We start from the raw sequence: 57,112 nt of genomic DNA, 5'->3' as shown, positions 1-57,112 counted from the left end.
GTGAAAAGAATGAGTTTATTTATAACGAAGATAAGAAAAGAGACTTGTCTATTTATCATTGGGATAAAAATGGCACTGAGAAGTTGCTTGAGCATATAGAAGTGAAAGTAGTTTATCCTAAATATTTGTTAAGCCATAAAGTAAATTGGCTTGACTCATTAGTGAATAAACTTGAAAGATCACAGCTAAATTTCAATGAATATATTGGTTACCATGGCTGGGTATTTTTTGTTTGGACATCAGATAGAACATATTCAAAAAAATACCCCAATCCAACCGATTTTTTTAATAGAGATACTCAAGAGATTAAAACTAAATTGCCTCATTGTTATAATTCAAAAACAGACTTCCAATGTGTTGATATCATTGATGGAAGCTTTTTATGGAGAGGTGTTACTAAACGTATTGTTGTTAAGGGCATGCAATTTACTAAGGCAGCAAAACAGATTTCTGTTTGAATACTAATCTGATTTTCTATTACAAATTTTAACTACCCAAGTGAAAAAGCCAGTCCGTCTCTCTTACATTAAGAGAAAAAAACTGGCTTTTTTGTAATTATGTTAAGAAGTCGAAAACTAAAGCACTGCCCCCATAAACTGTTTCAGTTCATCTGTCTGTGGGTTGGACAAGATGGTTTTTGGATCGCCTTGTTCCCAGACTTTGCCTTGGTGCATGAAGACAACTCGGCTGCCGACGTCGCGAGCGAAGTTCATTTCATGAGTAACTAGAACCAAGGTGATACCTTCTTTAGCCAGTTGTTCGAGTACTTTTAATACTTCGCCGACCAATTCTGGATCAAGGGCAGATGTGATTTCGTCACACAGCAAGACTTTTGGTGACATTGCCAAGGCGCGGGCGATGGCGACACGTTGTTGCTGGCCGCCAGACAGCTTTTCTGGGAAACTGTCGAATTTTTCTGCAAGTCCCACTTTTTCTAGCATGGCGCGAGCCGTCGTTTCGGCCTCGGCTTTGCTTTTCTTCAAGACGATAGTCGGTGCAAGCATGACGTTTTCGCCAACTGTCATGTGCGGGAACAGGTTGAAGTTTTGGAAAATCATACCGACGCTAAGCGCAAGACGACGAACCTGAATGTCTTCTGTGGTGACTTCTTTACCGTCAACGGTAATGCCGCCTTCTTGGTATTGCTCTAAGCCATTGATGCAGCGCAGTAGAGTACTTTTACCAGAACCACTTTTGCCGATGATAGAAACCACTTCGCCAGCTTTGATGTCTAGATCAATGCCTTTCAGCACATGATTATCGCCATAGTATTTATGGACTTGATGTAAGTTAACGAGAGACATTGAATTTTTTCTCCAGATGCTTGCTGTACAAAGACAGTGGATAACAGAGCATGAAATAAATCAGCGCAACTAACGTGAATATTTTGAACGGCTCAAAAGTAGCGTTATTTAACATGGTGCCGACTTTAGTCAGTTCGACAAAACCAATAACTGATGCCAACGCTGTGCCTTTAATGACTTGCACTGAAAAGCCGACAGTCGGGGCGGTTGCCACGCGAATGGCTTGCGGCAAGATAATATGTCGTAGGGTTTGTAAAAAGCTCAAACCCAAACAACGGCTGGCTTCCCATTGGCCTTTCGGCAATGTGTCGATACAGCCACGCCAGATTTCAACCAAGAAGGCGCTGGTAAAAAACGTCAGTGACAAAATCGCTGCGCCCCAAGCGGAGATTTCATAGCCCAGCATGGATAAGCCAAAGAAGCACAAGAACATCTGCATCAGCAATGGCGTGCCTTGAAATAGCTCCACGTATATTTTTACGATGCGTTGCATCACAGGATTACGCGTCAAACGCATGGCGGTTAATGTCAGCGCGACCGTGGTACCGCCGATAAACGCGGCGAGTGACAATAAAATGGTCCATTGTGTCGCAAACATTAGGTTGCGCAGAATGTCGTAGTTAGAAAATTCGATCATTGAGTTTCCCTCATTTTGCTTTTATGGAATGCCTTTTAATTAGACGTTCGATAAGCAAATAGGCGTTTTCCTAAAGCGTTGAAAGCAAATCTCAGCAGAATAGACAAACCAAGGTACATCAAGGCGGTAACGAAGTAGCTTTCAAAAGCACGGAAGTTACGTGATTGCACAAGGTTGGCTGCGTAGGTTAAGTCTTGCACCGAAATCTGAGAAATAACCGCAGAACCCAGCATGACGATAATGCATTGGCTGGTAAGTGCTGGGTATATCTTTTCAAATGCCGGAATAAAGATTACGCGCGTCAGTGTTTGGCGAAAGTTCAATCCCAGCACTTTTGCCGCTTCTATTTGACCTTTTGAAATGCTGGCAAGACCGGCACGAATGATTTCTGTGCTGTATGCGCCAAGGTTAATAGTCAGTGCGATCATGCTGGCTTCCCATGGCGACAACATCATGCCAATCGCAGGTAGACCAAAGAAGATAAAAAAGAGCTGAACAATAAACGGCGTGTTACGGATAAGTTCCACGTACACACTGACAACTCGTTGACCTGCTCGGTTGCCATATTGGCGTACGGTCGCGCAGACCGTACCCAATACCACTCCCAAGATCGTTGTCAGTACAGTGAGTTCAACAGTGGTTTTTAAACCACTGAGGAATACGTCGCTGTATTGCAATAGATCAGAGAAATACAACATAACGAAAGCCTTATGCGCCGAAGCCTTTAGGTAGTGGTGCTTTTAACCATTTCATTGAAATGTCGTTTAGTTCACCAGATGCCAACGCGCCTTTGATCAGCTCGTTTACTTTGGCTTGTAGTGCTGTTTCGCCTTTTGCCATGCCGATGTAGCAAGGGGAGTCTTTCAGCATGAATTTACTTTCTGGTGCACGTTGTGGCTGACGTTTAGCAATTTCAGCGGCAACCAAATTACCGGTAGCGATTAAGTTCACTTGACCAGATAGGTAAGCGGTTAGCGTGGTGTTGTTGTCTTCAAAGCGACGTACGTTGACAGATTTAGGTGCGTTTTTTTCAAGCTCTAAATCTTCTACCGAACCACGAGTAACACCAACGGTTTTGTCTGCTAGCTGGCTGATTTGTGTAACGGCAACATCTTCAGAACCAAAGACGCCTAAGAAGAAAGGTGCGTACGGTGTAGAGAAGTCGATGGCTTTTTCACGTTCTGGGTTTTTACCAAGACTAGAAATGACTAGGTCGACTTTTTTGGTTTGTAGATAAGGAATACGGTTTGCACTAGTCACTGGAACGATTTCGATTTTCACGCCCATTTCTTTAGCGATGTAATTTGCCATGTCCACATCGATGCCTTGAGGTTTCAAATCGGTACCAACGGATCCAAATGGAGGGAAGTCTTGAGGAACGGCAATGCGAATAAGTTTACGGTCTTTTATATCCTGCAACACGTCTGCGCTTGCGCTTAATGCGCTAAAGCCTGCTGCAATGATTAATGTTTTGCCTAGTAGTTTGGTCAATCTTTTCATGGTTGGGGGTCCTATTTCGTTTTGTGAATGCCTGAAACACAATTTGCAACACCCATGCCAACATGAAACAAAAGTTTCTTAACTATTGATTTGTGTAACAAATCACTGCAAATAAGACTTAAACCCCCAGTTACTCAGTACGGCAATGAAAAGACTTTGTGATGAAATAGGGAGCTTTACCCTTGCTTTGTGCGCCAATGTAGGGCGAAGTTGATATTTTGGTGCGCTCTTTTTTGTCTGATTTGATCTGTTTTTCTGATGAAAGCGTACTACGAGGCATCAAAGCGATAATCTAAGTTGGCAGTTCAACGATAATCAATTACCGTAGAGCAAAATATCCCCGAATTGAGGTTAACACGTGGCTACAAAGCAGGATGTGCTATCCCTGATCGAGCAGACTTACCCAACCCTGTCTCCTTCAGCGCGATCCATAGCGAACTATTTACAACAAAATCCCTTGGCGATTGTAAGTCAAACATCAGCTGAGATTGCCGAAAACACTAACACGTCAAAAGCGACGGTGAGTCGTTTCTTTCGTCAGCTTGGTTATGATTCGCAACAAGGTGCCAAACAAGCGCAATTAGCATTACGTGAAAGCGGCGTACCGATCTTCATCCAAGGCTCGTCTTTGGATCAAACCGCGCAAGAGCTAAAAAACCTATCGCTTACCTTTGAAGGTTTGCGACCTGAAATCCTTAACGAGATTAGTGAGCGCCTAGCCAAAGCAAGCCGAGTGACCTTGATAGGTTTTCGTAATGCTTATCCACTGGCGTTGCATTTCCGCCAGCAGCTGCAACAAGTGCGTCATTCTGTGCGCTTATTACCACAACCAGGGCAAACTCTAGGTGAAGATCTACACGACATTCTTGACGATGAAGTGATTGTCTTGCTCGGCTTTAGACGCCGTACCCGCCAGTTCAAAAAAATCGTGGAAGCACTAGAAGGTCGAACCACCGTCTTGATTACCGACCCAACTGGGCAAGTCTATAACCAGCAAGTGTCTCATGTGTTGGTGTGTCATCTTGGCAATGAAAGTCCTTTTGACAGCTACGCCGCACCAATGAGTTTGATCTCCATGCTGTGCAACCGCGTGTTTGGCTTTTTGGGAGATGCAGCTAGTCGTCAGACGCAGGCGATTTCGGCGTTGTATGAAGATTTGGATGAGTTAGAACCTTAACGGTTACGACTACTGTGCTCGACAATGCTTTGTTAAATACACCCACACTGTTTGCGACAGGTCGGCAGAAAAAAGAGATTTATTTTTCGTTTCAGTTGACAGTTTGGTGAAACGATTGTTTCATATGTGCTAATCAAGCGGAGGACATATGAAACATTTCATGGCACAAAATCCTTTTATACACTCTAAAGAGCTTACATTGGATTCAACATCGAGCGAAACGGCTGGGAATGATAGCTCATCAGCTAATCCTACTTTGCCACTGAGTGGTTTACGTTTGGCGGTGAAAGACTTGTTTCATATGGCAGGACTGCCAACTTCCGCAGGCAATCCAACTTGGCTTGCTACTCATCCGATTCCGACAAAAACGTCTTCTAGTGTTGCTACTTTGCTTGATGCCGGGGCAATTTTTTGCGGTAAAACCATTACTGATGAGTTGGCTTACAGTCTCAATGGGCAAAATATTCATTACGGAACACCCTCAAATCCGGTGACACCAAATCGTCTCCCAGGCGGGTCGTCATCGGGTTCGGCGGTGGCTGTGTCATCTGATCTTGCCGATATAGGTTTAGGCACAGATACGGGCGGCTCGATTCGAGTGCCAGCCAGTTACAATGGTTTGTTTGGATTACGTCCGACGCATGGCGTGATTCCGTCCGATAACATGGTTGCCCTTGCACCCTCTTTCGATACGGTTGGTTGGCTCACGAGAGACTTAGCCACACTAGAAAAAACAGCCCGTGTTCTGCTGAAGAGTAAGCTCCCTAAAGAATTTAGTAACGTATTGATTACCAATAATTTAATTGATCAAGTTGCCCACGTAAAAGAGCTAAAAACACAGCTGAAAACGTGGCGTGAACAAAAGCGTTTTCCTAAAGAATCCTCTATCGTTATTGACACCAAAGCGTGGAAAACCAGCGAGACATTTCGAACTTTGCAAGGTGCGGAAATTTGGCATGAACATGGCAAGTGGATTAATGATCTTAAAGGCCTAGCTGGTGTTGACACCTCCTCCGTTTTTGCACCAGATATACAGTCGCGTTTCGAATGGAGCCAAACTATTTCTGAAGCCGATGTTGCTGCGGCAAAACAGCAAAGACAGCGCTTTACGGATTGGCTAGAAAACGAAATCGAAGGATCAGTTCTTATCATTCCGACCACCCCCGGTTTAGCACCTTTATTTGATGTGGCCGACGACGAGCTTGCCGCTTATCGTAATCAATTAATGGATATTACTGCCATTGCAGGATTAGCCGGTCTTCCGCAATTGCATTTACCGGTTTGTACCTTAAATGGCGCACCATGTGGCTTGTCCTTAGTGGGTTCAAAAGGCACAGATTTAGCGCTGATTGAATTCGCAAAACACTTAATGGAGTCGGCGTCATGAGTACTTTGAATCCCAATAATGACTCACACACGAATAACATAAAAAAGAACGACATTGCTTTTACCGCGCCGCATTTCAAAGCTACAGAAACAGGGCGAAAAATTCTTGAGCAAGGTGGTACAGCAATAGAAGCCATGGTTGCTGCTGCCGCGACGATTGCGGTGGTTTATCCACACATGAATGGTTTGGGTGGCGATGGTTTTTGGTTGATTAGTGAGCCGGGTAAAGAACCAATTGGCATTGATGCTTCTGGTAAAGCGGCGCAACTGGCGACACTGGATTTTTATAAAGGCCACGACAGCATTCCAGCACGAGGTGGCAAAGCCGCATTGACGATGGCGGGAGCTGTTGCAGGTTGGCAAGAAGCCTTGGTAGTGAGCCAAGCTTGGCAAGCCGCCTCCAATGCACAAAAATTGCCGTTATCGACCTTGCTTGATGATGCCATTCAATTAGCGAAAAACGGCAGTGACGTGACAAAAACCTACGTCGATGCAAGCAAGAAAACCTTTGCTGACTTAGTTGGTGTTCAGGGTTTTTCTGAGGCATTTTTGAACGCTGGTAGCATTTACGAACAAGGCGATATGTTGGCCTTGCCAGTACTGGCAAGAACGCTAGAACAACTTGCTGAAAAAGGCTTAGACGATTTTTATCATGGTGATATTGCCACACGTTTGGCGAAAGATTTAGCCAGCGCAGGCTCGCCGATTCGCTTAGCGGATTTTCATTCTTATCAGGCAAAACGCGTAGAACCTTTGCAGGTCAAAACCAGCGTCGGCTCTCTTTATAATCTGCCTGCGCCGACACAAGGCATCGCGTCTTTATTGATTTTGGCCTTGTATGACAAGCTTTATACGCAAGGCAAAACGGTCACAGACATGTCGCATTTACTGATTGAATGTACCAAACAAGCCTTTATCGCTCGTAACCAATTTGTGACTGACGAATCTCGTCTAGCAATGGATTTATCGTCTTTATTGGATGAAGAACAGCTAGAAAAAATGTGTCACGAAATCGCCTTAGAGCGAGCGCAACCTTGGCCACATCAAGCCAAACATGGCGACACCATTTGGATGGGCGCTTGTGATAGTGAAGGTCGAATGGTTAGCTATATTCAGAGTTTGTATTGGGAATTTGGCTGCGGCGTAGTCAGTCCTTCCACTGGTATTGTGTGGAACAACCGTGGTTCTTCGTTTTCGTTGGAAAAAGGTTCTCTGCAAGAGCTTGGGCCGAACCTCAAACCTTTTCATACACTGAATCCTGCTTTTGCCGAATTAAACGATGGTCGTCGTATGAGTTACGGCACCATGGGTGGCGAAGGCCAGCCACAGACTCAAGCAGCCTTGTTTAGTCGTTATGTTTATCATCAAATGCCGTTAGATCAAGCCATCAGCGAAGGTCGTTGGTTACTTGGTCGGACTTGGGGTGACGTTAGCCATAATCTGAAAATCGAACGAGACTTTGCCGATATAGTCGCCGATGAGCTGGTTAAGCGCGGTCACGATTTGGTTATCGTCGATTCATGTAATGAATTAATGGGTCACGCTGGCGCGGTTGTGCTTCATCCGGAAGGTCATACCGAAGCTGCAACGGACCCAAGAAGTGATGGCTTGGCCATCGATAGCACTGATATTTAGAAACAGTCAGATTTAGTAACACTTTAGTTAGTAATCATCTCACTTAGGAGAAAACAGAAAAATGTCATTCATAATGGAAAACTATTCCATGATTCTCGCCATGATGGCCACTGGTGTGGTGGGTGGGATTTTAGCCGGTTTGTTAGGTGTCGGCGGCGGTATTGTTATCGTGCCTGTGTTGTATTTCTTGTACCAAGGTATGGGCGTTAGTGCGGATTCTGCCATGTTAGTTGCCACAGCGACCTCATTGGCAACCATTATTCCTACTTCCATTAGCTCGATCCGTTCCCATAATGCCAAGGGCAATGTTGATTTCGACTTGCTAAAACGTTGGGGCTTTTTCATCTTCTTAGGTGTGATGGTCGGTAGTTTCGTTGTTACACGTGTTGATGGCCAATGGTTATCTTTGCTGTTCGGTATTATTGCTACTTTATCAGCATTGAATATGTTGCTTGGCAAAAAAGACGGCGTGTTCAAATCCTTACCGGGCAATGCGGGTCAAAGTGTCATGGCGACGTGTATAGGCTTTTTTAGCTCAATGGTTGGCATCGGCGGCGGCACATTGACCGTCCCGACTCTGACTTTTTGTAACTACCCAGCGCATCGTGCTGTTGGTACGGCCGCAGCGGTTGGCTTGATCATTTCATTGCCAGCGGCATTAACTATGCTGATTTTTGGTCAAAGTCCTGTTGATGCACCTTATGGCACAGTGGGCTTAGTTAACCTAATTGGCGTTATTTGCATCATTCCATTGACGGTTTTGTTTGCACCTGTTGGCGCGGGATTAGCTCATCGTTTAGATGCTTCTAAGTTGAAGAAAGTCTTCGCTGTTGTGTTGATATTCACTGGCATCAAGATGCTTTATCAGGTTTTAGGTTAGGAGATTATTATGCAGCCACTTTCATTACCTCCAAGATTATTAATGGGCCCCGGCCCGATTAACTGCTATCCACGCGTGTTGTCGGCTATGTCGACTCAGTTAGTGGGCCAATACGATCCAACCATGACCAGTTACATGAACGAAGTCATGGAATTGTATCGCCGAGTTTTTAATACCAAAAACCAGCAAACCTTTTTGATTGATGGTACTTCTCGCGCTGGGATTGAAGCGGCTTTGGTGTCTTGCTTAGAACCAGGCGATAAAGTGCTGATTCCTATCTTTGGTCGCTTTGGTCATTTGTTGGCTGAGATTGCTGAGCGCGCCGATGCCGAAGTTCATACTATCGAAGTGCCTTGGGGTGAAGTCTTTGATCCGCAGCAAATTGAAGACGCGATCAAAAAAGTACAGCCAAAACTATTGGCGATTGTACAGGGCGATACTTCGACCACTATGTTCCAACCATTAGAAGAGCTAGGCGAGATTTGTCGTGCTCACGATGTGTTGTTTTACACCGATGCGACGGCATCGATTGGTGGCAACCCGTTGGAAGTGGACGCATGGAAAATCGATGCGGTGTCTGTTGGTTTGCAAAAGTGTTTGGGTGGGCCATCTGGCAGTGCTCCGATCACATTGAGTGATCGCTTTGTGTCTTGTGTACGCAAACGTGCTCATGTAGAAGCGGGCATTCGCGATGCGCATCATCAAGGCTCATCTGGCATGCGTATTCGCTCTAACTATTTTGATTTGCCAATGATCATGGATTATTGGGGTGACGAGCGTTTGAACCATCATACGGAAGCCGCAACCATGTTGTTCGGTTCTCGTGAATGTGCGATTCAGCTACTTAACGAAGGCCAAGATGCGGTAATTCAGCGCCATCAGTTAGCAGGCGATGCCATGCTACAAGGCGTTCTAGCCATGGGCTTAAAGCCATTTGGTAACTTGAAACACAAGATGACCAACGTAGTGGGCGTGCATATTCCTGATAACGTCGATGGCGAAAAAATTCGCCATGATTTATTGACCATCTTTAACATCGAAATAGGCACCAGCTTTGGTCCATTAAAAGGCAAGGTTTGGCGCATCGGCACCATGGGTTATAACGCTCGTCAAGACGCGGTACTGCACACCTTGCAGTCGCTTGAAACTGTGCTTCGACGCGCTGGATTTGCTTTACCAGCAGGTGCTGCCGTCGATGCGGCCATGGCCGTTTATAGTGGGGAAGTCTAATGATTGGTGATGTAAAGATTGATTGCAACAAACTCGCTCAGTTGGTGATGTACCGCTGTGATGAACTTGGCAAAATCAGTCAAAGCGATGATTGCCTAGATCGTCGCTATCTCACCAAAGAACACAAACAAGCCAATGGATTGGTGGGCGGCTGGATGCAAGACGCAGGTATGCAAACGTGGCAGGATGAAGCTGGTAACCTTTGGGGACGCTGGCAAGCCGCAGCCCCAGATGCGCCGCGTTTTATCATGGGTAGCCACTTGGATACTGTACCAAACGGTGGTCAATACGATGGCATGCTGGGCGTTATCACGCCGGTGACCTTGATCGGAGCGATGCAACAAGCGGGAATCCGTTTGCCATTTCATCTTGATGTAGTGGGATTTGGTGACGAAGAAGGCACACGTTTTAGCTCTACATTACTTGGCAGTCGCGCGCTAACAGGTCAATGGCCAACAAGCTGGGCCGATTTAAAAGACAGTGATGGCATTAGCCTAGCACAAGCATTAAAAGACTTTGGTTCGGACTTTGCTAGTATTCCTAATGCCGCCATCGAAACCGACAATCTGCTTGGTTACCTTGAGCTTCATATTGAACAAGGACCAGTATTAGAACAATTGGATTTGCCAGTGGGTGTCGTTAGCGCAATCGCTGGGGCAAAACGCTTTGAATTTAATATTACCGGTATGGCTGGGCACGCTGGTACTGTGCCGATGAATCTACGCCAAGATGCCCTTTGCGCCAGCAGTGAGATGATTCTTGCGGTAGAACGAGTCGCTCAAAATCATGGCATTGTTGCCACTGTTGGACGTATTCAAAATCGTCCCAATGGCGTTAATGTGATTTCTGGTAACACGGGATTTTCTCTCGACATTCGCAGCGAATTCGATGACAAACGCGACATAGCACTCGACGAAATATTGCTAGAATTAGAAGCCATTGCTGCACGTCGTAATGTGCGTATTGAACGCAAAGCGACCCATGCAGCTAACGCCGTGCATTGTGATGACAAATTGCAAAGCGTGCTACGCAACGCCATCGAAGCACAGAATATCCCAGTACATACTCTATTCTCTGGTGCGGGACACGACGCTATGGCGATTGCCGACATTTGCCCTGTGGCCATGTTGTTTATGCGTTGCGACAAAGGTATTAGTCATCACCCAGCGGAAGCGATTGATACACCAGATGTGGCGGTGACCTTGGCCGTGTTGAGTCAGACATTACAGAGTTTGGCCTAACGGTTTACTTTATGCCCTACGCAAATAATACACCGAAGCAAACTCGTAGGTCAGATGAGACGAGGAACGAGGCGTAATCTGACGGTTGAAGATGCATGTGACGATTAAAAATGGCACATTACGCTTCGCTTATGATGCCCTACGTAGATAATACACCGAAGCAAACTCGTAGGTCAGATGAGACGAGGAACGAGGCGTAATCTGACGGTTAAAGATGCATGTGACGATTAAAAATGGCACATTACGCTTCGCTTATGTGGACTACGCAGACAATACACGGAAGCAAACTCGTAGGTCAGATGAGACGAGGAACGAGGCGTAATCTGACGGTTGAAGATGCATGTGATGATTGAAAATGGCACATTACGCTTCGCTTATGATGCCCTACGCAGACAATACACGGAAGCAAACTCGTAGGTCAGATGAGACGAGGAACGAGGCGTAATCTGACGGTTAAAGATGCATGTGACGATTAAAAATGGCACATTACGCTTCGCTTATGTGGACTACGCAGACAATACACGGAAGCAAACTCGTAGGTCAGATGAGACGAGGAACGAGGCGTAATCTGACGGTTGAAGATGCATGTGATGATTGAAAATGGCACATTACGCTTCGCTTATGATGCCCTACGCAGACAATACACGGAAGCAAACTCGTAGGTCAGATGAGACGAGGAACGAGGCGTAATCTGACGGTTGAAGATGCATGTGACGATTAAAAATGGCACATTACGCTTCTCATGATGCCCTACGAAAATAAAATTTAAAGGGATTGGCCCTTGTTTTAGCTAAAGGATAAATGTATGAATTTTACACGCATTTTTAACGATGATCAGGGCAAAAGCCAGTTCGGAGAAGTAAATCTTGATGTCCGCGATGGCGGTCCAATTGGCTTTTTGTCAGAGCGCTTTCCAGTAGGCGATATGATTTTTCGTGAAACGCCAAGCGACTACGACTTCAAATGGCATCCAGCGCCACAGCGCCAGCTTTTGTTCATCATCAAAGGCCGTTGCGAGTTCATGGTATCGTCCGGTGAAACCCGCCAATTTGGCGCGGGCGATGTTGTGTTGTTAGAAGACATAGAAGGCGAAGGCCATTGCAGTAAGGCATTATTCAACGAAGTCAGACACTCGATTTTTGTGACTTTGCCAGATGATGTGGTGTTTGGCTAAATCTAATATCCGTTTCTTAAAGTATGTCCTTGTTTTAAGACTTACACCTAAGCATAGTGAGGCCGTTAAGTTTGCCCTTATGTGACCAGTTTCCTCGCCAGTAATTACCTGCAAAATGTTTAGTAGTGACAATCGCCTACTTACTTGTATCTGAGTAAGAGGTTGATGCAAGCTTCGTTATCCTAATGGTAGAGATTTCAATAGTGGGTTATAAACTGAGGCTAAATTGAGTTCGCGGACAGTATAGTTTTAGGTTTAGCTCGTGACAGATATATGCATCCCCTCTAATGTTTAGATTTATTAATTATGCAATTAGCTCGGCTGAGTAATTTAAAACATTTTTTATGGCTCACTATCTTACCTTTGGTGGGTTGCACTTCTCACGAACACTTTAATCGGCCTTATTCTGATCAGTCTGGGGCTAAGGTTGTTCCATCATGGTGTCATAATAGAGTTGGACCTGAGGAGTTATTGTTATTCTTTTTGGGCGAGACTAAGGTAGAGGTTACTTTGCTCTCTGATAAAGAGAGTCAAACATTACTTGTCCATACTAGCTCTAAAAAGTCTCATTCTGTCATTAGTGATCAATTCTCAATACTTCAGGATGGAAACGAAGCAAAAATTTTAGAGGTTAAGGAATCGGATTCTTCATACTTTCATTCAGTTGTTCCTGACAGTTTTTATTTTAGCGACATCAGCATTAAAGCCTCAGGTGATTATAAAGAAGCCTTCACTCTACAAGGTTTAGAGATTGTCATAAACGGGGTGGCATACCCAATTGAAAACATTACTTTTAAGAAGGACGAGGATGTCTTCCTTAATCCGTGGAATTGCTAATGAAAAAATCACTAATGCTTGCCTTGATGGCTTTGTTATTGGCCGCTTGCGGCACTCGAGTTTCATTTGAAAAAAGTGGAGAAGAGAAAAGCTGCCAAATTATAGGTGAAAAAAGCAACGCGATGACCATCTTGTGTGATGAATCTACTATATCTATAAGTAGTAGTTATACTCGAGTCGAGAGAGTGAAGAGCTTTGTTCCTTTCATGCCTACCAAAAGAGAAACTTGGGTAATTTCATTGATTATTGGTGTGAGATCAACGGATTCTGCCCCACTGGTTATGAATAGCCAGACTATGACGATCGATCAACCAAGTCGTTTACAAACACCTATCTTTCTTGAGTCAGAAAGCTATACCAAGACAACAAAGTCTAAAATTGTGGTTGAACAAGAAGTGCAAAAAGTCTTTGAAATAGAGATTGATAAAGTTGCTCCTTTTGTTCTTAGTGGTTTGGAAATACGTGTAGGTGATCAAAAATATAACTTTAATGGGATTCGTATTTTACCTTCAAGGCAGTTTTAATTTTTTTTAGTGAAGGTTTGTATGACTGTAGTTGCTGTTATTAAAGATATACCCTTTCAAAGTCAGTTTTATCAAATTTCTATGTTGGGCACCCAGCCACACATGTTTCTTGATTTAGTTAGTTTCTTACCACGAGGCTTTACGGAGTATGGAAATTTAGACAATGCTTGCTTGATCCATATGAAAGGACATGTATAAAGCTGAATTTATTAGTAATTCTTAAAAGCCTGAATCGAATGATTCGGGCTTTTTTTATTGCTTTCAATTAGTCTTTTACGTCACGCTTAATGCTTATGAGGATGATAATTGTTACTATAACGATTTTGGCTGTTCGTATCTTTCAGCGCCGCTATTTGTTAACAAAGAACAATTGAAGGAAGCACCTCAACATGCTGGTAAACCAAGTAAGAAAATGGGCATTTTTGCTGACAGTGATTTTGCTGATTTTAGCACCTGTAAATCAGGCGATGGCTTCCGATAGTAAAAACAGTGTCCATAAAAACGATGTATATAAAGAGATTGTTCATGCGATGGGGAGTTCTGAGGTCCCCAAAAAAGTTTTACGTGTGGTGACTTTGTTTCAAGGGGCGACCGATTCTGTGGTGGCATTAGGCGTGACGCCTGTTGGTGTAGTGGATTCTTGGGCGCAGCAGCCAACCTATGAATATTTGCGAGATGCTTTGAAAGGCGTAGCTCATGTGGGGTTGGAAACTCAACCGAACCTTGAGGCGATAGTGGCGTTAAAGCCAGATTTGATTATTGGCACCAAGTCTCGTCACGAAAAAATATACCATCAATTGTCGCAGATCGCGCCCACTGTGATGACTGAAAATGTGTATGACTTTAAAACCATTTTGGATTTAACGGCTGAGGCATTAGGTAAGCAAGTTAAAGGAAAACAGGTTTGGGACGACTTTCAGCAGCGCATTACTACCCTCCACAATGCTATCAAGCAACGCGAAGCAAACTGGCCATTAACCGCAGCGATTCTAAATATTCGTGCTGATCATTTGCGTCTGTATTTGAACCAGAGTTTTCCAGGCGTGGTGTTGAAGGAGATAGGTTTTAAATTCCCTTTGCCAAATGAAAAAGGTTGGGGGGTGAAGTTGAAAACCAAAGAAGCCTTGCCGAGTGTGAATGCGGATGTGTTCTTTGTTATTTTGCATTCCAATGATGCTGCCGTTAGACAAAATTACGACGCTTGGCGCGCTCACCCGTTATGGAAAATGTTAACAGCACCTAAAAACCAGCAAGTGTATGAAGTGGATAATGTGGCTTGGTTGTTGTCTGGTGGGATTCTGGGTGCAGAAAAAATCTTAGATCAGTTGTACCAAATCTATCAATTACCTCAGGCCGATCAATAGAGCATTTATGCGCTTACACAACAGTAGCCCTTTTAAATGGAGCCTTCTTGCTCTGTCTATTTTATGCCTGATGTTGTCCTTGTTGGGGAGCATTGCCTATGGGCAATATGTCATTTCAGCGAAATCGGTTTGGACAGCGTTTTGGGCATTTGATCCTCAATCTATTGATCATGTTATTATCCGTACCACGCGTTTATCACGTGCTCTTGTTGCTTGTTTGGTTGGCTCAGCGTTGGCGGTGGCGGGTGTTTTAATGCAAGCCTTAACACGTAATCCGCTGGCGTCACCGTCTATTTTTGGCGTCAATGCGGGCGCTGTATTTGCCATTGTGTTGTTCTCGACTTTCTTTTCCGTTACATCCCTGAATACGTTTTTATGGCTGGCTTTTTTGGGCGCGAGCGTGGCTGGGGCCTTAGTGTATGGGCTGGGCAGTTTAGGCAAAGACGGATTATCTCCGGTTCGTATCGTGCTGTCTGGTGCGGCGATCTCGGCGCTGTTTATGGCTTTTACTCAAGGCATATTGGTGATTGGCCAAGAGGGGTTGGACAGTGTTTTGTTCTGGGTGGCTGGTTCTGTATCTGGTCGTGATTTGTCTATGGTGATGCCATTAGCACCCGCTTTTATTATTGGCATCGTGTTGGCGATACTGTCGGCACCGCAGATCAATATTTTGTTGTCCGGTGACGACATTGCTAAAGGATTGGGGCAGAACACGGTGCTGATTAAAGTGATGTTGAGCTTGCTGATTATTGGTTTGGCGGGTGGTTCGGTCGCGCTTGGCGGCAGTATCGGTTTTATCGGTTTGATGGTACCCCATATGGTGCGTTCAGTGGTGGGTTATGATCATAAATGGCTAATTCCGTTAAGTGCTTTGTGGGGCGCTATTTTGTTGTTGTGTGCGGATGTGATCAGTCGTTTTGTGATCATGCCAGAAGAGGTACCAATTGGTGTGACAACAGCGATTTTAGGTGCGCCCTTCTTTATTTATTTGGCACGTAAAGGAGGTAAACGTGAGTAAGTTTTTCAGCGTTCGTTACCGTTTATTTTCTTTTTCGACTCCAGTTCGTTCTTTGTGGTCGATGCTTGTTCTCCTCGTTTTTTTTCTCTCGATTATTTTGCTTTCCCTGTGTTTAGGCGAAGAGTTCATAGCTTTGCCGCAAGTGCTTCAGGTACTGCTTGGAAAGGGCGGTCAGGCTGCGCAGTTTGTCGTGGAAACTTTGCGTATGCCTCGCGTACTGATGGCGGCCATGGTGGGGGCTACGTTGGCTTCTTCTGGGTTGGTATTGCAATCAATGATACGTAATCCGCTGGCGTCACCAGATATTATTGGCATTACTGGCGGAGCTTCTGCCGCCGCGGTGTGTTTTTTATCCTTTTTTGCGACGGCAATGGGGGTTATCTGGTTGCCTGTTTTTGCCATCGCGGGTGCTTTGCTGGCGGCTTTGTTAATTTATGCGCTCGCTTGGAATAGTGGCGTAACGCCGATGCGGTTGGTATTGGTCGGCATAGGTATTTCCTCGGCGATGGGTGCGGTGACGACCTTTGTTATTGCGGCGAGCCCACTTTCGACCAGTATTACCGCGTATATCTGGCTAACAGGCAGCGTATATGGCGCGAGTTGGGTTGAGGTGAAAGCCTTGTTGCCGTGGTTGTTGATTTCGTGGCCCTTGGCGTTTTATTTAGCGCGCCGGGTGAATACCCAAGAATTGGGTGATCAACTGGCAACTGGGCTGGGTGTACCTGTGCAGCGCTTGCGTTTAGCTCTGTTATTTTTGAGTGTGATTATGGCAGCGCCAGCTATTGCTTATGCTGGTGCGGTGGGCTTTGTCGGTTTGATCGCACCACACATTGCCAGACGTCTTGTTGCGCGGAGTTTCGCTCTTTTACTACCAACCTCTGCATTGGTCGGTGCTTGCCTAGTGATGCTGGCAGACCTTTGTGGTCGCTTGTTGTTTCAGCCTTTGGATATTCCCGCTGGTGTTTTTGTGTCTGCTATTGGTGCACCATTCTTTATTTATTTACTTTATCGACAGCGTTTCTGAGTCGGTTAGCCATATTGGGATTTTTTAATCATGAGTTTGTCTGAACATTTTTTAGTAGACGATAATTTATTAGCTCAGAGTCCATTAGAAAGTGTGGCGTTGTCTTTAGGTTATGATAAAAAAACCATTATTAAGTCGTTGGATGTGGCTATTAAACCTAACCAAATTACAGTGCTGGTGGGCGGCAATGGTTGTGGTAAATCTACCTTACTGAAGTCGTTTGCCCGATTGTTGAAACCTTCGACTGGCCAGATTCTCCTGAATGGTGCAGATATTCATTCCTTGTCTGGAAAGGACGTGGCTCGCAAGCTGGCTATCCTTCCTCAAGGACCTGTCGCCCCAGAAGGTTTGACGGTTGAGCAGTTGGTTCGTCAAGGTCGTTATCCTCATCAAAATTGGCTACAAAGTTGGACCGAAGACGACGAACGATTAGTTCGTAAAGCCTTGCAAGACACCAATATGACCGAGTTTGCAGATCGTTCCATTGATGCTTTATCTGGCGGCCAGAGACAGCGAGCTTGGATTGCCATGGCGCTGGCACAGAATACCGATATTTTGCTATTGGATGAACCAACAACCTATTTGGATTTAACCCATCAGATAGAGATTCTTGATCTATTGTTTGAGCTAAATGCGACTCAGAATACGACCATCTTGATGGTGTTGCATGATCTGAACCTTGCAGCTCGTTATGCTCATAACATGATCGCTATTAAAGACGGTACGGTTTTTTGCCAAGGCGCCCCAGAGACTATTTTAGACCATGATATGGTGAAAGCCGTGTTTGATATGGAATGCCATATCAGTGCCGATCCCCTGTTTGGTACGCCAATGTGTATTCCTTATGGAAAAGGGCGCAAGGTCGACTCTCAGGCAGCTGAGCATGTTTGAGCGAGATAACAAGCATGATCTTCTTGCTGAAGAGTGGGAGGTATTGGCGGCATTTGGGCTCAAGTTATATCAAGAAGATGAGCCGCTTGCGATTGATTCAAGCAAGTTATTAGATGACGACTTGTGCTTGGAAACGCTGCACAACATCATGCCAGAACTCGGCGCACCGAACCTTAAAGTGACTGCATCATTAGTGATAAAACGTGTGGCATTTCTCACTCTAGCACCTGTTTTATATGCTATGTCGAGTTTTGATAAAGGTCTTGATGCTTCGCTAGAAAACAGCGTCTTTGAATATCCGTTAGAAAATAAAATGTGGTTATCCAAGATGCCGTTAAAAATGACAGAGGTGTCTGTTTGGAAAGGCTCTGACAAAGAAGATCGAAACGCTTGGCGAAATGAGATCTTGAGCAAAGTATTTTTGGGGCATTTAACTTTATTGGTCGAGCAATTTTACCGCTTAACAAAAGTGTCTCGGCGCATTCTTTGGGAAAACGTCGCAGTACGTGTTTTTAGCATCTACGAACAACGTATTTTAGTAAATGTTGTTGAGGAAATGAGATCAAAAGCTCAAGCAGATTATGCGTATCTGCTTGATAAAAGTACGACGGATTTATTCGGTTTAAACGAAAATCCTTTAACGGCTTTTTATCGAGATAAACAGTTAACTGCACTATCGGAAAATCCTATTCGTGTTCGACGTACCTGCTGTTTTTACTATCAAGCCACTGAGCCGCCGGTGTATTGCGGCTCGTGTCCTTTACCTTTTAAAAAACTTAACTCTCCCCTTAAAAAATAAGAGAAAAGTTAGGTACGACAAGAAAATTAAAAGTCTAAACCATAAGCCAATGTCAGGGTGCGACCGCGGCCTTTGAAGTAAAGGTCGTCCGTTTTGACAGAGCTTTGAGAGTAGTAAGTGAAGTAGTCTTCGTTAAATACGTTGGCGACAGCAACACTCATTTTACCAACCGGAAGTTTGTAACCAACGGATGCGTCGACCAGGGTGTAGCCATCAAACTTTAACTCGTCATCATCGAAGCTCCTGTCAAAGGCATGATTAATTTGAAGTAAAGATGATAGTTTTTCATTCCAACGAGCATTCCATGAAGTTACCAAGCGATTAGGTGAAATATCGGAACCGGTCAGCTTAGTGTCTACTTTTCCATCTCCATCAGTATCAGACTTGCCTTGAATGAAAGAATAGCTGGCTTGTAGTCTATGGTCTTTGTTGAGCTGGAATCCTAAAGAAGCTTCAGCACCTTGAATCTCTTTCTTCTCTCGTTTTACAACATAGAGTCCATTAACGGCCTCAATGCGGCTTCCAAGTTCTGAGTTAGATTCGTAATAGCTTAATTCAAAATCGTATGGATGACGGTTTACACGAAAGCCGACTTCATAGTTATCGGTTACGATAGGGGATAGGTCTATCAGCGTATCGACATCTTGACCTGCTTTATTAACACCGCGTAGTACACGTCCTACATCAGGCATACCAAAGCCTTGTGAGTAGTTGGCAAATACACTAACAGCGCGTGTGATCTTAAAAACAGCACCAGCGTTGTAAACCGTATCACTAAAGCTTGGAGTGCCTCCATTAACGGTCACATTGTTATTCGCAGCGACTGTTTGGTAAGTATCTACGTCTAATTTAGCGTGTTCATAACGAGCGCCTGCTTGTAGAACTAAGCGATCAGTTGGTCGGTATTCAAATTGCACGAATGGAGCATAATTTGTGTATTCCGTTTCTGGAACATAAGTGCGGTTGGTCAATATTAACGTTTGGCTGGTTGTGTCTTGCAGTAAATCTAAGCCTGCAGTGACGCTTAAGTTGTTATCTAATAGGTCATCTTTGGTTAGACTGAATTTCGCGCCGATTTTTTCTGATTGATTTTGGCTTTGGTCAAAGGTTATGCCATTGCTAGCGTCTTGGAAGCTACGTGACTCTGATACACCATATCTCCCTTCAAAATCCTGATGGAAGACTTGCGCTTTAAACTCCATACCATCAAGGTCGCTGTCGGTATAAGAAAGGCTGGTGGTCTGAACATCGTTGTACGGGGCCAGACCTCTTGGTGTGCTTTTGATGGAGCTGGTTGGAACACCGTTTGCTCTGTCTCCATTTACTCCGGTAAAGTTCATACGTCCTTTTAATCGGTACTTGTTAACTTCAAGTTCCAGTCTTTTATCATCGGTTAGCCAGTAACCAAGTTTGACAAAAGCATCGTAGCTTTTTGAATCCATTGTTTCGCCACGAGTAGAGTCTGAACCAACATAGTTGCCGTCGGCATCAAGATAGATTCCCTGTACTTCGTTGGTCAAACCCACAAGGTAATCAAAATTATCTTGTGAACCTTCTACTTGGTAGCCAATTTTATAAGCCAGAGAGTCGCTTTTTAATTCATCTGTAGGCGTTGTCAGCTGAACGTCTATATGTTGTTTTAGTTCGTTTGAACGATTTGATTTGGTGATGAAGTTAATGATGCCGCCGGTTGCCCCTAAGCCATGAATTGCGCTTGCACCATGAATCACTTCAATGCGTTCCACCATAGCAAGGTCAATGGTGTGTGCGGCACGGCTACCGTCTCGAAGTGGATTAGACTGTGGAACACCATCTATCATGTATAAAACAGAGCGTCCTCGAAAGGATTGGCTGCTATCATTTAATTTTTGCGTATTCGGTGCATAGGCGGGTAGAAGATTAGAAAGCACTTGCGAGCTGTCAGAGCTGATGGACAGTTGTTCTTCAATTTGTTGTCGAGTGATAACAGTGATGACCTGAGGACTGTCTTCTTTTTTGGTATTAGAGCGACTGGTTTGGATAACTAGCTCATCGAGGCTTACGGACTCGGTGTCTGCAAGGGTGATTTGTGAGGCGCTAAGGGCGAAAGGCAATAGGATAATTGCCGTGTAAGGTTTTTTGGATAACATTAAACGGAGTCCTTTATAAAATAGATTTATGTAATTGATAAAAGTAATGATATCTATTATCAATTAAAAAATCTTATTTTTGGGGGCTTTCTTTTAATGTCTTTTCAATTTAGGAGAGAGATATAAAGAGGGAAACCGCTACTTTTCCCTCTTTAATCAAATGGTTAGATTTTTAAATAGGTTTTAATATTTAACTCTGCGGCGGATGATTTGCAATCCAATGATCTGCAATGTCTTCACGGCGAGCAATCCAGACGTTGTCGTGGGATTGTACGTAGTCTAAGAACTTCTTCAGTGCCATGAATCTGCTTGGCTTGCCAAGGGTTCGGCAATGCATACCAATGGACATCATTTTCGGTGCGGTGGCACCTTCTTCATATAAACAATCAAAGTTGTCTTTTAAGTATTGGAAAAATTCTTCTGCGTGATTGAAGCCATAAGGCGAAGAAAACTTCATATCGTTGCAGTCGAGCGTGTAAGGCACGATTAGATGCGGTTTGCTACCACCATCAGGGGTATCGACTTTTACCCAATAAGGTAGGTCGTCGCCGTAGTTGTCTGAATCGTATTTTAGTTGCGTATGTTCTGCGACCAAGACGCGAGTATTTGGCGAGTCTCGCCCTGTATACCAGCCAACAGGTTTAGCACCAGTGACTTCTTCGATTAAAGCAAGCGCTTGTTGCATGTGCTCGCGTTCTTGCTCGATTGGCATTTCTTGATAATGAATCCATTTTAAACCATGGCAAACAATTTCGTGTTTGCCTTCCACAAAAGCTTTGGCCACTTCTGGATTACGTTGTAATGCAGTCGCAATGGCAAAAACAGTGAGTGGCAAACCGCGTCGCTCAAACTCATTTAAAATACGCCACACACCAGTGCGAGAGCCATATTCGTATAGAGACTCCATGCTCATGTGGCGGTCTTTGAAGGGCTGCGCGCCGAAGATTTCCGATAGAAATGTCTCGGCGTGTTCATCGCCATGAAGAACGCAATTTTCACCGCCTTCTTCGAAGTTTAAAACAAACTGTAAGGCGACACGGGCGTTGTTTGGCCAGTTAACGTTGGGCTGCCCTTGGCGTCCATAACCTGCGTAATCGCGTTCTAAATAATGTTTCATGGTCTGTGTTCCATTGTTTGTAATGTATTTATGGAGTAGTTACAGGCTCCAGTGAGCATAGCGTCCAGTAAAGGCTTTGCTAACACGCTGTCCGTATTGACCTTTTTTAGAGGTTTGTAGTCCTAACTGATGCAATGATTCTGCCAGTTTTACCGCCGCGACGACGCCATCAATGATGGGCACAGGCAGTTCTGCAGACAACTTTTCAACCAAACTCGACATGCCAGCACAGCCCAAGACGATGGCTTCCGCACCATCTTGTTCTATCGCGGCTAGGCATTCTGTTTTAAGTAACAGATAGGCAGCGGGATCAATATTTTCTAAGGCCAAAACGGGAATGTCAGTGGCTCTGACACCGCTACAATGATGCTTATGACCATACTTTTGTAGTAAATGCTCACTCGCTGGTAAAGTTCGAGATAGCGTGGTCACAACCCCAAAACGATGGGCAATCAGGCTGGCCATGTGAAAACCTGCTTCAGCAATGCCAATCACGGGGGCGTCAGCTAATTCACGAGCGGCGTCTAAAGCAGGGTCGCCAAAACAAGCAATGATGTGAGCATCAACGCCTTGTTGTTTGCCTTGTTCGATAAGATCAAGAAGAGCGGCGCTAGCAATGACTTCATCAAAAGCACATTCGATGCTTTTTGGTCCATGCTCAGGCGTACAGGCAATAATTTGAGTTGTTTCTAGCGCGACAGATTGAGCACTCAATGCCATGGCATGGGTCATGTCTGTACTGGTGTTTGGGTTAATGAGCTGAATTCGCATGGTGCTCCTAGTGGCCAAAAAGTCTTTGAAAATCGATATTTTCTTCGGGTTTGCTATCAAGAATGAGCGAAGATTTGATGTGTCTAAGGTGATGACTCATCCAGTGTTGTGCCTTATCTGTGTGTCCTTGATCGAGAAGGTCCAGAAGCTCCGAGTGATCTCCACAGTCGCAACCGACACTGCCGCGAGTACCGTAAGCGGCGAGAATAAGTGAAGAGCGATAGCACAGTTGTTGGACAAAATTCGCTAGTACCTTATTGCCTGCTAGCGTCGCTAACTCATAATGGAAACGAGCGGTTAGCTGAATAGAGTCTGCTAGTTGGTTGCCTTCTTCTGCGTATTTTTCTTCCTTCGCCATGGTGCGAAAACGCTCAGAATGTTCTGCATTCCAATAACCAAGTAAGGCTGGAATGAGTTGCGGCTCAATTAATATGCGGCTGTCTAGAACTTCTAATGCTTCGGCTTCGCTTGGATGGTTTACCTGCGCGCCTTTGTTTTTTTCGATCACTACAAAATGCTCTAAGGCGAGTCGCTGCAATACTTTGCGGATGCCGGTTCTGCTCACACCAAACGCTTCTGATAGCCGGTCTTCTGGTAAACGCGCTCCTGGTGGTAATTGGTGTTCGACAATGGCCTTTAGCATTTGTCGGTAAATATTCTCGTCATTCGACATGAGTGCTTCTCTATAAATTGTATACGATATCTTGTTAAATATAGTTCTTAAGACAATATAGCATGCTAGTTTGTTTCGTACATCTTAAACAAAAAATGAATTGATTGTGCACAATATTGGTGTGGTTTTCGTTTTTTTGACTTGGAATGGTGCAGTAAATATTGGTTTTTTGGGTTCATGTTCCTATTTTTACTTAAGTTCTTTGGGTTCTGTTTTTTGGCACATAAATTGTATTTAACATTGTATACAATTAAAAAGGAACGCAATCATGAAACAAGAATTTGAGCAAAGCCCTAGATTAGCAAATAGCGATCTCTTGCCGGAGAAAGATCAAAAATGGGGTTGGTATAGTATCTTCGCTTTTTGGATGTCAGACGTTCATAGCGTGGGCGGCTACGTGTTTGCTGCCAGTTTGTTTGCCCTAGGTCTAAATGGTATTCAGGTCTTTATTAGTCTGTTGTTGGGCATTTCCATTGTGCTTGTTTTTGCCAATTTGATGGGTAAACCGGGACAAAAAGCGGGTGTGCCTTTTCCTGTGGTAGCGCGTATGTCATTTGGCGTATTCGGTGCCAATATCCCGGCTATTATTCGAGGATTGATCGCGGTGGTTTGGTACGGTATTCAAACCTTTCTCGCGTCCAGTTCCTTTATTATTTTGTTGCTGTATTTCTTTCCTGACATGGCGTCTTTGGCGGATAAGTCGTTTATCGGGCTGTCTTACTTAGGTTGGATCGGCTTTACAGCCATGTGGGTGGTACAAGGTGTCGTGTTCATGTTTGGTATGGACATGATTCGTAAAGTGATCGATTGGTCTGGTCCGGCTATTTATGTGGCCATGTTTGCTTTGTGTATTTATATGGTTGATCGAGCGGGTTGGGAAAATATCAGTTTCAATTTGAGCTCAAATAATCTAACAGGCATGGATGTGTACGTGCAGATGTTCATTGCTATTGCCTTGGTTGCCGGGTATTTTGCTGGGCCAACCTTAAACTTTAGTGATTTCTCTCGTTACTGCGGCAGTTATAAAAAATTAAAACTGGGAAACCTATTGGGCTTGCCACTTAATTTTGTCTTGTTTTCTTTGTTTAGTGTGGTGATTGTGTCGGCTTCTATCCCAGTATTTGGTCAGATGATCACCGACCCAGTGGAAACCGTGAAACGTCTAGATTCTGGCTTTATTACGGTTCTTGGCGCGCTGACTTTTATCTTTGCGACAGTGGGCATTAATATCGTGGCGAACTTTGTAGCGCCTGCGTTTGATTTCTCCAATGTATCACCACAGAAAATCAGCTTTAAAGCGGGTGGTTTTATTGCCGCGTTTGGTTCTGTGCTGCTAACGCCATGGAATTTATTCAATAACCCAGAAGTGATTCACTATACAGTGGATGTGTTGGGCGCGATGATTGGGCCTTTGTACGGCATTATTATTGTCGACTACTTCTTTATCAAAAAAGGTCATATCGATGTGGCAGCTTTGTATACAGAGTCTCCTAAAGGCGCTTATTGGTATGAAAACGGTGTGAATAAGAAGAGTGTCTATGCTTTGTTGATTGCCGGTGCGGTGTCTATCTTGGCGACCTTTGTGTTTAGCGCCTTGGCAAACTATGCCATCTTTATTGGTGGTATCGTGGCGGCATTGTCTTATCGTTATATGATGGAGCCAGAGCGCGCAGCTCTGCAAAGTATGGCATTGGCTAAGTCGTAAATGCGTTTGATCCTAACACTCAAAAGCCCCGCATTCCCTAGGAAAGGAATGCGGGGCTTTGTTTTATTTACTCAGTGAAAAGGGTTGTTAAGCCGTTGCAGCAAGGTCCGCTTCAGCAGCTGCCAACATGTCGAACTCTTCTTCCGGTGTTTTCGCCACAAGGCGATTTTTACTATACAAGAAGTAGTAAGCGGCGCCGATAGCGAACAAGACCAGCGTGTAGAAAAACGCGCGTGGGTCGTAAGCGTAAACACCAGTCAAAGCCAATAGCGATAAAACAAACGCGATAGACGAGGTGAAAATACCGCCCGGTGTTTTATAAGGACGTTCCATGTTTGGCTGTTTGATGCGAAGCAAAATGTGGCTGAGTGCCATCAAAGCATAAGACACGGTTGCGCCAACCACGGCCATGGCAAGCATCAGATCGCCTTCGCCCGTCAAAGACGCAAGGAAGCCTAAAATGCCAGGTACGATCAAAGCACGAGTAGGCACTTTACGTTTGTCTGTTACTGACAAGCTTTGTGGAATGTAACCTGCACGAGACAGAGCAAAGACCAAGCGGCTGTAACCGTAGATGATAGAGAAGAAAGACGCGATCAAACCAGCAAGACCGAGAACGTTTACCACAGTTGCCAAAGTATCATGACCAGCAAAGTTTAAGGCGTCAACCAAAGGCACCGCGCTCTTACCCATCGCATCTGCACCAGCAGCGCCCGCTAACAAAAACACCACCAAAAGTGCCGTGAACAGTAAGAAGATCATCGCGCCGATAATGCCTTTTGGCACATCTTTCGCTGGATCTTTGGCTTCTTCTGCGGCTAGAGGCACACCTTCAACCGCCAAGAACAACCACATGCCAAATGGCAATGCCGCCCAAATACCATACCAGCCCATCGGCATAAACTCAGACGCGCCAGCGGCATCGGTGACCGCCACATCAAATAAACGGCTGCTATCAAAATCGCCAATCAAGGCTACTGCTGTCGCTAGAATGGCGATGACTGCCAAGCCGCTGATGACCATCATGACTTTTAGCGCTTCGCCTGCACCGGCTAGGTGAATGCCGATAAAGACAATGTAAAACGCGGCGTAGACCCAAGGTCCATTAAAGCCCAACAGGGCTTCTACCGCAGAACCGATAAAAATAACAATGGCGGCAGGCGCCAAAGCGTATTCAATTAACACCGCTAGGCCGGTTAAATAACCGCCAGTAGGCCCCATTGCTTGACGCGCAAAACTGTAACCGCCGCCCGCCGCTGGGATAGCGGCAGACATTTCTGCCAAGGATAAAACCAAGGTGAAATACATCACCGCCATGAGCGCTGCTGCGATGGCAAACCCGCCCCAGCCCGCTTCGGCAATACCAAAGTTCCAGCCTGCGAAGTCACCAGAGATAACGTAAGATACGCCCAAACCCGCGAGCAGAATCCAGCCCGCGGAGCCTCGTTTTAGCTGGCGTTTCGCCAGATATTCTTTATTGATTTGATCAGACATTTTAGTTTCCTTTTGTTCCAGTTGTGCTCTATATGTTGAGTTTTAAACCGTCATTTTTTGCCCTGTGGGCTTATAGTTTTCTTGCTTTTCTGTTTGTACGTCTTCGTGCGTTTTGTTTTTCCTTATCTTTTTTCTCTTGTCTTTTTCCTCGTATTAGGAGATGAGGAAGTTTTTTGACTCCTTTGAGGTGTCTACGATTAAATCGTCGTCTGATCTGTCTTTGAGTTTTACGCCAGACAGCTTCAGGGTTCGTGCTTCGTTTAATAGATAAAAGGCTTTGCGTGCGGCTTCTTGATAGACCAAGCCCGCTGGGCGAACGTTGGATATGCAGTTGCGGTAGGCATCTGTTAGGCCGACTTTGCCGTCCCAAGTGAGATACAAGCCTAAACTGTCTGGCGAGCTCAGCCCCGGACGTTCACCGATTAATACCAAAACACATTTGGCGTTTAGGCGCTCACACACATCGTCACCAATGGCAACGCGGCCTTGTTCAACAAAGCAAACAGGTGCGATGTTCCAGCTTTTGATATAGCCAGACAGGGCTTGCAAAAAGGGCAAGGTGTTTTGCTCTACTGCCAGCGACGACAAACCATCCACCACGACAATGGCAAGGTCATAGTTTTGCGAAGTAGAAACTCTGTGCTCGTCTAGTTTATTGGCAGATTCGTCATTCAATCTGCGACCGTAATCTGGACGTTGTAAATAGGTTGCGCGGTCCGTCGCGCGACTGTGTAACAGTAGGGGGGCACAGTTTTTGGTCCAATCTTTAGCCCAATCTTGCTCTACCAGAGCTTTGGCTAACGCGTCGCTATCGAGTTGCGTGTGCACCGCATCGATCGCTTGAGCATGGGCCAGCTGAAAGGCCAATAAATGCTTGGTTGGGACGCTGATACCAGAACGCCCCAAACCCACTCGCGCATCGGTAAAGGCATTGAGCTTGCTCCATGCGTTCTCTGTTACTGGCTCTGCATGCGGGTGTGTCGGGAAAGACTTATTAGGTTTAGGGATGTCGGATTTAGGGATGTCGTGGCTCATGAACGACCTCCAATCATGCGATTGAGTGACTTATGGAACGCATCTGGTAGCTGGTGGTTGAGGGTAAATTGCTCGTTGTTTTTGAAGATTTCCATTTTAGCTAACCAAAGGTCGAACTCCGGCGCGGGTTTTAAGCCCAGTACTCGACGAGCGTATAAAGCGTCATGAAACGAGGTGGTCTGGTAGTTCAGCATGATGTCGTCGGAACCGGGGATGCCCATAACAAAAGTACAACCAGCGACACCTAAAAGTGTCAGTAAATTATCCATGTCATTTTGATCGGCTTCGGCGTGATTGGTATAACACACGTCGCAACCCATAGGTAAGCCAAGTAACTTGCCACAGAAGTGGTCTTCTAACCCTGCACGAGTGATTTGTTTGCCATCGTACAAATATTCTGGGCCGATAAAACCGACCACGGTATTCACCAATAGCGGATTAAACTTACGTGCCACCGCATAGGCCCGCGCTTCGCAAGTTTGCTGATCTAAACCATGATTAGCATTGGCGGATAAAGCGCTGCCTTGGCCTGTCTCAAAGTACATGACGTTATTACCAACCGTGCCACGATTCAGCGACAAGGCTGCTGCTTGGGCTTCGGCCAGTGTGGCGAGGTTAAAACCAAAGCTGTCGTTGGTCGCTTGGGTGCCACCAATCGACTGGAATACCAAATCCACGGGTGCGCCTTGTTCAATGCATTCGATGGTGTTGGTCACGTGAGTTAGCACACAGGATTGGGTTGGAATCTCATAATGCTGGATGACTTCGTCCATCATCTTGATCAAGCGTGTGGCTTGTTGCACGTTGTCGGTGGCAGGGTTAATACCAATCACAGCGTCACCATTGGCGTAGAGCAAACCGTCCAACATGCTGGCCGCGATGCCAGTTAAATCGTCGGTTGGGTGATTGGGTTGTAAACGAGTTGACAAATGCCCTGGCAAACCAATGGTGTTACGAAACGCGGTTTTTACATGGCATTTTTTCGCAACTAAGATCAAATCCTGATTACGCATGATCTTACTAACCGCCGCGGCCATTTCTGGCGTCACACCGGGACGAATCTGAATAAGCACCTCGTTGGTGGCAAGGTCGCTTAATAACCAATCACGAAAGCCACCTACGGTAAGGTGTGAAATCAAAGAAAAAGCAGCTTTGTCATGATCGTCTAGTATTAGTCGGGTAATTTCGTCTTCTTCATAGGGGACGAGAGCTTGCTCAAGAAAAAGGCTCAGTGGTACATCGGCAAGCGTCATCTGCGCGATGGCGCGTTCTTCGGCGCTTTGGGCCGCAACACCGGCTAAGCGATCCCCCGAACGTGCGGGTGTTGCTTTCGCCATTAAATCGGCAAGATCGACAAAGCCGAAGGTGCGCTCGCCTACTGTGTTCTTAAACTGAAAAGTCGAATTTGGCTTGCTCATAACCGTTTCTCGCGCTTTACTGACATTGAGTTGGCCCAAGCTCTTAATGTATTGATACAAACATTTAGAGTAAAAAGGGCATAAATTTTGCTTATTATTAAAGTTAATCGCTGAATATTTATAACGTTAGTTAACATTACGGAAATCCATAAATTTACGTTATCGAATAATGGCAAAATTTATAAATGGTATATTTTTCAAAAAGTTAGGTTTTTAATTCCTCATATTCTGTGAGAAAAAAAACACAGACAGGTGTGGTTATGTTGAATTCAATGATTGATGCACCAAAAGAGGGATTTTTCTCTGATGTATCAAAAACTCGTGTGTCGGAAGCTCACGATGCGGATTTGCACGCGAGTAATTTGACCAACTGGCAACAAGAGTACGATCAAACCAGTCGTGGTAGTTTTTACGGTCGTATTGTCGAGCTGCCGTTTGATGGCTTACAGGTTTTTTGTGAGCACACCAGTCAGGCATTGCAGCAAAAATGTATGGTTTGGCCGGATTCTGTTTGGCTGGGGATTCCTCTTGCCGATCAAGAAGAAAGCCGTATCAACGGCTTAACCATCAATCCCAATAATATTATGTGCCGTCCTGGCGATTGTGATTTTCAGCTATCCACACCGCAAGATTATGATTTATATGGTTTAGTTGTAGAGCGTTCGAAATTGATCAAGATGGCGGCGATTCATGGTGTCGATTTGAATTGGAAAGAACTCACCGAACATGGTCGCCTTGGCGTGCCAGATAAAACCTTAGAGGAAGTGCGCTTTGTGCTAGCACGTTTACTCTCGGTGCAAAACAACACAACACCGCCACGCTTGCAGCAAGACATTGTCATGATGGCCCTGCTGGAAGTACTTAAAGTGGAAACACCGCAACCCGCCAAAACACAAAGCTATTATCATCGTAAGAAAGTCGTCGATCGCGCGCGTTTATTTTTAGATCATCATCTTGATGAACCCGTTACCGTGACGCAATTGTGTGAAGTTACCAGTGTCAGCCGCCGTACCTTACAATACAGCTTTGAAAGCATCCTTGGCGTCAGCCCGATTCAATATCTGCGGATTAGTCGATTAAACGGCGTTCGTCGCTCTCTGGTACAAGCAAAAAATGGTCAAGCGGTCAGTGACATCGCCGCTCAATGGGGATTTTGGCATCTGAGCCAGTTCTCAAAAGACTACAAGCAACTGTTTGGTGAAACACCCTCAAAAACACTTACGGGGTTGAGTGGTTGAGTGGTTGAGTAAAAAGCAACCGAGCCTTTATGGTATTTGTACTGGCGGCAAGCCAGAAAGTCTTTTAGTATCCATTAACAACATAAAACCAAGTCCACATAACGCACATTCCAAATTAAGCAGCCTGTGGAAAATGAAAAAAGTGCCATAAAACCAGTTTTTTATAGGGGGTTATATGGGAATTAAAAACAGTGTAGATGCGCGTGCGCACTATTAATATATTAGTGTTTACAAGGATGTCTGAATGGCTTTTTCGGTTAGTGATGTAAAAGATATTGGTGAGCTTAGCGGAATATTGGTCATTCCTTTAATCTGTGCTGCTTGTTATACCCAATTTGGCTGGTGGGTCATTCGCTGGGATGAGAATATTACTTTGCTAATGAATTCCAATATGTCTCTGCTGAGTATCGGAGTAAAAATAGCAGTATTCGTATTGAGCGTTTTTGTCATAACTATTTTATACTTCATATTTAATGCCTTAATTTCACCATACAAGGGGTTAAGGCTTTTTTTGCTTTTGTCCCTAATTACATATGGGATTCTTGGGCTTGGATCTTCGATAGCCGAACTCGTGAATGCAAAAAATGGTGAGCTTACTATTGAAAAAAACCTGTATTTCAACTTAGCGGCTTTGGCGTGGGGTTTTGATATTTTTTATAGTGAAGCAAACACTAAGAAGTGCGTCAATTAGGACGCTTGTAGGCTCGCACCTATTAAGCGGGCGTTATACTTTTAAAGGTAAGTCTCTATTGTGCCGAAAAAAAATATTTGGGATGAATACATTGATCCAATTATAAAGAAATGGTTCTTATCACCCTTTTCTAATCTTGTAACTAAAACATTTCTTTTTGTCGGTGCCGGCCTAGTCGCAACCCCATTACTTGGGCATCTAATTATCAAAGTCATCTTGTCCAAATATTTTGATATCAACATACCAATTGATGTTCCAGACATACCCGCTTACATTGCAGGTGTTATCTTAATGGTTTCTGGTTCAGCATATCATCTAATACATACGCACTTGGTAAATATTGGTAACCAATATAAAATCGTAGAAATGAAGGAGAAAATGGAAAAAGAGATGCCTCATGATCAGGGTATTATTGAGGGAATACTACAAAAGCTTCCTTATGAAAATACACGATTTTGGATTGAAAGAGCTCCAATAGCTGGAATAAGAAGAGATTTTGCCCGAGGCTTAGAAGAATGTGAAAAGTATATTACACCTCCCTTCAACCTTTACAATCAGGCTGCTGATTATAAGAAAAGAACTCTCATAGCAAAAATAATTGCCTTTAATAAGGCTGCATATACCTCTGGATACCTTGGGGCTCAAGAAGATACGACAGGGGAAATGTATTTACCTCCATACCACTGGAAAGGTCATGGTGGTAAAAGTGAAGAGCGATATTATAAGCTACAAGATAATTTATCCGATGCTGGTCAAGATCTATTGAAGGAATACGACGAATTTATAACGCTTATTAAGTCTGAAGGTTTTGTCATCGGAAAAATATAACAAAAAAACCATGTCGCCCGTTAAGCGGTCTGGTACGAAAAAACGTATGCGGTTTCCTCCCCCATATATAAAAGCTATGGCTCTAATTGTTATCTTCACCTATTGAGAATTTATCTATGTATGAAAATAGAATTGAACAATTAGGGTCAGATGAAAATTAAACTTGCTTTACACCTTAATTGGGCTTTATGCCCCAAACATTGGATTCACATCCATACTCTTATGTAAGATCCTGATAATTTGAATATTTTGACTACCAATTTGTTGATAAAAAATAACATGGCTTCCTTGCGGAAACTTTCGGTAGCCATCTCTGATTTCATTCTCTCTCTTCGTTATCGAGTTCATTGATCAACGAATCGAGGTCATAATCCGCTATACCACCTTCTTCACCTTCAATGAGTCGTTGTCGTAACGTGTTCATGTGTTTCGAGTAAACGTAACACCTGCATTTTTATCGTCCCGAAAATTTTTTTCAAAAAAATATCGTTTATCTGAAACCTTTTTTTAAAAGATGAGTATCTCTGTATGAGCCACCCAGTTGGGTGACACCTAGTTTACTAATAAAACTCATATAGGATGCTTATGATGAAAAAGACGATTATTGCTGCCACGACTGCTTTCGCTGTTTCTGCTTGTTCAACTGGCTTTTACGGAACATCGGACCAAGATAGCCCTATCGCTGGGTACGCACTTGCTAATAATGGAACGACTTTGGTCACAATGGGATCTATCGCGTCTCCTGCGAAAATGGACACTTTTACGCTAAGCAATAAGCTGGATGCCGTGGCATATCGCCCCGTTACTGGCGAGTTGTTGGGCTATTCCAATGGTGCTGTCTATTCTGTTGATACTAAGACAGGTAAGCTAACCGATCTTGGTGCTAGCTTCACAAAAGGTGCCATGATTTCAAAGGGTGCTTCAGCAACCGCGATGGATTTTAATAACGCCATCGATGCGGTTCGTATGGTGGGTTCTGACGGGACAAACTTGGTGTATTTCCCTGTCGGTTTTGGTAACGAAGATAAGCGTGCTAATTCCGTATTGAAATTCACCTCTACTTTTTATGTAAAAGGCGACAGCAACGAAGGCACAACGCCTGAAATTTTTGCAAACGCTTACACGAACGCCATTGCCGGTGCAAAAGCGTCGAGCACTTTCCAGTTTGCGTTAGACAGTAAAACAGACTCATTGGTCAGCCTTGCGAATAATGCAGGCGAATTAAAAACCGTTGCTAAGATCACCATCAATGGCAAGGCCGTTGACGTATCTTCAATGGGTGGCTTCGATATAGTTTCTGCCGAAGAAGGTTCTGACGCTGCTTATGCAATATTGCAGCTCGAAGGTGAATCAAAAGCCGGTCTTTACTCTATAGACCTGACGACAGGCGCGGCAAGCTTAATGGCTGACCTACCAATGGGTGGCTTTAGCGGCTTTGCTGTCTCAGGCGGCAAATAACTGCAAACGGTGTTTTTACACCAACAGTAAGAAAAAACCAAAGGCAGTCTAGCAATAGATTGCCTTTTTCTTGTGAACTTGTTTAAACAATGAAATGGTGGGAATTCAAGAAATTCTAGAAATTCAAGAGGTTAATGTGGTTGATCGTCTAGTCGCCAATAAATGTTGGGTGTTAGGACGAAATACATTTATTGAGAGATAAAGTTAGATGAAAATATCCCCGTATTCTTCATTTGACCCTACTTGGTCGAAAGACTACAAACAACTGTTTGGTGAACAGCCTTCGCAAACTTTAGAATGGCGTGATGAGTAATAAATAAGGTTTGTTTCCTATGTCTCGTTTTTTAATTTCCTTAGGGCTATATTTTTTTGTTATTCCTGTTCAGGCGCAGTCTGTTGCGCAAGATATTAATCATGGGGATTTTGGCCCTTTCATGCGTTCGTTAAATAATACGAGCGATGGTTATCAAGTTATTCAGGACATTACCGATAGCGCACCAACCAAACTAATCGAGAAATTCGAGGTGCGTCCAGGAGACTGCTACTGGAATAAAGGTTGGAATGATTGCGAGCAAGATCGCGAACGCAGTGAGTTATCCGAGCAGCAGAAAATGACACCAGCAGGCAGTGACGCTTGGTACGGTTGGTCGATTTATTTTCCTGATGATTACCCCAATGTTTTTCCTACCAAGGTTGCTCTTGGTCAATTTCATCAAGCTAACTCTCATCCGATCTGGATGTTTCAAAATGGCCGCGGTGGTTATCACCTAAACGACCATATTTCTGGTACTAAAAAAAATTACGAACTGATTAATGAGGCTGATCTGCGAGGTCGGTGGCATAAAATCGAAGTGCATGCTCGCTGGGCAAAAGACGATTCTGGTGTATTCCAAGTTTGGGTAAACGGCGAACAAAAAGTCGACTACCAAGGCCCGACGATGGACGCAGATATTGTGTATTTTAAATACGGCGTGTATCGATCTTTTTTATCGAGATATAAACAAGCCAAGCAGTTAAACGCAGTACCACCGCAAATTGTCTATTACAGTAATGTGAAGCGTGGTAAAAATAGAGCATCGCTTCAGCCTTAGATTATTGCCATTGGGAGATAAAATGAGCGTTCAAATTCGTCCAGCTGTGATTGAGGATTTACCCGCGTTAACCGATCTTTATAATCACTACATAGTGAATACGGCGACTACTTTTGATATAGAGCCTTACACATTAGAAGGTCGAGCGGTTTGGTTTTCGCAGTTTGCGCCAACTGGTCGGTATCGTTTACTGGTGGCGGAACAAGACGGAGAAATTCTCGGTTACGCTTGCAGTGGACAATTCAAACCAAAACGCGCTTATGAAACGTCGGTGGAAGTTAGTATTTACCTAAAGCCAAATACAAAAGGCCGAGGTTTGGGAACCGCCTTGTACCTTGAACTGTTTGAGCAACTGGAAACAGAAGACATTCATCGCGCCTACGCTGGCATTACCTTGCCCAATGAAGCCTCCCGTATTATCCATGAAAAGTTCGGCTTTGAATCCGTTGGTGTATACCTCGAAGTTGGCCGAAAATTTGGTCAATACTGGGATGTTGAATGGTTTGAAAAAGAGATTCATCGTTCCTGCATATAGATATAGTTGGCAATATTTATGTATTTTCACATCCATTTACCATTCTTAGCTGTTCTATTAACTTTAGTGTAGTCGGCGTCTTTTCTCTGCCATCTAAAGTGATTATACCTATAGGTGGCAAATCAATTTCTAACTCTATGGGAATAATAGACATTAGCCCTTGTTGCTCGAAATGCTGTGCAACTTGATGAGCCATAAAGCCTATGGCTGAGCCTGTTTGTAATGACATCAGTATATTTAAAAATGATGCTGACTCTATGATGTTTTCTGGTGGATGTAAGTTATGTTTGTAAAATATTTGGTTCAGTTTTGTTCTAGATGCTGCCCAAGATGGCGGAACAATCCAAGCTTGTTGTGATAGCAGAGGCCAATCGATAATTTTTCCTTTCAGAATTTCATGATTTGGTGAGCAAATGAGACACATGGATTCGTTATAGAGTGCTTCTGTATCTAAATCTGGGGCTGCATAACCAGGCTCTAACCTTCCTACTATGAGATCTAGCTCCCCAGACCTTAATCGGGGTAATAGGCGCCTTAGGTCACCTTCTTCTATTAGAACTGTTGTTTTGGTCGCATTTTTTTTAAGGTTGTTAACGGCTTGCGTTAGTAGGGTAGGTGTTGCTGCAACCATAGCACCTACTTGTACTCTACCTGCTGAACCTTCTGTAACTGCTGCTATCTCAATCTTGGCCCTGTCATAATCTGCTAGTACTGAACGCGCAAATTTAATAACGGTTACGCCGTATGGAGTAGGTTCAGTTCCTCTACTCGAACGTTCAAATAGCTGTAAGTCGAATGTTTTTTCTATTTCTGCGAGCATTTTTGATACGGCTGGCTGAGTCACAGATAGAAACTCTGCGGTTCTTCCTAGGTGTCGAAATTCATCTAATGCTACTAATAATTGTAAGTGTCTTAGCCTCAGATTAGAGCGTAAGACGCGATCAATGCCTATCATGAAATGTTTTACTCTTTTTTATTTTCTTATCTACTTCATAACATAATGGAATGAGAAGAGTCTATTGTTTCATTTTACATTCATATAGATGCTCAACATACTTGCTCACATAACTACAACAAATTTAGTGTGAGTGAATAAAATATGTCATCCTCATCGTCCCCTCTAATTAAATTGCATAGCAATGATAATGTATGCATCGTTCGTGAGTCAGTATCAATAGGGCAGCAAGTTCCAGAGTTTAATCTTCGTATTCGAGCTCAAGTTTCGGGTGGTCATAAAATCGCTGCAAGGCTGATTGAGGCTGGTGAGCCGATTATCAAATACGATACACGCATTGGTGTGGCATTACGTCGAATTGAAGCTGGAGATCATGTTCATACGCACAATCTTGAATTAGTTGATTATGAAAGAGATCCTAGCTTTTGTCAGGATGTTGTCCCTGTCGAGTATGTGGACGTTTCAGCAAGAGCGACTTTTAATGGTATTGTGCGCTCCAATGGAAAAGTAGCAACGCGTAATTATATTGGTATTCTTTCAACGGTTAATTGTTCTTCTACTGTTATCCGACAAATTGCAGATCATTTTACTCCAGAACGACTTTCCGCTTTCCCTAATATTGATGGCATTGTTGCTTTTCCTCATACCAGTGGATGTGGCATGTCTTCTCCTAGTTATCATTTTGATGTTCTGCGTAGAACTTTGTCCGGATATGCACGTCATCCAAATTTAGCTGGTGTGCTTATTGTTGGGCTTGGATGTGAACGGAATGAGATGTCCTCTTTAATTGCTTCTCAGCAACTCGAAGAAAACTCTCATTTACAGACCTTGGTTATGCAGGCTGTGGGTGGAACTAGAGCAACGATTGCAGCTGGTATTGCTGCGATTGAAAGTATGTTGCCAGAAGCCAATAAGGTGGTGCGAGAACCAGTGAGTGTAGAGCACTTAAAGATAGGTTTGCAATGTGGCGGCTCTGACGGGTTTTCAGCAATTACTGCTAATCCTGCATTAGGTATGGCCATGGATATTTTGGTTAGACATGGCGGTACAGCCATTTTATCTGAGACTCCAGAAATTCATGGTGTCGAATATATGCTGACTCGACGTGCTATTAGTCAGGAAGTCGGTCAGAAGCTATTAGATCGTCTTTCTTGGTGGGATGAATATACCCGCGGTCACAATGGGCAGTTTAATGGTGTGGTTGGGCAGGGCAATCAAGCTGGCGGCTTGGCGAATATCTTTGAAAAATCGTTGGGATCTGCCATGAAAGGCGGTACGACACCTCTTCAAGCGGTTTATGAATATGCAGAACCTATTGAACAAAATGGTTTTGTTTTTATGGATACTCCAGGATATGACCCAGTTTCAGCAACCGGACAAATAGCTGGCGGAGCGAATTTGATCTGCTTTACGACAGGGCGGGGATCGATGTTCGGTTCAAAGCCTGCTCCTACGATTAAATTAGCATCTAATTCAAATATGTATAACCGCTTACAAGAAGATATGGATATTAACTGTGGGTTAATACTGGATGGAAAAATGAGCCTTGAGGAAATGGGGCAACATATTTTCGAACACATTATTAAAGTGGCATCCGGAGAAAGTACCTCTAGCGAACGTTTAGGCTTAGGTGATAACGAGTTTATTCCTTGGCACATCGGTATTGTTAGTTAATTCCATTTTCTATATTGCAGAGGAATCAATTGCATGAGTCAACATACAATTACGAATCAAAACTATATCGCGGGAGTTTGGACAACGGCTCAGTCAGAGCAAACGTTTGAGGTTTTGAATCCTGCTAATCAAGGAGTGATTGCTCATGTTCCAGATAGCGATGCTAGTGATGCTTCGGCTGCCGTTGATGCAGCGTGTCAGGCTTTTTTAGCATGGCGGTTAGTGCCTGCAAGAAAGCGAGCTCAGTATCTAAAGGCTTGGCATGCTTTGATTTTAGCTAATTTGGATACGTTAGCTGGGCTCATTTCGTTAGAGCAAGGTAAGCCATTAGCCGAGGCTAAGGGTGAGATTAGCTATGCAGCAAGTTATGTTGAATGGTTTGCCGAACAAGCTCCTCGAATTGAGGGGGATTTAATCGAATCTCCTGTAGTTGGTCGAAAAATGATGGCGATTAAAGAGCCTGTTGGTGTCACTGCAGTCATAACACCATGGAACTTCCCTGCTGCCATGATTACTCGAAAAATCGCACCAGCTTTGGCTGCTGGTTGTACTGTCGTCGCTAAACCAGCAGAAGACACTCCGCTTACATCGCTTGCCTTGGTTAAGCTGGCCGAGGTCGCTGGAATTCCTAGTGGTGTGATTAATATAGTGTGTTCATCTCGTAATAATACACCAGCGATGGTGAACAACTGGTTGCAAGATAGTCGAGTTCGTAAAATCAGTTTTACTGGTTCAACACCAGTTGGTAAGCATTTGGCTCAAGCCTCAGCGGCAACGTTGAAAAAACTTTCTTTAGAACTTGGAGGTAATGCTCCTTTTATTGTCTTCGAAGATGCAGATTTAGACGCTGCAGTGTCTGGCTTAATGGCAGCGAAATTTCGTAACGGTGGTCAAACCTGTGTGTGCCCTAATCGAGTTTATGTGCAAGCAAAGGTTTATGACGAATTTGCTGCAAAATTAGTGGAGAAAGTTCGTGCTCTAAAAGTTGGCCCTGCCAGCGAATTAGATAGTGAAATTGGCCCAATGATAAATGAGAGAGCAGTAGACAAGATACTGTCTCATATCGACGATGCTGTACAGAAAGGTGCAAGGGTATTAGTTGGTGGAAATAGGGTTCGAATATCTGATGGCCCTAATTATATTGCTCCCACAGTGCTAGGGAATGTGAGTAAAAATGCCGTTCTTTGTCAGGAAGAGACGTTTGGTCCAGTTGCTCCATTATTTTGTTTTGATAATGAACAAGAAGTCATAGAACAAGCCAATGATACTCCTTTTGGCTTAGCTGCTTATTTTTACTCTGAAAATGTTAGCCGTATTTGGCGACTTGCCAGTGCATTAGAAACAGGGATTGTAGGTATTAACGAAGGAGCTATTGCGGCAGATTCAGCCCCATTTGGAGGTGTTAAAGAATCTGGTTATGGTCGAGAAGGCTCTAAATATGGATTAGATGATTACCTGCATATTAAATATTTATGCCAAGGAAATCTTTCTTAAGAGGTTGTTATGAAAATAAAAAAAACTAACGAATTTAAACAAGCTTTATCCAGAGGAGAACAGCAGGTTGGGTTCTGGCTTTCAATGGGGAGCTCATACAGTGCTGAAATGTGTGCTTCTGTTGGGTTTCAGTGGCTTTTGATTGACGGAGAGCATGCACCTAATAACTTGCAATCGATGCTTTTACAATTACAAGCTATTGCTCCTTATTCTTCTCATCCAGTCGTGCGTCTAGCTGATGATAATCCTACTTTTATTAAGCAAATATTGGATGTTGGTGCACAGACTTTACTTATACCTATGGTGCAAAGTGCTGAGCAAGCAGAGGCGATTGTTAAGTCGACTCGTTATCCTCCTTTTGGAACGAGGGGGGTTGGTGCCGCCGCAGCAAGAGCGTCTTTATGGAATGGTATAACGGATTATGTTCATAACGCCAATCAAGATATCTGTGTATTGGTTCAGGTTGAGTCTGTTACTGCCCTTGAAAATTTAGAATCAATTTGTGCCGTTGAAGGTGTTGATGGTGTTTTTATTGGGCCTGCGGATTTAGCAGCGTCTATGGGGCATGTTGGCAATCCCAGTCATCCTGAGGTCAAGCAGGCGATTGAAGAAAGTATTCGAAAAATAATAGCGAGTGGAAAATCAGCAGGTACGTTAACCAGTGATTCTGCACAGGCAAAAAGGTACATGGAATTAGGCGTAGGATTCGTTGCTGTTGGGTTAGATGTATCACTCATGATGCAAGCGATCAGGAAGCGTGCAGAGGAATTTGAATTTGGTAAGTCTGCAGTGCAGTCAGACCAATCTGTCTACTAAATGACTAGTAGCAAATTATGAAATGGAAAAATTAATAATGTGTGTTTAGGCACATTAATGCAAAGACCAACAAACAAAATAAAAGGCATTAAGCATGAAAAAGCATATAAAGTTACTTTCGCTCTCTCTTACTCTCGCTGGGGCTGTTCTATCTCAGAGCTCATACGCAGCTTATCCTGAAAAAACCATTACTATGTTGATTCCTTATGGTGCTGGTGGCGGTACCGATGTTTTGGCTAGGGCTCTACAGCCTGCATTGGAAGAGTCGCTAGGTCAAACCGTTATCGTGAAAAATGTCCCTGGCGGTGGTGGTATTCTAGGTTTTACTCAGCTAGTACATGCTAAGCCTGATGGTTATACCGTGACAATTCCTAATAATGTAATTTTTGCTACAGAGGGCATGGGGAATGCTACTTACAAGTACAAAGATTTTGATTATTTAGGCAATATCTTAACGGAAGATTATATTGTAGCCGTTCGTGCTGATGGCCCATGGAATAGTTGGAATGACTTATTAAAAGATATGGAAGAGCATCCAAATAAAATTAAATTTGGTTTCTCTGGTTATGGCGGATCAACTCATGTTGCTAGTCAGATACTAGCGAATGTTGCAGGTTATCAAGCTAAACAAATCCCTCATGATGGTTCTTCTAAGGCAGTAGTTGCTGCAATGGGAGGGCATATTGATGCATTAATGTTGAACCTAGGTGATCTATCTTCTGGTATTAAATCTGGAAAATTGAAACCATTACTTTCTTTGGGTAGCAAGCGTCTCAGCGAGTACCCAGATGTTCCTACGTTACAAGAAACTGGTATAGATTTAAATTTGACCAATTGGCGAGGCATTGCAGCACCTGCTGGAGTGAGTGATGAAGTAAAAGTGGCTTGGAATAAAGCCCTAGAGCATGCAGTCAAAGATGAAAAATTTCAGCAGCTGATTGCTACTCAGGGAGGTCAAGTTGATTTTCAAAAATCAGGTGAAAATTTAGACAAATGGATGTCACTGTTAGCTGAGTCTTTTATTAATACGGCTCATAACTTGAAAAAATAAGTATAAAAGGTCAGGTGGATGTTAGACACCTGACCATATTTTAACTATTTAGGTGACAATATGTTTCACTTGAAAGAACAACATGTTTTTTATCTTTTTCTCATGGCTGGCGCCGGTTTTTTCTTAAAACTATCTTGGGATATTCCTTCAGGAATAGGTGTAGAAAATGATCCAGGGGCAGCTTTTCTTCCTATTGTTATTTGTGTCTTGATCTTATTTCTTGTTTCTTATTTGTTTGTTATAGAATTTAGAGAAAAAAGTGAAAAGCTATTTTTTAGTCGTGCTGAGTTTTTTGCATTAGTTGGAACTTTATTATTGATCTTTGTTTATATATTTATCTTATCTCTAATAGGTTTTTTTGCTTCGACAATAATTTTCTTATTTTTATTTCAGCGGCTTAATAGTTACCTTTTAAACAGTGGAGGCTTTAACTATAAATCTTATTTGGTGTCAGCTCTGTTTTCTTTTATAGCGACGCTTTCAATTTATTTTGTCTTCTCGGTTCTTTTTAAAATGAGTTTGCCGTAGTTAAAGGTGGATTATTATGTTTATGCAATTTGTTCATTCGTTTGACGCTTTTTTAGAACCAACCATTTTTCTTGCTATTGCTGCTGGTACTGTTTTAGGGCTGATTTTTGGTTCTTTACCCGGCCTGACAGCTACTATGGGGATTGCTCTTTTATTGCCATTGACATTTAGTATGCAGCCTATCAGTGGTATGGGGATGTTGTTTGGTATGTATTGTGGTGCTATATCTGGAGGGTCGATACCTGCTGCTTTGTTAAATATACCTGGTACCCCCTCTTCTGTTGCAACCACACTGGATGCTTATCCAATGTCAAAAAGAGGAGAGCCAGGAAGAGCTTTAGGTCTATGTGTTGTCGCTTCTTTTATTGGCGGAATAATTAGTGTTTTAGTTTTTGCATTATTGTCACCTATTATTGCCAAAGCTGCTCTTGAATTCAGTGCCGTAGAGTATTTTTCATTAGGTATTTTTGGTCTAACTATTATTGCATCAGTTTCAGGGCAATCAATTGTGAAAGGATTGGTTGCAGGCCTTATTGGTGTATTGATTTCCTTGATTGGGATTGATTCATTGAGTGGTATAGTTAGACTCACCGCGGATATTCCCGATTTAATTGGTGGTGTAGACTTCATGCCTGCTCTAATAGGCTTGTTTGCATTATCCCAAATTATTGGCGATATTGTTTCAAGTCGAAATGCTAAGGGCGCAGAAGTAAAAATTAAAGTGGATAATGCTTATCCTCGCTTTAAGGAAACTTTTGGTCTGTGGCGTGTTTGGTCTGTTAGTTCTGTAATTGGTTCTTTGGTCGGTGCTGTTCCTGGGGCCGGAGGAAGTATTGCTTCTTTTTTAGCTTACGATGTGGCCAAAAGACAATCAAAGACACCGAAAAAATTTCAAACAGGCCATAATGAAGGAATTGTTGCTTGTGAATCTGCTAATAATGGTATGACCGGCGGTGCATTAATTCCAATGATGACATTAGGTATTCCTGGGGATGCTTCTGCCGCAGTGTTAATGGGCGGACTTCTTATACATGGATTACAGCCTGGGCCATTATTGTTTCAGGATCATGCTGATATCGCTTATGGAATTATTATTGCGTTTCTAATTGCAAATATTTTTATGTTTTGCTTTCAAGCAGTTGGAATAAAACTGTTTGTGAAAGTTCTACAAATTCCTCGATCTTTCCTTATGCCGTTTATATTGGTTATGTGTATCGTAGGAGCTTATGGAATCAGTGGTTCTCTAACATCGGCTTGGATTTTATTATTCTTTGGGATATTTGGTTACTTTTTGAATCGTTATGGGTTTAGTTCTGCACCTGTTGTCTTAGGTATGATATTGGGCTATATGGTTGAATCTAATTTTAGACGAAGCATGGCAATGTACGATAGTGATTGGACTATATTTTTTAGTCATCCTATTAGTCTTGGTTTTATTCTTCTATCTGTAGTTTCTATACTGCTTCCTTTTTATTACAGATATAAAAGTGCTAAAAAATAAACTATGTCTTTCATGTAAAGATCATTAATTTTATCCCTGATGTCTAAAAAAGAGAAGGAGTTAACCTAGGTTAATTCTTTCTCTTTTTTTTTGCAGTAGTCTTGGTCGTATTCCATGTATGTTGATTATTAAGGAAGTGAAATATGCCGTTATCATCCAGTCTACAAAATTATCTATCTGACCTAGGTTTGGTTGTACCAGAGCAGCCAAATATTAAGTTTGTTCAAGCCCTGCAGGCTGAGCATGTGGCTCGTTATAGTTTCAATAGCTTGGCGGTGGTGTTGGGTGAAGATATTTCTTTGGATCTTGACGCGATCAGCCAGAAAATAGTGACTCGTAGTTTGGGCGGTTATTGCTTTGAACATAACAAGCTAACGTTTGAGCTATTAAAAGCCTTGGGTTATGACGTGCAGCTTAAGTTGGCAAGAGTACTGAATAACAATTTTGAGCGCGAAGCGGGCAGAACGCATCGTGTGACCTTGTTAACGCTAGAAGGTGTGAGCTATTTAGTTGATACTGGTTTTGGTGGTAACGGGCCGATTGCACCATTGCGGTTAGATATAAACACACAGCAAGTGGCTGGTTTAGACCGTTATCGAATGCTCGCTAAAGGTAAGGGTGAATATGATTTACAGGTAGTGAAGGGCGATGACTATTTTACCCTTTATCGTTTTGATAATGCGACTTACAGCGATGCAGATTGTGCGCTGGGGCATTTTTATTCTCATAAAAACTCCAATGCGGTGTTTCTTAAGAACCTAATGGTGACCTTGAAGAAGCAAGACCAGACGATCGCTTTGGTGAATGCGGAGCTGACTATTAGAGACAGCCAAGGTGAGCAAAAGCTGTTGATTGAAAGCCCTGAGTCCCTTGGGAATATTTTGAGCTCAGAGTTTGATATCATTCTTGAACCGGCTGTGATTGAGCACCTTTTTATTCGCTTTTTGGTGCCTATTTTGACCGAAGATAAAGTCGGGATAACGTCATGAGTTCATTTTTTACCTTGTTGCTTTGGGCTTGGTTGATGGCGTCTTCTTTTATCGTATCGGGTCATATGGTGGAATACGCCAGTCCGGTTGCTACCTCAGCGTTTCGTTTTTTATTGGCGATGTTAATTATGTTGCCAGCGCTATTGTTTAGTTGGCAGCGGGCTAGGTTGAATAAAACCGAGCAGTTTAAGGCGTTGTTCGCTTCTCGCCAGCGACTTTTTCATTATGTGGTGATAAGCGGCGCATTAGTGGGATTTTTTATTGGTTTGTTTGTGGCGTTGCAGTCGACAACGCCGTTGAATACCTCTGTTTTGTATACGCTTGTTCCCTTAATTGGTGTGATGATAGCGAGAGTTTGGCTCAAGGAAGTCGCGCCTTTATGGCGAGTCATTGGGTTTGTTCTTGGCTCAATCGGCGCGATGACTGTGTTGTTTTCTACACAAGGTTTTTCTGTACAAGACAACGACGGATTTCAGTGGCATTCCGGCGATTATATTTTTGTTGGGGCATGTTTCTTATTGGCTTTGCATGTAGTGTCGGTACAAAAATGGGGGCGTTCGTTAGGGGCATTATCCGGTGCTTTCATGATTATGTTGTTTGGAACGCTTTGGCTACTGCCTATCGCGTTGATTTGGGGAGAGCTTGATCAGGTGCAATGGTTGTCGCAAGGTTTCTGGATAAATGTGTTGTATCTGACGGTGTTTACTACCTTATTTACCTTTGTGTTACAGCAGCGTTTGGTCATGACGGTTGGGGCAAGTCGCTTGCTTGCGATATCTTATACAATACCAGTTTGGGTTGCGTTATTTACCGCGTTGACTCAATCACGTTTATTAAGCTTGGTCGATTGGCCTTTTGCTTCTGGCATTGTATTTTTAGGCGTCGCACTGTTTCTTATTGATGGCAATTTAAGCAAGGTAAAGCTCGCCCATGGATCGAACTCAACTTCAAAATAGCTTCGAAGCGTATTTTAACGAATTAGGCTACGATATTGATTGGCAAAGATTGACGGTACCAATGGATGTCCATGTGATTCGCAAAGGTGATTATCTGTTTCAGCAAGATGATTTTGCGAATCGTTTGTATTTTTTACATTCTGGATTGGTGCGTTATGTGAGTGTTTCCGATGAGGGGAAAGAGTTCACACAAACTTTTGCGAAGAGCCCGAGAATCATTGGTTCGACCAAGGCAATGGTGACCGAGACACGAGTTTTGTTCGGTATCCAAGCCTTGGAAGACAGTATGGTGTCTTCTTATACTTGGCAAGCTTTTTACGCCCAAATGCGCCACGATATAGGCTTTTTAGAGTGTTACGCTAAATTCCTTGAACGTATCTTTATCGTCAAAGAGGAGCGTGAAAATGCCTTTGTAAAACATTCCGCTGAACGACGCTATTTGGATTTTTGTGCTGCTTATCCTGAGTTAAAAGATTCTATTCCACAGCAGCAAATTGCGTCTTATATCGGTATCACGCCAGTCGCTTTGAGTCGTATTCGGCAGAAGCTAAAACTGAGTCGTGGGTGATTGTCTCGCTTTTAGTCATTGTTTAAATCATCAATCGTTTTATTTCTCTACTTTCATAATTTAATCATTTGATTAACTGAGTGCATTATTATGCACTGGGCTTATTTATTTATTTATTTATGTTCTGATTAACTCTTGATAAAAACGTCAATATATCAATGCCTTGACGTTTTCATAAAATAAAATTGTGGCTTTTTTTCGATTTGGGCACACTCCATGCAATTCTCCTTGTAGCTGACTGGTAAAGTGGTGTCTTTCTACTTTGCCTTACGTTTCATAAAAAAAATAAGGGGAAACAAGATGACATTAGTGAATAAAACCATTGTGGTTACCGGTGTGTCTTCAGGTATCGGTGCTGATGTTGCTCGATTAGCTCGCTTTCATGGTGCGCGTGTTATCGGAGTAGATCGCAATGAACCAAGTATGACGCTGGATGGCTTTGTACAAATAGATTTAGGTAATCCTACGGCGATTGATACGGCGCTTGATACCTTGCCTGAAAAAATTGATGCCTTGTGTAATATCGCTGGTGTGCCAGGCACTGCAGATGCCGAGTTGGTTGGTCGCGTGAATTATTTGGGGTTGCGCCATTTAAGTGAAGCTTTGATTCCTAGATTCAATCAAGGGGCCAGTATTGTCAATGTGGCTTCTGTGTTAGGTATCGAGTGGCCAGAGCGTCTTGAACAGCATAAAGCATTGGCTGGTACCTCTTATTTTGAAGAAGGTGCTGCTTGGCTGAAAAAGAACCCAGTTCCACAAGAAACCTGTTATCAGTATTTCAAAGAAGCTCTTATTGTTTGGTCAACGCAGCAAGCTTTTACTTGGTTCCGTGATCATGGCGTACGTATGAATTGCGTGGCTCCAGGTCCTGTTTTTACGCCAATTTTAGGCGATTTTGTATCTATGCTTGGTGAAGAGCGAGTTCAAAAAGACGCCGAGCGTATGTTACGTCCTGCTTATTCGGATGAAGTGGCAGAAGTGATCGCTTTTCTTTGCTCCGATGCTTCCCGTTGGGTATGTGGCGTGAATATACCTGTTGATGGTGGATTAGCTTCGACTTATCTTTAAATATTCAGAATATGGTAGATCGACGGAAGCTGATAAGCCTGTGATTGTGCTGTATCACAGGCTTATCTGATTTTTAAATGACCACTTTTTTGTTTTACTTATTCTTCTTCAGACGATAAGCCAATTGTGGTCTGCTTAGACCAACTCGTCTTGCCGCTTCAGATAAATTGCCTTGGGCGTTATCTACGGCTTCTTGTAATAAGCTTTGTTCAAGCTCTTCAATATCAAAATGATTTTTTCCACCGACAAATTGAGTGATGTGTTCCAAGAGCGATTCTGTCGCTTCTTTTTTGCTATCGGCATGGCTTAAGGTGCCTTGGTGATTCACTGAGTAGATAATTTCTTCTGGAATAAACTCGTTTCTAAACAAATGTGGAAGATCAATCGGTTCACCTTCTTCTGATGCAATCACGCCGCGCTCCATTAGATTTTGTAACTCACGAATATTCCCCGGAAAACCATAATTTAATAACGCTCGTCGCGCTGTTTGTGTCATGCCAGATGGTGCTTTTTGATGCAGTTGGCAAAAGTGATGGTAGAAGTGATTAATGAGCAATGGGATGTCAGCTTTTCGCTCTCTTAGCGGAGGTAGATGTATTGGGAAGACGTTTAAACGAAAGAACAAATCTTCGCGGAATTCGCCTTTTTCAATGGCTTTACGTAGGTCTACATTGGTTGCAGCGACGACTCTTACATTGACTTTAATAGCTGAAATACCGCCGACTCGTTCTACTTCTTTTTCTTGTAAAACACGCAATAATTTACTCTGTCCTGCTAGGCTTAGTGTGCCAATTTCATCTAAGAATAGTGTACCGCCATTGGCTCTTTCAAAGCGACCGGGACGGCTACTCGTTGCTCCTGTATAGGCGCCTTTTTCGACGCCAAACAGTTCAGTTTCTATGAGATTTTCAGGAATCGCAGCACAGTTAAATGCGACAAAAGGACCAGTTTGGCGACTGAATTTATGCAGCATACTGGCAAAAAGCTCCTTGCCTACTCCAGATTCGCCAGTGAATAGCACTGTAGCATTGGTTGGTGCGACCTTTTGTAATGAATGATTAGCAGCGGTAAAAGCGGCGGAAACTCCAATCATTTTTGGCTGATCGTCTAACAGTTCTGGTTCCATTAGGTCGAGTTTAGGGGAAGGTTTAGTAACCAGTTCAGCATTTTGAGAAGTGACGTTAAGGAAGCGAATATCGTCTTCGATATTATCCCAAAGTTCGGCAGATTTACCGATGACCCGACAGACCGAATGCCCCATAGATTGACATTCTATTTCTCTGAAAATGACCAGAGATCCTACTAAGCCAGAGACATAACCGATGGCGTAACCTAATTCCATCCAGCATGCGGGTGAGCTACCAATGCCGTAAGCGGCAATGTGTTCTTCATCTTCACTGCTGTGATGCCAAAGAAATTCACCATCATATGCACCTTTTTCGGTGTCAAATTCAAAGTGAATAGTTTCCACTTTGACGACACCTTCTAGCCCATGAAGATGAGTGCCAGCAGTGAAAATGGAGGCTGGATCTGAGTCTGGCCAGCGCTTTTGAATGAGCTCTGCGTCTCTTAGGCCAGATAAATAACCTGTTCGAGTAAGAATGTCGCGCGATTTTTCGAGACCAAGGGAATCAATCATCTCGCGACGCAACAGCCCAAACGACGAGCTGTGGATCAGTAACATGCGTTGATCGTCTAACCAAATGCGACCATCACCGGGCGAAAAAAACAGACATTCTGTCAGCTCCTCTACGGTGGGTGCATGTTGGCCATCTAGTTCACGGGAGCTGCCTTTGAGTAGGATTTTTTGATTGCTTTTAGCTAAGTCTGCTAAAGAAATGCGATGAGAGTTCGTCATTATTATTTTTCCTCTTTCATCTAGTTGATGAAATGGTTAACTGCTTTTTCCTAGTTTTGATTGTATTTAACGATATCGTCAAGTTGTTGTTGGATATTTATACAATGCAATATCGGATTATCGATATTGATAAAATTACAAACCTTTATTTATCAATATGTTGCGTTTTATATTTTGATGGAATTTGCTGAAGTATTATTTCGGCATAGCTATTGCTGTAGTGTACGAATGGTATGAATAACCAAAATACTGAACTTCCACTTGGCTTGATTTGTCTTAGTAGAAATTCAGTGGCTAATAAAAATAAATAGGAGAATACACATGACAGTATCTGTACTTGAATCTAAAAAATGGTCTGGTAAGTTTTTTACGGGTGACTGGGTTGCTGCTTCAAACAAGCAAGACGTTATGGAGCCAGCGACAGGTAAGGTTTTGAGTGAAGTCGGTATTGCTACAGCAGATGAAGTTTATTTGGCTTGTCAACGAGCCAATGAAGCGCAAAAAGAATGGTTAAAAGTCCCACCAAGAGACAAGGCTACATTGTTTCATAAAGCCGCCGCTTTCATGCAAGAAAACTTTGACGAACTGGCTTTGTATATTGCCCGTGAAACCGGCGGTATTATTCCTAAAGGCCAGCACGAAGTAAAAGAAGCCATTCTAATTCTGCAATTGGCTGCCAATATGACGTTGGAGCCAAATGGTCTAACGTTGCCTTCTGTCCCCGAAAAAATGTCTTACGCGACACGTAAGGCTATTGGTGTTGCGGGTGTTATTTCTCCCTTTAACTTTCCGATGATTCTCTCTATTCGATCTATTGCTCCAGCCTTGGCGACAGGTAATGCGGTAGTCACCAAACCAGATCCACAAACGCCTGTCACTGGCGGTTTTATTCTTGCTCTTGCCTTGGAGGCCGCAGGTTTGCCAAAAGGCGTATTTCAAGTCTTACCGGGTGCTGTTGAAGCTGGTGAAGCGCTTTGTGCTGCGCCAGAGATCGGTATGGTGGCGTTTACTGGATCTACTGCTGCAGGCCGAAAAGTGGGTGAAGCCTGTGGTCGTAATTTGAAAAAAGTGTCTCTTGAGTTAGGTGGCAAAAGCTCCTTGATCATTTTGGAAGATGCCGATTTAGATGTGGCTGCCAGTAATATTGCTTGGGGTGCGTATTTCCACCAAGGACAAATTTGCATGGCGTCTGGTCGTATCTTGGTTCAAGAAAGCATCGCAGAAGTGCTAACGGCTAAAATCGTCGAAAAAGCCAAGCATTTACCCGTCGGTGATCCAGCTTCTGGAAAAGTCGCTTTAGGGCCGCTGATTAATCAGCGCCAGCTTGAAAAAGTTCACGCGATTGTTCAGGACACCATCGCGGCGGGCGCTAAGCTAGAAGCGGGCGGAACGCACGAAGGGCCTTTCTATACGCCAACAGTATTGAGCAATGTGAAGCCGGGAATGCGTTCTTTTGATGAAGAAATCTTTGGTCCAGTGGTTAATATTGTTACCTTTAAACACGATGACGAAGCTGTGGCTATGGCGAACAACACACAATATGGTTTAGCTGGAGCGGTGATTTCGAACGATCTTTCTCGAGCACAACGTATTGGTGCTCAGTTGCATGTTGGCTTACTGCATATCAATGATCAAACCGTCAACGATGAATGCATTAACCCATTTGGTGGTTGCGGCGCATCAGGCAATGGCAGCGCGGTGTGTGGCCCTGCGGATTGGGATCTTTATACTCATTGGCAATGGGTGACCATTAAGCAAGCTGCAACGCCTTATCCTTTTTAAGGTGTTTAGATAGGTAAATCATTAGAAATGAAAAAGCTCCATGCTGATGGTATGGAGCTTTTTGTTATTCGCGGTCTCATGGTTATCGGTTATCGGTTATTGTGTTTTTAGCTTGTCTATAATCGTTAACTTTAACTCTTCAATGAATGTCTGAATAATGGTGGATTGTCGTTCGCGATGCAGTGTTATCCCTATGGTGCATTCAGGTTTTGGGAGTGAGATAGGGATTTGCTTTAGGCGAGGGTTGAGTTTGTTTATATTCCAGTCGTCATAGAATAACAGCGCGATGGCGTCACTGTGGATAACCAGCTCTTCAGAAGAGGCAAAGGTCAACATTTCCAGTGCTTGGATGGGTGGTTTGTTGTCTATGCTATGGAACAGACTTTCGAAATAATCCCTAATAGGCGTGCCGTGACGCGCTACAATCCAGCGTTCATTAACCAGATCATTGAGTGTCTTTGCTTCGTTGTGAATCGGATGATCAGCACGAGCAATCAAAGCGTATTGGGCTTTTAATAAGGGCAGTTCAATTAACTCTGGATGAAGCGGACCTTTTCTCATTAGGCCTAAAAAGCAATCGATCTCACCTTGTCGTAGGGCATTTGCCAGCATGTGATAAGGACCTTGCATGGCTTGTAGACGAATCCCTGAGTGTTGTTTAAATATAGAAGCAAACGCAATGGGAACAATATCTTGGCAGGAAAACGAAAGCATGCCTACGGACAGTCTGCCGGTTAGCTCGTTTGGCAGTGATTGAAGACTGTGATGTAGCGATTGAGCCACTGGTGAAATTCTTAGGAATAACGAAGCCAGTTGTTTGGCGGCAGCTTGTGGAATCAAACCACGGCGCGCTCTTAAGAAGATTGGCTGCTGCACCATATTTTCGATTTCTTTTAATGTTTTACTGACTGCTGGTTGTGTCATGCCAAGTGTTTGCGCGGCAACAGAGGCACTGCCAACTTTTACGACGGCTTCAATGATCAGTAGATGTCGCCATTCTACGTAGGTTTTTAATTTTAGTAAGGTAGTAACGTTACTTTGCAATTGGTGCTCTGTATCTGAAATCGCTTGTAAAATGCTATTACAAGACGAGATCACCACTTCACCTGCAGACGTTGGTTCAGCTCCACTCCAGCCACGGGTAAAAATATCCACCTGCAATGCTTGTTCGGCTTGTGACAGTGCACGCGAGACACTGGATTGACTTAGGTTTAACGACGAGCTTGCTTCTTTTTCGGTACCTTTCTTCATTATTTCCCTGATAACACGGCATTGTTTGAGTGTCAGTGGAAAATTTGAATTAGGGTTGCTCATCCTTGGTTTCCTTTTAAAAAGTCATTTCGTGAAGTCGTGGTGAGTAAAAGTTCGTTATTTATAATTTATGATATAACCAAAATTTAAGCCATATTTTTGATTGTGCATATGTAAGGTTGGTTTTTTCTGTGTACCTTTAATTGAATAGTTAATTCCTCTTTAGTGAGGATAAGAAACGAGCGAAGGTAAGACGCGAATGAATAATAACAATAAGCCTTACAGTGATATTCCTGGCACGACCGTTTTCGACGGCGATATGGCCAGAATAGGCTTTCACCTCAATCAATTTTGTATGTCCTTAATGCAAGAGTCTAATCGAACGGCGTTTAAGCAAAATGAACGTGCTTATCTAGATAAGTGGCCTATGACGGAAGCGCAAAAAAAAGCCGTGATTGCTCGCGATTTTAGTCAACTCATTGCCCTTGGTGGCAACATTTATTACCTCGTCAAAATCAGTTCGAGCGATGGACTAAGCGTGGCTGCGGCCGTTTCCACTATGACCAATTTATCCGTTGATGAATACATCGATATGATGCGCCGTGGTGGCCGTTCGCCAGAAGGGAATCGTTATGTTGTAAGTAACACATCTGAGGAGAAGCAATAATGGCCAAAATCACCTGTGGATTAGGTACCTCTCATATTCCGTTGCTGGGACATATTATTGATAAGGGTGACAGTGGCGATGAGAAGTGGGCGCCAATATTTGATGGTTATCAGTTCACTAAAAAGTGGATTCGCGAGCAAAAACCAGATGTGGTCATCTTGGTCTATAACGATCACGCAACAGCGTTTGATATGAAAGTTATTCCAACTTTTGCGATTGGCTGTGGGGAAGAATACCACCCAGCGGATGAAGGCTATGGTGCACGCCCTGTCCCTACGGTAAAAGGCTCGCCGAAACTGGCATGGCACATTACCGAGTCTTTGATAAAGCAAGGCTTTGACATGACGATTGTCAATGAAATGGACGTGGATCATGGTCTCACCGTGCCTTTGTCGATGGTGTTTGGGGAGGTGGATGAGTGGCCTTGCCAAGTTATTCCCTTGGCCGTCAATACCGTGGTTTATCCTGCGCCAACGGGTGATCGTTGCCTAGCTTTGGGTAAAGCGATTCGAGCTGCAGTAGAGCAATTTCCAGAAGACCTAAATGTTCAGGTTTGGGGAACAGGTGGCATGAGTCATCAATTGCTGGGTGAGCGTGCTGGCTTGATTAACCAAGAGTGGGACCTCGCTTTTCTGGATGATTTAAAGAGTGACTATGAGAAGCTAGGGGCGATTTCTCAAGTTGAATATATTCGAGAATCCGGAACAGAAGGGAGTGAAATGGTGATGTGGTTAATCATGCGTGGTGCGCTGAATCATGAGGTTAACGAAATTCATCGTCATTACCATGTGCCTGTTTCTAATACGGCGCTGGGTCATCTGATATACGAAAATGTTGATAAAAAGGGAGAATAAATCACAATGAATGTGCGTATAACTAGACCCAAATTAGTTTGTTTAGCTGGTTTGCTATGTGATCAACGAATGTGGCAGAAGGTCGCAGCTCAATTAGAGAATGATGCCGACGTTGAAATTATTAGTTTTGCAGGATTTGATGATCTGACCGACATGGCTCGGTCTGTGTTATCCAGTATTGAAGGTGACTTTGCCTTGGCGGGTCACTCTATGGGAGGACGAGTAGCACTGGAAATATATCGTCTTGCACCGCAGCGGGTAACGCGTCTAGCGCTTTTAAATACAGGTGTTCATCCCAAGTCAGACAAAGAAATTCCGGGGCGTATGCGCTTGATTGAAGCCGCGAGAACGAGAGGCATTTCAGTGTTAGCAACGCAATGGCTAATTCCCATGATGTCTCCCAAGGGATTGAATAACGCAAATTTGATGGCCGATTTGACAAAAATGGTCGAGTCTTACTCGGTTGAAGATTTTGAAAAGCAGATTCATGCATTGATAAATCGCCCTGATGCCGAAGCGCTTCTTTCACAGATATCGGTGCCAACTTTACTGCTTTCCGGCTCGCAAGATACTTGGAGTCCAGTAGTTCAGCATCAGGCTATTCAAAAACATATTATTGGTAGTGAGCTTGTTGTGATCGACGACGCTGGGCACATGGCACCGGCGGAAGATCCAGAAAATGTCGCAGCGGCACTGCACTCATGGTTAAAGAAAAAGTAGGGGATTATGAGCAATCAAACGATCGAAAATATGCTGATTGAGTGGCAGTGCCAAAAGCTGGTAACTCGTTCGATTAATTTGCTAGATCAAGGGCGTTGGCAAGAATTGGCAAATTGCTATGCCGAAGATGGCGAACTGTATCGCCCGAGTGCACCGACCTTAAAAATTGAAGGACGCGACGCGATTCTTGAGTCTTTTACCTCGCGTCCAGCAAAAGAAACCTGTCATGCACTAACGAACATAGAAGCCAATATTATTGATGAAGGCTTTGTCGCCGTTACATCGAGAGTGGTGCTGTTTGCCGCGAATAAAAAAGCCGAAGGCATCGAAAGCATGGTGCAGGCGAATGCGGACATTTTTATTGGTCGTTTCATAGATGAAATTAAAAATGTAAATGGTGAGTGGTTAATAGCCAAAAGACAGGGTTCGATTGAACTGCACTACAAAGGAACTTCAGACAAAACAGGGTAGCTGTTAAAGAGTAACTGTTAAATAGCAAAAGGAGTCGCAGGGGAAAGAGTCGCGAGGGAAAGAGTCATTTAAAGACTTGGTAAATGATTAAGAGTAGAGTTTCTATTTAAAAAGGACGGTCCGTTGATTCGGTCAGTTTCATAACAAAAATAACAAAGCCTTCAAGTAAGGCACTAAAGCAACATTGGGAGAACAGAGATGAAATTAAATAAATTCATTATTGCTACTTCAGCGGCCATTGCATTATCCACTCAAGTTTTTGCAGAGGAATTGAAGTTCGCCAGCTTCACTCCGCCGTTTCACACAATTAATGCATCGGTGATTGAAAAGTTAAATGCTGATCTGTCGGCGGCCACAAATGGTTCTCTTACTGTTCGCGGATATCATGGCGGCGAGCTGGGCGCTGGGCCTGCCGAGCAATATGTGCGTGTTTTGCAAGGTGCAGCGGATATGTCTTGGGGCTTACCGGGTTACACCTCGTCACAGTTTGGTAAAACAATGATAGCTGAATTACCTGGTGCGATTCCTGAAGATATGCCTGGTTACGAAGCACTATGGCGTGCGTATGATAAGCATTTGAGTAGTGAGTTTCCGGGGACTAAACCATTAGCATTGTGGACCTCTGAGCCTAATATTTTCATCATGCGTAATAAAGTGATTCGCACACCAGCAGATTTGGCGGGGCTTAAAATTCGTGTTGCTGGCGCAACTGCCGCAAAAGTCGCGAGCGCCTTAGGTGCAACCCCTGTGCAAATGCCAGCTAGTCAGATCTATAATGCCATGCAAACCGGCCTTATTGATGGTGTTATTACAGGAGCATCAACACTAAAAGACTTCAAACTTGACGAAGTGGCTGATTCTCTCACTCTGGGCGCGCCATTAGGTCGTCTTGTCTTTTATACGGTACTTAATCGCAGGGTTTATGATGGATTAAGTGCGAGTGAAAAGGCTGCCGTTGACGCAGCAAGTGGTGCAGGGCTGTCTAAAAGTGCGGAAGATGCTTGGCTAAAAACGGCTACTGAAGCGCTTGAAGTGGCTCGGGCCGATAGTGCAAATACCATAACTAACCTAACCGATGATGAAAGAGCGGCGTTTACCAAAGCTGTTTCTGGTGTGGTTCAGTCTTATGTAAAAAGCGTAAATGGCGCAGCGACACTTGCGGCAATGGAAGGCAAGTAATCCATGCTTGCTATCATTCGTAAACTGGCGGATGGGATTATTTCCCTATCCGCCGCCTTGGGCGCCTTAGGTCTAATCTTTGAGGTGATCATTATTCTCGCGGATGTCATTGGTCGTGCGATGGGATCACCACTTTATGGATCGCAGGACATAGTTACTATGACCATGGTTATTCTGCTCTTTGGCGCAATGGCACTGTGTGACCGTCAGGGTGGCCATATCGCGGTTGATCTTTTCGAACGCAGCTACTCGGCGGTGCTTAACCGCTTCATAGATGTTTTTTCCGCGTTACTGGGTGCTGTCATCTTTGTGGGCATAGCTTATGCGGTAAATGAAAGCGCTAAGATTTCAACTATGTTGAACCTTTCGACCAATCTTTTACTTATACCCAAGGCGTGGTTCCAAAATGGCCTTTCTGTCTTTGCTTTGATCACAGCGGCTGGAATGGCATTACGTGCTGTTGAATTAACCTTGTCAGGTCGTGACATTCGTAAAGTAGACACGGACAAAGGAGACGCTGCATGAGCGCATCAATGATTGGTTTTGTTGGCATCTTGATCATGTTCGGTCTGTTGGTGCTGCGTATTCCTGTGGCTTTTGCCATGTTTTCCGTGGGATTTGTGGGTATTACAATACTTGATAGCAGCCGATCCGCATTAAGTTTACTGGCATCAGAAACCTTCACTTTAGCCTCCTCGCCTGAATTGGTTGTTATCCCGCTGTTTATTCTGATGGGGAATGTCGCCTCCATAACCGGAATGAGTCAGAAACTCTACGATGCCGCTTATGCCATCATAGGCCAGTTACGTGGCGGATTGGCTTCGGCTACGGTGATTGGTTGTGGCGGCTTTGCGGCGCTGTCTGGTTCGTCAGTTGCATCTGCATTGACCATGGGGAAGGTTGCGTTAGGACAGATGGATCGTTTCAAATATAACAAAAGACTATCTACCGGCGTGGTTGCCGCTGGTGGCACACTTGGGATACTCATTCCACCGTCGACGGGATTCGTTATTTACGCGATTCTCACCGAGCAAAGTATCGGGCGATTGTTTTTAGCCGGTGTTCTGCCTGGGATTATGTTGCTGCTATTATTCATTTTAGTGATCACGGTAATTTGTTGGTTTCGTCCAGAATTCGGGCCTGCTGGGCCCGCTACAAGCTGGCGTAATAAAGGCAAAGCCTTGCTAGGCGCTGGGCCGATTGTAGCTGTGATACTTCTGACGATTGGTGGCATTTATGGTGGATTATTTTCACCTGTTGAGGCAGCTGCCGTTGGCGCAGGAGTTGTGATCTTAGTCGGATTTGTGACGCGATCCTTATCATTAAAAGCCCTTTGGCATGCGTCTAGGGACGCGGTTGTTACCACGGCGACAGTGATGTTAATTTTGATTGCTGCTCACCTTATCAACCCATTTATGGCGCTTAGTCATATTCCCACGGCGGTAGGGGAATTGTTGTCTGGATTGGGGTTGGGAGTAACGGGAACTCTTATTCTTATTCTTGCAATTTATCTTGTGCTGGGCTGCTTTCTTGAAGGCTTCGCCATGCTGGTTCTGACCTTGCCGATTTTCTTCCCTATCATTATGTCACTTGGGATAGATCCGATTTGGTTTGGTGTGCTGACGGTTCTGACTCTTGAAATGGGCTTAATTTCTCCTCCGGTTGGGATTAATGTCTTCATCGTTAAATCGGTCGCACCGAACGTAGAGTTAGGCGACATTTTCAAAGGAGTGCTGCCTTTCTGGTTGATGATGATCTTAGCAGTGGCTTTGTTGATCATCTTCCCGCAGATTGTGCTTTATCTTCCTAATACTATGTTTGGTTGATTTAAGTGCTTTGTAGTCGAAAGGGTAATTAGGCTAAATGATAAAAAGCCCCATGTAGTTTATCCAATCATGAACTGACCCCATAAAGTTGGACTCTATT

Annotated in this window: 56 protein-coding genes (1 of these 56 cut by a window edge); 40 read left to right on the top strand and 16 right to left on the bottom strand. The window is 43.7% G+C overall.

From position 1 onward, the window contains the following. Positions 1 to 458 carry the 3' portion of a hypothetical protein gene (locus TY87_RS04175; protein WP_100186091.1) on the top strand. Its footprint begins 157 nt before the window's first position, so the window shows 458 of its 615 coding nt (coding positions 158–615); the start codon falls outside the window, past its left edge; the stop codon is at positions 456 to 458. 117 nt (positions 459 to 575) lie between these two features. On the opposite strand, the gene TY87_RS04170 is transcribed toward TY87_RS04175, so the two are convergent. Genes TY87_RS04170 through TY87_RS04155 form a run of 4 tightly spaced genes read right to left on the bottom strand, consistent with a single transcriptional unit; the run spans position 576 to position 3,441 of the window. Continuing rightward, positions 576 to 1,304: an amino acid ABC transporter ATP-binding protein gene (locus TY87_RS04170; protein ID WP_072838767.1), complete on the bottom strand. Its 729-nt coding sequence runs from the start codon at positions 1,302 to 1,304 to the stop codon at positions 576 to 578. After that, a complete protein-coding gene (locus tag TY87_RS04165; RefSeq protein ID WP_100186090.1) occupies positions 1,291 to 1,941 on the bottom strand; it encodes an amino acid ABC transporter permease in 651 nt (216 codons plus the stop codon). Before TY87_RS04165 ends, TY87_RS04170 begins: the two co-directional genes overlap by 14 nt. A gap of 35 nt (positions 1,942 to 1,976) precedes the next feature. Then, a complete protein-coding gene (locus TY87_RS04160) occupies positions 1,977 to 2,639 on the bottom strand; it encodes an amino acid ABC transporter permease (protein WP_100186089.1) in 663 nt (220 codons plus the stop codon). A 10-nt stretch (positions 2,640 to 2,649) separates the two neighbouring features. Further along, complete coding sequence (locus TY87_RS04155; protein WP_100186088.1) at positions 2,650 to 3,441, bottom strand: transporter substrate-binding domain-containing protein; 792 nt, start codon at positions 3,439 to 3,441, stop codon at positions 2,650 to 2,652. A gap of 358 nt (positions 3,442 to 3,799) precedes the next feature. On the opposite strand from TY87_RS04155, the gene TY87_RS04150 reads away from it, so the two are divergent. The 14 genes from TY87_RS04150 (at position 3,800) to TY87_RS04085 (ending at position 18,621) form a co-directional block, all read left to right on the top strand. After that, positions 3,800 to 4,618 carry a MurR/RpiR family transcriptional regulator gene (locus TY87_RS04150; protein ID WP_100186087.1) on the top strand — a complete coding sequence of 273 codons (819 nt, stop codon included), beginning with the start codon at positions 3,800 to 3,802 and terminating at the stop codon, positions 4,616 to 4,618. Positions 4,619 to 4,766: 148 nt separating this feature from the next. Continuing rightward, positions 4,767 to 6,005 (top strand): amidase, encoded by a 1,239-nt coding sequence (locus tag TY87_RS04145; protein WP_100186086.1) that lies wholly within the window; start codon positions 4,767 to 4,769, stop codon positions 6,003 to 6,005. After that, positions 6,002 to 7,639 carry a gamma-glutamyltransferase family protein gene (locus TY87_RS04140; RefSeq protein WP_100186085.1) on the top strand — a complete coding sequence of 546 codons (1,638 nt, stop codon included), beginning with the start codon at positions 6,002 to 6,004 and terminating at the stop codon, positions 7,637 to 7,639. The genes TY87_RS04145 and TY87_RS04140 overlap by 4 nt, the downstream gene beginning before the upstream one ends. A gap of 61 nt (positions 7,640 to 7,700) precedes the next feature. Further along, entirely contained in the window at positions 7,701 to 8,519 is an 819-nt protein-coding gene (locus TY87_RS04135; protein WP_072838774.1) for a sulfite exporter TauE/SafE family protein, read from the top strand. A gap of 9 nt (positions 8,520 to 8,528) precedes the next feature. Continuing rightward, positions 8,529 to 9,749, top strand: coding sequence for a pyridoxal-phosphate-dependent aminotransferase family protein (locus tag TY87_RS04130; RefSeq protein ID WP_100186084.1), 1,221 nt, complete (start codon positions 8,529 to 8,531; stop codon positions 9,747 to 9,749). Continuing rightward, positions 9,749 to 10,990: an allantoate amidohydrolase gene (locus TY87_RS04125; RefSeq protein WP_100186083.1), complete on the top strand. Its 1,242-nt coding sequence runs from the start codon at positions 9,749 to 9,751 to the stop codon at positions 10,988 to 10,990. The genes TY87_RS04130 and TY87_RS04125 overlap by 1 nt, the downstream gene beginning before the upstream one ends. An 805-nt stretch (positions 10,991 to 11,795) precedes the next feature. After that, a complete protein-coding gene (locus TY87_RS04120) occupies positions 11,796 to 12,164 on the top strand; it encodes a cupin domain-containing protein (protein ID WP_100186082.1) in 369 nt (122 codons plus the stop codon). 306 nt (positions 12,165 to 12,470) lie between these two features. After that, a complete protein-coding gene (locus TY87_RS04115) occupies positions 12,471 to 13,001 on the top strand; it encodes a hypothetical protein (RefSeq protein ID WP_100186081.1) in 531 nt (176 codons plus the stop codon). Continuing rightward, a complete protein-coding gene (locus tag TY87_RS04110; RefSeq protein ID WP_072838779.1) occupies positions 13,001 to 13,525 on the top strand; it encodes a hypothetical protein in 525 nt (174 codons plus the stop codon). The genes TY87_RS04115 and TY87_RS04110 overlap by 1 nt, the downstream gene beginning before the upstream one ends. A 389-nt stretch (positions 13,526 to 13,914) precedes the next feature. Continuing rightward, positions 13,915 to 14,889: an ABC transporter substrate-binding protein gene (locus tag TY87_RS04105; protein ID WP_100186080.1), complete on the top strand. Its 975-nt coding sequence runs from the start codon at positions 13,915 to 13,917 to the stop codon at positions 14,887 to 14,889. Positions 14,890 to 14,896: 7 nt separating this feature from the next. Further along, positions 14,897 to 15,907 (top strand): FecCD family ABC transporter permease, encoded by a 1,011-nt coding sequence (locus TY87_RS04100; protein WP_100186079.1) that lies wholly within the window; start codon positions 14,897 to 14,899, stop codon positions 15,905 to 15,907. Continuing rightward, the gene (locus TY87_RS04095) at positions 15,900 to 16,931 is read left to right on the top strand and encodes a FecCD family ABC transporter permease (RefSeq protein WP_100186078.1); all 1,032 of its coding nucleotides are present in this window, start codon (positions 15,900 to 15,902) and stop codon (positions 16,929 to 16,931) included. Before TY87_RS04100 ends, TY87_RS04095 begins: the two co-directional genes overlap by 8 nt. A gap of 30 nt (positions 16,932 to 16,961) precedes the next feature. Continuing rightward, positions 16,962 to 17,822 carry an ABC transporter ATP-binding protein gene (locus TY87_RS04090; RefSeq protein ID WP_100186077.1) on the top strand — a complete coding sequence of 287 codons (861 nt, stop codon included), beginning with the start codon at positions 16,962 to 16,964 and terminating at the stop codon, positions 17,820 to 17,822. Continuing rightward, the gene (locus TY87_RS04085) at positions 17,815 to 18,621 is read left to right on the top strand and encodes an IucA/IucC family C-terminal-domain containing protein (protein WP_100186076.1); all 807 of its coding nucleotides are present in this window, start codon (positions 17,815 to 17,817) and stop codon (positions 18,619 to 18,621) included. Before TY87_RS04090 ends, TY87_RS04085 begins: the two co-directional genes overlap by 8 nt. A gap of 26 nt (positions 18,622 to 18,647) precedes the next feature. Here the strand turns inward: TY87_RS04085 and TY87_RS04080 are convergent, their stop codons facing one another. From TY87_RS04080 to TY87_RS04065, 4 genes are all read right to left on the bottom strand, one after another. Next, positions 18,648 to 20,750, bottom strand: a complete 2,103-nt coding sequence (locus TY87_RS04080; protein WP_100186075.1) for a TonB-dependent receptor — start codon at positions 20,748 to 20,750, stop codon at positions 18,648 to 18,650. A gap of 190 nt (positions 20,751 to 20,940) precedes the next feature. Continuing rightward, complete coding sequence (puuE, locus tag TY87_RS04075; protein WP_100186074.1) at positions 20,941 to 21,867, bottom strand: allantoinase PuuE; 927 nt, start codon at positions 21,865 to 21,867, stop codon at positions 20,941 to 20,943. A gap of 39 nt (positions 21,868 to 21,906) precedes the next feature. Further along, positions 21,907 to 22,638 carry an aspartate/glutamate racemase family protein gene (locus tag TY87_RS04070; RefSeq protein ID WP_100186073.1) on the bottom strand — a complete coding sequence of 244 codons (732 nt, stop codon included), beginning with the start codon at positions 22,636 to 22,638 and terminating at the stop codon, positions 21,907 to 21,909. 7 nt (positions 22,639 to 22,645) lie between these two features. Further along, positions 22,646 to 23,311, bottom strand: coding sequence for a GntR family transcriptional regulator (locus tag TY87_RS04065; protein WP_100186072.1), 666 nt, complete (start codon positions 23,309 to 23,311; stop codon positions 22,646 to 22,648). A 268-nt stretch (positions 23,312 to 23,579) separates the two neighbouring features. Between TY87_RS04065 and TY87_RS04060 the strand changes: the two genes are divergently transcribed. Next, a complete protein-coding gene (locus TY87_RS04060; protein ID WP_100186071.1) occupies positions 23,580 to 25,016 on the top strand; it encodes an NCS1 family nucleobase:cation symporter-1 in 1,437 nt (478 codons plus the stop codon). 87 nt (positions 25,017 to 25,103) lie between these two features. Here TY87_RS04060 and eat read toward each other — a convergent pair whose 3' ends face one another. From eat to TY87_RS04045, 3 genes are all read right to left on the bottom strand, one after another. Continuing rightward, positions 25,104 to 26,510, bottom strand: a complete 1,407-nt coding sequence (gene eat, locus TY87_RS04055) for an ethanolamine permease (RefSeq protein WP_100186070.1) — start codon at positions 26,508 to 26,510, stop codon at positions 25,104 to 25,106. A 153-nt stretch (positions 26,511 to 26,663) separates the two neighbouring features. Next, positions 26,664 to 27,545, bottom strand: coding sequence for an ethanolamine ammonia-lyase subunit EutC (eutC, locus tag TY87_RS04050; protein WP_232617065.1), 882 nt, complete (start codon positions 27,543 to 27,545; stop codon positions 26,664 to 26,666). Further along, the gene (locus TY87_RS04045) at positions 27,542 to 28,963 is read right to left on the bottom strand and encodes an ethanolamine ammonia-lyase subunit EutB (protein ID WP_100186230.1); all 1,422 of its coding nucleotides are present in this window, start codon (positions 28,961 to 28,963) and stop codon (positions 27,542 to 27,544) included. The genes eutC and TY87_RS04045 overlap by 4 nt, the downstream gene beginning before the upstream one ends. 260 nt (positions 28,964 to 29,223) lie before the next feature. On the opposite strand from TY87_RS04045, the gene TY87_RS04040 reads away from it, so the two are divergent. The 3 genes from TY87_RS04040 (at position 29,224) to TY87_RS04030 (ending at position 31,720) form a co-directional block, all read left to right on the top strand. Beyond that, complete coding sequence (locus TY87_RS04040; RefSeq protein ID WP_100186069.1) at positions 29,224 to 30,201, top strand: helix-turn-helix domain-containing protein; 978 nt, start codon at positions 29,224 to 29,226, stop codon at positions 30,199 to 30,201. Between the two features lie 244 nt (positions 30,202 to 30,445). Next, entirely contained in the window at positions 30,446 to 30,892 is a 447-nt protein-coding gene (locus tag TY87_RS04035) for a hypothetical protein (protein ID WP_100186068.1), read from the top strand. A gap of 60 nt (positions 30,893 to 30,952) precedes the next feature. Further along, the gene (locus TY87_RS04030) at positions 30,953 to 31,720 is read left to right on the top strand and encodes a hypothetical protein (protein WP_100186067.1); all 768 of its coding nucleotides are present in this window, start codon (positions 30,953 to 30,955) and stop codon (positions 31,718 to 31,720) included. 186 nt (positions 31,721 to 31,906) lie between these two features. Here TY87_RS04030 and TY87_RS04025 read toward each other — a convergent pair whose 3' ends face one another. After that, positions 31,907 to 32,068 (bottom strand): type II toxin-antitoxin system RelE/ParE family toxin, encoded by a 162-nt coding sequence (locus TY87_RS04025; RefSeq protein WP_198432030.1) that lies wholly within the window; start codon positions 32,066 to 32,068, stop codon positions 31,907 to 31,909. Continuing rightward, positions 32,040 to 32,144, bottom strand: a complete 105-nt coding sequence (locus TY87_RS04020; protein WP_232617064.1) for a type II toxin-antitoxin system ParD family antitoxin — start codon at positions 32,142 to 32,144, stop codon at positions 32,040 to 32,042. The genes TY87_RS04025 and TY87_RS04020 overlap by 29 nt, the downstream gene beginning before the upstream one ends. Positions 32,145 to 32,308: 164 nt before the next feature. On the opposite strand from TY87_RS04020, the gene TY87_RS04015 reads away from it, so the two are divergent. From TY87_RS04015 to TY87_RS04005, 3 genes are all read left to right on the top strand, one after another. Beyond that, positions 32,309 to 33,178 carry a DUF4394 domain-containing protein gene (locus TY87_RS04015; RefSeq protein WP_232617063.1) on the top strand — a complete coding sequence of 290 codons (870 nt, stop codon included), beginning with the start codon at positions 32,309 to 32,311 and terminating at the stop codon, positions 33,176 to 33,178. Between the two features lie 332 nt (positions 33,179 to 33,510). After that, complete coding sequence (locus tag TY87_RS04010; RefSeq protein WP_100186065.1) at positions 33,511 to 34,269, top strand: polysaccharide lyase family 20 protein; 759 nt, start codon at positions 33,511 to 33,513, stop codon at positions 34,267 to 34,269. Positions 34,270 to 34,291: 22 nt separating this feature from the next. Next, positions 34,292 to 34,804: a GNAT family N-acetyltransferase gene (locus tag TY87_RS04005; RefSeq protein ID WP_100186064.1), complete on the top strand. Its 513-nt coding sequence runs from the start codon at positions 34,292 to 34,294 to the stop codon at positions 34,802 to 34,804. Between the two features lie 16 nt (positions 34,805 to 34,820). On the opposite strand, the gene TY87_RS04000 is transcribed toward TY87_RS04005, so the two are convergent. Beyond that, on the bottom strand, positions 34,821 to 35,759 hold the full coding sequence (locus TY87_RS04000) for a LysR family transcriptional regulator (protein WP_011978325.1): 939 nt from the start codon (positions 35,757 to 35,759) through the stop codon (positions 34,821 to 34,823). A gap of 144 nt (positions 35,760 to 35,903) precedes the next feature. Between TY87_RS04000 and TY87_RS03995 the strand changes: the two genes are divergently transcribed. The 10 genes from TY87_RS03995 (at position 35,904) to TY87_RS03950 (ending at position 46,404) form a co-directional block, all read left to right on the top strand. After that, positions 35,904 to 37,433 carry a UxaA family hydrolase gene (locus TY87_RS03995; protein WP_100186063.1) on the top strand — a complete coding sequence of 510 codons (1,530 nt, stop codon included), beginning with the start codon at positions 35,904 to 35,906 and terminating at the stop codon, positions 37,431 to 37,433. Between the two features lie 33 nt (positions 37,434 to 37,466). Next, on the top strand, positions 37,467 to 38,927 hold the full coding sequence (locus tag TY87_RS03990; protein WP_100186062.1) for an NAD-dependent succinate-semialdehyde dehydrogenase: 1,461 nt from the start codon (positions 37,467 to 37,469) through the stop codon (positions 38,925 to 38,927). 9 nt (positions 38,928 to 38,936) lie between these two features. Then, on the top strand, positions 38,937 to 39,743 hold the full coding sequence (gene hpaI, locus TY87_RS03985) for a 4-hydroxy-2-oxoheptanedioate aldolase (protein WP_072838796.1): 807 nt from the start codon (positions 38,937 to 38,939) through the stop codon (positions 39,741 to 39,743). 94 nt (positions 39,744 to 39,837) lie between these two features. Continuing rightward, on the top strand, positions 39,838 to 40,794 hold the full coding sequence (locus TY87_RS03980; RefSeq protein ID WP_100186061.1) for a tripartite tricarboxylate transporter substrate binding protein: 957 nt from the start codon (positions 39,838 to 39,840) through the stop codon (positions 40,792 to 40,794). Positions 40,795 to 40,854: 60 nt separating this feature from the next. Next, the gene (locus TY87_RS03975; RefSeq protein WP_100186060.1) at positions 40,855 to 41,322 is read left to right on the top strand and encodes a tripartite tricarboxylate transporter TctB family protein; all 468 of its coding nucleotides are present in this window, start codon (positions 40,855 to 40,857) and stop codon (positions 41,320 to 41,322) included. A gap of 16 nt (positions 41,323 to 41,338) precedes the next feature. Further along, positions 41,339 to 42,823, top strand: a complete 1,485-nt coding sequence (locus TY87_RS03970) for a tripartite tricarboxylate transporter permease (protein WP_100186059.1) — start codon at positions 41,339 to 41,341, stop codon at positions 42,821 to 42,823. A 143-nt stretch (positions 42,824 to 42,966) separates the two neighbouring features. Beyond that, positions 42,967 to 43,812: an arylamine N-acetyltransferase family protein gene (locus TY87_RS03965; protein ID WP_100186058.1), complete on the top strand. Its 846-nt coding sequence runs from the start codon at positions 42,967 to 42,969 to the stop codon at positions 43,810 to 43,812. Further along, positions 43,809 to 44,768 carry a DMT family transporter gene (locus TY87_RS03960; protein ID WP_072838799.1) on the top strand — a complete coding sequence of 320 codons (960 nt, stop codon included), beginning with the start codon at positions 43,809 to 43,811 and terminating at the stop codon, positions 44,766 to 44,768. The genes TY87_RS03965 and TY87_RS03960 overlap by 4 nt, the downstream gene beginning before the upstream one ends. Further along, complete coding sequence (locus tag TY87_RS03955; RefSeq protein WP_100186057.1) at positions 44,743 to 45,336, top strand: Crp/Fnr family transcriptional regulator; 594 nt, start codon at positions 44,743 to 44,745, stop codon at positions 45,334 to 45,336. Before TY87_RS03960 ends, TY87_RS03955 begins: the two co-directional genes overlap by 26 nt. A gap of 300 nt (positions 45,337 to 45,636) precedes the next feature. Next, positions 45,637 to 46,404, top strand: a complete 768-nt coding sequence (locus TY87_RS03950) for a coniferyl-alcohol dehydrogenase (RefSeq protein WP_100186056.1) — start codon at positions 45,637 to 45,639, stop codon at positions 46,402 to 46,404. Between the two features lie 94 nt (positions 46,405 to 46,498). Here TY87_RS03950 and TY87_RS03945 read toward each other — a convergent pair whose 3' ends face one another. Beyond that, positions 46,499 to 48,262 carry a sigma-54-dependent Fis family transcriptional regulator gene (locus tag TY87_RS03945; RefSeq protein ID WP_100186055.1) on the bottom strand — a complete coding sequence of 588 codons (1,764 nt, stop codon included), beginning with the start codon at positions 48,260 to 48,262 and terminating at the stop codon, positions 46,499 to 46,501. 321 nt (positions 48,263 to 48,583) lie between these two features. On the opposite strand from TY87_RS03945, the gene TY87_RS03940 reads away from it, so the two are divergent. Further along, complete coding sequence (locus TY87_RS03940; RefSeq protein ID WP_100186054.1) at positions 48,584 to 50,044, top strand: benzaldehyde dehydrogenase; 1,461 nt, start codon at positions 48,584 to 48,586, stop codon at positions 50,042 to 50,044. A gap of 96 nt (positions 50,045 to 50,140) precedes the next feature. Here TY87_RS03940 and TY87_RS03935 read toward each other — a convergent pair whose 3' ends face one another. Continuing rightward, a complete protein-coding gene (locus TY87_RS03935) occupies positions 50,141 to 51,358 on the bottom strand; it encodes a LysR family transcriptional regulator (RefSeq protein ID WP_100186053.1) in 1,218 nt (405 codons plus the stop codon). A gap of 196 nt (positions 51,359 to 51,554) precedes the next feature. On the opposite strand from TY87_RS03935, the gene ligA reads away from it, so the two are divergent. From ligA to TY87_RS03900, 7 genes are all read left to right on the top strand, one after another. Further along, positions 51,555 to 51,962: a protocatechuate 4,5-dioxygenase subunit alpha gene (gene ligA / locus TY87_RS03930; RefSeq protein ID WP_011978339.1), complete on the top strand. Its 408-nt coding sequence runs from the start codon at positions 51,555 to 51,557 to the stop codon at positions 51,960 to 51,962. Further along, complete coding sequence (locus TY87_RS03925; protein WP_100186052.1) at positions 51,962 to 52,816, top strand: class III extradiol dioxygenase subunit beta; 855 nt, start codon at positions 51,962 to 51,964, stop codon at positions 52,814 to 52,816. Before ligA ends, TY87_RS03925 begins: the two co-directional genes overlap by 1 nt. 6 nt (positions 52,817 to 52,822) lie before the next feature. Then, positions 52,823 to 53,536, top strand: coding sequence for an alpha/beta fold hydrolase (locus TY87_RS03920; protein WP_100186051.1), 714 nt, complete (start codon positions 52,823 to 52,825; stop codon positions 53,534 to 53,536). 6 nt (positions 53,537 to 53,542) lie between these two features. After that, positions 53,543 to 54,007: a nuclear transport factor 2 family protein gene (locus TY87_RS03915; RefSeq protein WP_100186050.1), complete on the top strand. Its 465-nt coding sequence runs from the start codon at positions 53,543 to 53,545 to the stop codon at positions 54,005 to 54,007. 198 nt (positions 54,008 to 54,205) lie between these two features. Next, complete coding sequence (locus TY87_RS03910) at positions 54,206 to 55,186, top strand: TRAP transporter substrate-binding protein (RefSeq protein ID WP_011978343.1); 981 nt, start codon at positions 54,206 to 54,208, stop codon at positions 55,184 to 55,186. Between the two features lie 3 nt (positions 55,187 to 55,189). Beyond that, positions 55,190 to 55,711, top strand: a complete 522-nt coding sequence (locus tag TY87_RS03905; RefSeq protein WP_100186049.1) for a TRAP transporter small permease — start codon at positions 55,190 to 55,192, stop codon at positions 55,709 to 55,711. Further along, positions 55,708 to 57,012 carry a TRAP transporter large permease gene (locus tag TY87_RS03900; protein WP_100186048.1) on the top strand — a complete coding sequence of 435 codons (1,305 nt, stop codon included), beginning with the start codon at positions 55,708 to 55,710 and terminating at the stop codon, positions 57,010 to 57,012. The genes TY87_RS03905 and TY87_RS03900 overlap by 4 nt, the downstream gene beginning before the upstream one ends. Positions 57,013 to 57,112: the final 100 nt, after the last annotated feature.

The organism is Marinomonas sp. BSi20584 (assembly GCF_002792415.1).
Classification (GTDB): Bacteria; Pseudomonadota; Gammaproteobacteria; order Pseudomonadales; family Marinomonadaceae; genus Marinomonas; species Marinomonas polaris.
The sequence above is the reverse complement of the archived record's forward strand: the minus strand, read 5'-3'. Positions and strand labels throughout refer to the sequence as shown.

Excerpts from the sequence above, each read along its gene's own strand:
- TY87_RS04060 (WP_100186071.1), top strand. The coding sequence starts at position 23,580 with ATGAAACAAGAATTTGAGCAAAGCCCTAGATTAGCAAATAGCGATCTC.
- puuE (WP_100186074.1), bottom strand. The coding sequence starts at position 21,867 with ATGAAACATTATTTAGAACGCGATTACGCAGGTTATGGACGCCAAGGG.
- TY87_RS04040 (WP_100186069.1), top strand. The coding sequence starts at position 29,224 with ATGTTGAATTCAATGATTGATGCACCAAAAGAGGGATTTTTCTCTGAT.
- TY87_RS03900 (WP_100186048.1), top strand. The coding sequence starts at position 55,708 with ATGAGCGCATCAATGATTGGTTTTGTTGGCATCTTGATCATGTTCGGT.
- TY87_RS04015 (WP_232617063.1), top strand. The coding sequence starts at position 32,309 with ATGAAAAAGACGATTATTGCTGCCACGACTGCTTTCGCTGTTTCTGCT.
- eutC (WP_232617065.1), bottom strand. The coding sequence starts at position 27,545 with ATGAGCCACGACATCCCTAAATCCGACATCCCTAAACCTAATAAGTCT.
- TY87_RS04045 (WP_100186230.1), bottom strand. The coding sequence starts at position 28,963 with ATGAGCAAGCCAAATTCGACTTTTCAGTTTAAGAACACAGTAGGCGAG.
- TY87_RS03945 (WP_100186055.1), bottom strand. The coding sequence starts at position 48,262 with ATGACGAACTCTCATCGCATTTCTTTAGCAGACTTAGCTAAAAGCAAT.
- TY87_RS03920 (WP_100186051.1), top strand. The coding sequence starts at position 52,823 with ATGAATGTGCGTATAACTAGACCCAAATTAGTTTGTTTAGCTGGTTTG.
- TY87_RS04005 (WP_100186064.1), top strand. The coding sequence starts at position 34,292 with ATGAGCGTTCAAATTCGTCCAGCTGTGATTGAGGATTTACCCGCGTTA.
- TY87_RS04020 (WP_232617064.1), bottom strand. The coding sequence starts at position 32,144 with ATGAACACGTTACGACAACGACTCATTGAAGGTGAAGAAGGTGGTATA.
- TY87_RS04145 (WP_100186086.1), top strand. The coding sequence starts at position 4,767 with ATGAAACATTTCATGGCACAAAATCCTTTTATACACTCTAAAGAGCTT.
- TY87_RS03990 (WP_100186062.1), top strand. The coding sequence starts at position 37,467 with ATGAGTCAACATACAATTACGAATCAAAACTATATCGCGGGAGTTTGG.
- TY87_RS04110 (WP_072838779.1), top strand. The coding sequence starts at position 13,001 with ATGAAAAAATCACTAATGCTTGCCTTGATGGCTTTGTTATTGGCCGCT.
- TY87_RS04100 (WP_100186079.1), top strand. The coding sequence starts at position 14,897 with ATGCGCTTACACAACAGTAGCCCTTTTAAATGGAGCCTTCTTGCTCTG.
- TY87_RS04105 (WP_100186080.1), top strand. The coding sequence starts at position 13,915 with ATGCTGGTAAACCAAGTAAGAAAATGGGCATTTTTGCTGACAGTGATT.
- TY87_RS03940 (WP_100186054.1), top strand. The coding sequence starts at position 48,584 with ATGACAGTATCTGTACTTGAATCTAAAAAATGGTCTGGTAAGTTTTTT.
- TY87_RS03910 (WP_011978343.1), top strand. The coding sequence starts at position 54,206 with ATGAAATTAAATAAATTCATTATTGCTACTTCAGCGGCCATTGCATTA.
- TY87_RS04025 (WP_198432030.1), bottom strand. The coding sequence starts at position 32,068 with ATGAACTCGATAACGAAGAGAGAGAATGAAATCAGAGATGGCTACCGA.
- TY87_RS04035 (WP_100186068.1), top strand. The coding sequence starts at position 30,446 with ATGGCTTTTTCGGTTAGTGATGTAAAAGATATTGGTGAGCTTAGCGGA.
- TY87_RS04160 (WP_100186089.1), bottom strand. The coding sequence starts at position 2,639 with ATGTTGTATTTCTCTGATCTATTGCAATACAGCGACGTATTCCTCAGT.
- TY87_RS03995 (WP_100186063.1), top strand. The coding sequence starts at position 35,904 with ATGTCATCCTCATCGTCCCCTCTAATTAAATTGCATAGCAATGATAAT.
- ligA (WP_011978339.1), top strand. The coding sequence starts at position 51,555 with ATGAATAATAACAATAAGCCTTACAGTGATATTCCTGGCACGACCGTT.
- TY87_RS04140 (WP_100186085.1), top strand. The coding sequence starts at position 6,002 with ATGAGTACTTTGAATCCCAATAATGACTCACACACGAATAACATAAAA.
- TY87_RS04000 (WP_011978325.1), bottom strand. The coding sequence starts at position 35,759 with ATGATAGGCATTGATCGCGTCTTACGCTCTAATCTGAGGCTAAGACAC.
- TY87_RS04115 (WP_100186081.1), top strand. The coding sequence starts at position 12,471 with ATGCAATTAGCTCGGCTGAGTAATTTAAAACATTTTTTATGGCTCACT.
- TY87_RS03965 (WP_100186058.1), top strand. The coding sequence starts at position 42,967 with ATGCCGTTATCATCCAGTCTACAAAATTATCTATCTGACCTAGGTTTG.
- TY87_RS03950 (WP_100186056.1), top strand. The coding sequence starts at position 45,637 with ATGACATTAGTGAATAAAACCATTGTGGTTACCGGTGTGTCTTCAGGT.
- TY87_RS04120 (WP_100186082.1), top strand. The coding sequence starts at position 11,796 with ATGAATTTTACACGCATTTTTAACGATGATCAGGGCAAAAGCCAGTTC.
- TY87_RS04065 (WP_100186072.1), bottom strand. The coding sequence starts at position 23,311 with ATGTCGAATGACGAGAATATTTACCGACAAATGCTAAAGGCCATTGTC.
- TY87_RS04130 (WP_100186084.1), top strand. The coding sequence starts at position 8,529 with ATGCAGCCACTTTCATTACCTCCAAGATTATTAATGGGCCCCGGCCCG.
- TY87_RS03935 (WP_100186053.1), bottom strand. The coding sequence starts at position 51,358 with ATGAGCAACCCTAATTCAAATTTTCCACTGACACTCAAACAATGCCGT.
- TY87_RS04155 (WP_100186088.1), bottom strand. The coding sequence starts at position 3,441 with ATGAAAAGATTGACCAAACTACTAGGCAAAACATTAATCATTGCAGCA.
- TY87_RS03980 (WP_100186061.1), top strand. The coding sequence starts at position 39,838 with ATGAAAAAGCATATAAAGTTACTTTCGCTCTCTCTTACTCTCGCTGGG.
- TY87_RS04135 (WP_072838774.1), top strand. The coding sequence starts at position 7,701 with ATGTCATTCATAATGGAAAACTATTCCATGATTCTCGCCATGATGGCC.
- TY87_RS04070 (WP_100186073.1), bottom strand. The coding sequence starts at position 22,638 with ATGCGAATTCAGCTCATTAACCCAAACACCAGTACAGACATGACCCAT.
- TY87_RS04090 (WP_100186077.1), top strand. The coding sequence starts at position 16,962 with ATGAGTTTGTCTGAACATTTTTTAGTAGACGATAATTTATTAGCTCAG.
- TY87_RS04165 (WP_100186090.1), bottom strand. The coding sequence starts at position 1,941 with ATGATCGAATTTTCTAACTACGACATTCTGCGCAACCTAATGTTTGCG.
- hpaI (WP_072838796.1), top strand. The coding sequence starts at position 38,937 with ATGAAAATAAAAAAAACTAACGAATTTAAACAAGCTTTATCCAGAGGA.
- TY87_RS03975 (WP_100186060.1), top strand. The coding sequence starts at position 40,855 with ATGTTTCACTTGAAAGAACAACATGTTTTTTATCTTTTTCTCATGGCT.
- TY87_RS03915 (WP_100186050.1), top strand. The coding sequence starts at position 53,543 with ATGAGCAATCAAACGATCGAAAATATGCTGATTGAGTGGCAGTGCCAA.
- TY87_RS03955 (WP_100186057.1), top strand. The coding sequence starts at position 44,743 with ATGGATCGAACTCAACTTCAAAATAGCTTCGAAGCGTATTTTAACGAA.
- TY87_RS04170 (WP_072838767.1), bottom strand. The coding sequence starts at position 1,304 with ATGTCTCTCGTTAACTTACATCAAGTCCATAAATACTATGGCGATAAT.
- TY87_RS04080 (WP_100186075.1), bottom strand. The coding sequence starts at position 20,750 with ATGTTATCCAAAAAACCTTACACGGCAATTATCCTATTGCCTTTCGCC.
- TY87_RS03925 (WP_100186052.1), top strand. The coding sequence starts at position 51,962 with ATGGCCAAAATCACCTGTGGATTAGGTACCTCTCATATTCCGTTGCTG.
- TY87_RS03970 (WP_100186059.1), top strand. The coding sequence starts at position 41,339 with ATGTTTATGCAATTTGTTCATTCGTTTGACGCTTTTTTAGAACCAACC.
- TY87_RS04010 (WP_100186065.1), top strand. The coding sequence starts at position 33,511 with ATGTCTCGTTTTTTAATTTCCTTAGGGCTATATTTTTTTGTTATTCCT.
- TY87_RS03960 (WP_072838799.1), top strand. The coding sequence starts at position 43,809 with ATGAGTTCATTTTTTACCTTGTTGCTTTGGGCTTGGTTGATGGCGTCT.
- TY87_RS04085 (WP_100186076.1), top strand. The coding sequence starts at position 17,815 with ATGTTTGAGCGAGATAACAAGCATGATCTTCTTGCTGAAGAGTGGGAG.
- TY87_RS03905 (WP_100186049.1), top strand. The coding sequence starts at position 55,190 with ATGCTTGCTATCATTCGTAAACTGGCGGATGGGATTATTTCCCTATCC.
- eat (WP_100186070.1), bottom strand. The coding sequence starts at position 26,510 with ATGTCTGATCAAATCAATAAAGAATATCTGGCGAAACGCCAGCTAAAA.
- TY87_RS04125 (WP_100186083.1), top strand. The coding sequence starts at position 9,749 with ATGATTGGTGATGTAAAGATTGATTGCAACAAACTCGCTCAGTTGGTG.